The sequence below is a fragment of the Ruegeria sp. HKCCD3925 genome (genome assembly GCF_057221175.1).
Genome location: NZ_JBWVBI010000005.1, coordinates 111894 through 167231, shown reverse-complemented (window position 1 = coordinate 167231; position 55338 = coordinate 111894). Strand labels below are relative to the sequence as shown.

Genomic DNA, 55338 nt, shown 5'->3' with positions numbered 1-55338 from the left:
CCCCAAAGTGGGATGTCCAACGTCTTCCAAAGGAAAAAGACGGACACTGTTATTAGAACAATCGCAGCCCAGAAATCGCGGGTCCGCATGACCAGTGTTTCGTCGATTTTGTCCATGCCTGCCTCCTGGAGGAAAGGGCGCGATCAGACGCGCCCTTCCAAAGTTGATCGGATTAGGGCTTCTCGATACCCAGCGAGGCTGGATCGACCGTGGCAGCGCCCAAATCTTGCAAGGTATAGGCAAAAGTAGCCTCAAGGTTCGCAAACAATTCTTGAGCTTCTTCGCCGTGTTGACCACCGACATCATAATTGTTTGCCTCAGCCCATTCAGCGACGGTATCGGATGCAATCGCCTGCTCGAACGCTTCGCCGAGGGCCGCCTTCACATCATCTCCAGCCGAGCTGTGAACGGCAAATCCGATGGCTTGTTTTAGTGGCAGATACTTGTCGAGACCGTCATAGATGCCAAAGGCAGATGGCACTGTAGCTCCGGCAATCTGCGCATCTTCCGGTGTCAACATCGCAAGTGGCTTCAACTGTCCGCCTTCGATCAAAGGAGCTTGTTCAGCCAGCGAAGTCACAACCAACGCAACCTCACCTGCTATCGCCGCTTCCTGCCCGGGCGCTGAGCCTTTGTATGGAACAAACTTGAACTCTGCACCGGACCCTTTCTCGATGGCGAGAAGATTCAAGTGGTGGATCGAACCCGCGCCGGACGCGGCAGCGGGAATAGTGCCAGGTGCGGCTTTGGCAGCGTCGACCAGTTCTTCCAGAGTATTGTAAGGGCTGTCCGCCGGAACCGAGATCAGATCGGGTGATCCGCCAACAATAAACGGATACCAAAAGTCAAATTTCTTGTCCCAACCGCCCTGCACAGCAGCGGTGACGTTCGACTCAGACAGACCAACCAGCGTATAGCCATCGTCTGGTTGGTTCATGACATAGACCATGCCGTTGGAGCCTGCGACCCCACCGGTTTGGTTGATCACATTGATCGAAACTGGAAGGTGTTTTTCCATTTCGGCCATGATCATTCGGTTGATCGTGTCCGTGCCGCCACCGGCCCCCCAGACCACAGCTGTGGTGATATCACGGTAAGGGTAATCCTGCGCGGTAGCAGCCCCTGAAATCCCGGTTGCAATCACGGCTGCAGCCGCCAACTGCCCTAACTTCAGTTTCATTTCCAAGTCCTCCCAAACATCTTTGCGTTTATTATTGCATTTATTTGCGTATACATTAAAGAATGCATTGTCAACGGACTGTAGCGAAAGCTGCTATCGCGCTATGAATGCGAAACGGGAAGGAAGCGGGCTAAGATGAAGAAAAGTTATGATGTGGCAGTGTTCCACGGGGACGGAATCGGCCCGGAAATTATGGCCCCTACGCTTGAAATTCTGCGTCAGCTCTCGCGCGGCAGTCCTTCCTACGAACTGGTGTTTACAGGCGCTCCGGCGGGCGCAGCCCACTACGCCAAAACTGGAGAATCGTTTCCGACTGGTTCACTTGAAACTGCACGCAAGGCTGATGCGATTCTGCTATCTGCAATGGGTTTGCCGGATGTTCGCTACCCTGACGGAACCGAGATTTCACCACAGATCGACCTGCGGAAGCAGCTCGGCCTTTTTGCCGGCGTGCGTCCGGTAAAGGTTAGCAGCGGACAAATGACCCCCTTGGCGCTGCCTCCCGGAAAAGAGATCGACTTTGTCTTGATTCGTGAAAGCACTGAAGGGTTGTTCTTCACTCAAGGCGCGGGGGAAGTCACCGAAGACGAGGCACGTGAAACCCTTTTGATCACGCGCGAGATATCTGAAAAGCTATTCCGGTTCGCGTTTGAACTTGCCAAAAACCGAAAGGCTTCAGGGCGTGGCAAGGGGCGGGTTACCTGTGTCGACAAGGCCAATGTGTTCCGCGCCTTTGCATTCTTCAGATCGATGTTTGACGCTGAAGCCGCTCGCCATCCCAAATTGCGGGCAGACCATGCTTATGTTGATGCCACTGCGCTTTGGATGGTGCAGAAGCCTTGGGAATTCGATGTTTTGGTGACTGAAAACATGTTCGGCGACATCCTTTCTGACCTTGGCGCCGGCCTTATGGGCGGTCTTGGATTGGCTCCTTCAGCAGATATCGGGTTGAACCACGCCGTGTTCCAACCCTGTCACGGCTCTGCTCCGGACATTGCGGGACAAGACATTGCCAATCCTTTCGCGATGATCCTGTCTGCAGCAATGATGCTTGAATGGTTAGGGTTGACCCATAATCATCCAGAACTGTCCAAAGATGGCGAACGTTTACGGGAAGCCGTGGAAAAGGTGACTGAGAGCGGTCAAAACCTGACGCGTGACCTAGGTGGCACGGCCGGAACGCAGGACGCAGCCTCATCGGTATTGGAAGCATTGCTGGCATGAATACTCAACAAGCCATCACGGTCGCGTGTGTGGGAGCGGGGTATTTCAGCAAGTTCCACTACGAAAGCTGGTCTCGAATGCCCGGAGCGGTTCCGATTGCATCCTGCAACCGTGACATCAAAAAGGCGAAAGAAACAGGACTGGCCGCTTACGATGATCTGTCAAAAATGCTGGAGGCGGAAAAACCAGATCTCGTGGACATCATCCTTCCGCCTGTTGCGCAGGCCGATGCCATCCGAACGGCGCTGCACTCTGGAATAAAGTGGTTGATCTGCCAAAAACCTTTCTGCATGTCGCTGCATGAAGCTGAGAAAATTGTTTCAGAGGCCGAAGCGGTAGGAGCAACTATTGTTGTACACGAGAACTTTCGCTTTCAACCTTGGTATCGCGCGATCAAAGAGGCGATGACCGAGGGTCGAATTGGTACACCTCTACAAGCTACTTTCCGGCTTCGGCCCGGCGACGGACAGGGACCACGAGCCTACCTTGACCGGCAGCCGTATTTTCAGGACATGCCGCGTTTCCTGGTTCATGAAACAGCGGTTCACTGGGTCGACACATTCCGATTCTTGTTCGATGCGCCCAGCGCAGTTTATGCGGACTTGCGTCAAGTGAACCCCATTATCGCGGGTGAGGACGCCGGCTATATCCTGTTTGATCATCCCAATGGTTTGAAAGCTCTGTTCGATGGGAACCGGTGTCTTGACCACAGCGCCAAAAACCTGCGTCAAACTATGGGTGAAGCTCTCATTGAAGGAACAACAGGATCATTGGTTCTTGACGGCGATGGTTCAGTTGAACTCCGCGCTTTTGGAAAGCAGGCGCAGCAGCAAATTCTACCTCCAAGCGATCATAATGGATTTGGCGGCGATTGCGTCCACGCCTTGCAAAGTCACGTCGTTTCAGGCCTTGTAAAGGGCACGCCGCTGGAAAACACGGCTCGAGACTATTTGGACGTGATCCGCATCGAAGAGAGCATCTATCTCTCGGCTGCGGAGGGACGAAAGATCAACCTGGAGACGCCGTGAAGGGTCAAGACGCAAAAACTCTTTCCAATACGCAACGCGCCGTTAGGGATTTGCGGCAGATGATCCTATCCGGCGAACTTGCAGCCGGAACTGACCACCTAGAGTCGGAACTCGCCGAAACCCTTGGTATGTCCCGCACCCCGATACGGGAAGCTGCGCTGATGTTGGAAAGCAAGGGATTGTTGGAGATGCGGCCCCGCAAAGGCGTGCGGATACTGCCGGTTTCATCAGACGATATGCGTGAAATCTACGACATCCTGACGGAGCTCGAGAGCCTCGCTGCACAACGCGCTGCCGAAGCGGGTTATTCAGAAGATGAACTTTCGGTACTTGCTGGATCAATTGCGAAGATGGACCGAGCCATCGAAGCCGAAGATCTTGAAGCCTGGGCCGAGGCCGATGAGTTATTTCATCAAGAGCTCGTTCGGTTGGGCGGCAACAAACGGGTCGAAGCGATTGTCGCCATGATGAGCGACCAGGTGCGCCGCGCGCGCGCAACGACCTTGTTCATCAGACCCCTGCCCGTCAAATCCAATGAAGATCATCGGGTTGTTTTCCAAGCGATTAGTGAAGGTCGTCCGGATGTCGCCCGTGAACGTCATCGAGAACACAGGCTGCAAGCCAAGGCTATGCTTTGCGAGATACTCGAAAAGCATCGGCTCAACAGCCTCTAATCTTCTCGTATCCGGTAATTGGGCGTCTAGGGAAAAGCTCTTTGAACATCGTCTTAGTCCATTACAATTGTGCCGCCATTTATCTGGCAATGATGGGGTGATTGGTGGATTGGATACGTTTTTTGGATGAGGATCGCTCAGGAATAGCGGCATACTAAAGAGCTTCCTCAACCGCTGCGTTGATAAGAAAATAGAGGGGCCAACTCGAATAATCGTTATAGCAGACCATGCCGTAGCTTCCTAGGCAATATCACATGAACACGCAAGCTACCTTACAGTAAGACCACTAATCAAAATGCTGCACAGGTATATTAGGAGCGGCTTTGATCCACGCTGTTGCCTTCCAAATACCAGCAAATCAGGGAGCCGAGGCTTGCGATCGCGCCATGAAATCGAAACAGAGATTTCTCATCATCGAAATACATGGCGACACACAACGTCTAATAGAAAATTGACGTGATCAAAAAAAGACGATTGCGATAATAATAGCCGAATACCGATCGCAGCAATCGAAAAAGCACGAACTTTGCACTAGGGTAGTGACCTTCAGAGACTTCATAATGCAATTTTTCTGCTTCATTCGGAACTTCCACCGCGTATACGCACCGAAAAGGTAGTGGAATAAAGGTATTGTCCAACTGATTGAGCCTTTGTATGAGGTCGATCGTCCACCCAATCTTCACTTAGCTGTCCAGCGCTGGATTAATTGGCACACAAACTATTAGCACCGATAAGGCTGTCCAGTTGTTTGATTGCGCGCTGCTCCAAGCGTCGCGCCTTTTCATTTACGCTTCCGCAGATACTGTTGTCTTAGCGTGACATTTGCTTATCCTCTTTTGGAAGTGACAAGGACATAAAATCGCTTTTGGATCAATTCCTTTAACACCAAGACCGAATAACTATTACGTACATTGCAAACGACCACTTCAGAAAGCCCATGATATGTATGAGATATTGCAAATTGTTATTTTAGTCCTTCTGATCGTATTGCTGGCGGGTGTTGCTTTAACTTTTCGCTCAGCCCGCTGGATAAACCGAAGGATATCCTCCCTCAATGAATCTGTCAGCGAACTGGCCCCCTTTGTCTGGGCGACAGCTTCGCTGAATCAGCGGCTGGAAATCGGCCGCAGCCTGCCCAATTGGAATGTCTGGAGCATGCCTCCAGACACACTGGTTCAGATCTTGGAGATAATTGAACGTCGCAAACCGAAACTCGTCGTCGAGTTTGGCTCAGGTATCTCGACCATCGTAATTGCCTCGAAGCTTCGGGATGTGGGCGGAAAGCTCATTTCCTACGAACATGACGCAGAATATGCAGAGAATGTGCGCCATGGCCTAACTGAAAGGGGGCTTGATCGGTTCGTCGATCTTCGTATCAGAAGTATTACTTCGACCAAGTTCCTCGAATACGATCATCGTTGGTATGATGTCGATCTGGACGAATTGCCGAAGAATGCTGATCTCGTTGTCATAGACGGCCCTCCAATGCCATTGGGAAAGGAGATAAGACTACCAGCAGGTGACTTAATGGCTGAACGCCTCAACCCCGGCGGCTCCATTTTGTTTGACGATGCCAAGCGTGAAGGCGAACAATCAATCAAGCGCTTTCTGATGAAGAAGTACCCGGGATTCAAGTATTTGGAGCCGCCTGCCATTCGTGGGATGTTGATCATGTCAAAACCCGAATGATAGCATCAACTACGTCCCCGTTTCTGAACTGAAAATCTGGTCATAAAGGACGTGTAGTGTGCTTTCGATTTGGATACCATCCTAATCTCCATGCAATGGTGGATTGATGCCCAAACCGACGTCGGCAACAGCTTTCTGCGGATCATCGATGTCGCCGTCGTTCGGTCATTCGATCCAAAGTCAACACTGATATCCGGAAAGAGCCGCCGGAACCGGGTAATGATCTTTATTGCTGGCTGAAGTGCGTGGTCGATGACATACGGCCTGCTTTATTGCATCGCATCGAAGTCTTTCAGACTCTCTGAATCCTCTGCGTCAGCCGTAACTAAGCGGTAGGCGAGATCGTAAACTCGTGCCCCGCCAAAGTCAGTTCGACACCGCCGCAGCCGCGCACCCAGAGCAACTTCCCAACACTCTTCTCAAGTTTTGCAATATGTTGAGTAATGGTAGATTGGGTAACATACAGCCTGGCAGCGGTCGCAGAAGTATTTCCTTCTCTTACAACGTATCCTTACAGCCGCCTTTTTGATTTAACCTACTTAGCAGTGATGTCAGGTTTCAAAAAAGCGCTCCCGAACATCGATGTGAGGTTTCGCGCCACCTACGAATGCTATGAGAACGTCACAAATACGAACCTGCGTGAGGCGGTCGCAAGTAACCAGCCCGGCGTGACCATGCAAGGCTTGACCCTTGCCTATTTCGCAGAGATGATCGACAACCATGCCACGATCGCTCATCAACTCCCTTTGCATGGAACGGGCCGGTCCTAAAACCGGTGCCGGCTAGGAAGACCGGGCTGAATCCGTCACAGCAAAATATAGATGAGATCTGAGATGAATTGTCACTGTTCCAATGCCGTCAGCTTCAGATTTAAGGCAAGAAAGTACCACGAGCTGTAGGCTAGTATCATCTAGATCGGGTTTCGCTATATCCATCGGATCTAGTATGACCTTAGGGAGCCGAACTAAGTTCTTACCAACTAAGTTGGCTCAAACGGCAATTAGCCATGTGTAACTAATCGGCGGTCGCAGCACACCTTCCGAACATTTGCTTCAACTGCAGACATGAGAGGCAAACGAATTCACATTGTGCAGTACGAAGTTGCATTTGGCATTTCGGAAACATTACCCCTTCAATCCTCTTGAGAGATTTGCGCGCAGGCATGCTAAGGTAGCAATATTGGTCAGGGGATAACTTTTTATGCTGTATGCCCATCGAGACACTAGAGGAGAAATCTTCTAAGCCTGACTTGATCCTTGCGCCACCGCAATGAAGCTATCAGCTAAGAGTTTACCCAAAGAGAAAAGTCATTTTAACATAAGGAAATGCGAATATGAAGTTGTTGTGATATAGTCTATCGAAACAACCGGGTAAAAGTTGATTTGGGAGGTCACAATGCTTCGTATGTTGCTAAGCTTTTTTGCTCTGGGATTGGCACCAACGAGTGTCTTTGCCGACGCTGTGCCCAGTGAAGAAGCAGCCGAAGGCTTGTTTTCAGAGCAACCTTACTCTCCCTACGCAAATCGCAGCTTCCCTGAACGCCCGCTTTGGGGGGACACCCACCTTCACACAGGGCTTTCACTTGACGCCGGAGCTTTTGGGAACACCCTGCTACCGGACGATGCCTGGCGTTTCGCCAAGGGCGAACAGGTCATTTCTTCGACTGGACTGCCTGTTCGGCTAGCCCGGCCTTTGGACTGGATGGTCCTAACAGACCACACAGATTTGATGGGGTTTGCCCCAGATCTGCAAGCTGGCAAACCGGGCGTTCTTGCCGATCCAAAAGGTTTGGAGTGGTACGAAGGTTACATGGCTGGCGGCGAAGCGGCCGGAAAGGCCGCGTTCGACATTATCACCAACTTCTCGCAAATGACTCTGCCGGAAGTTCTTCTTAATTCTTACAGCCCAGGTGCCGATGCTTTTGCCTTTACTTGGGAGAACATTGTCCTTGCAGCAGATCGACATAACGATCCCGGTAATTTTACTGCTTTCATTGGCTTTGAGTGGACCTCCGTACCAAAAGGATTCAACCTGCACCGGAACGTCATGCTGCGTGATGGGCCCATCAGAGCGCTTCAAATGGTGCCTCCGGTTACGCAACCTCCCTACGGTGATACTGATCCAAAGGCGCTTTATGCCTGGCTTGAAGAGTATCAGGAGAATACTGGCGGTCGCGCGGTAGCTTTCGCCCATAACGGCAACCTTTCGAACGGATGGATGTTCCCGACCGAAGACACCTATCACGGTGGCAAGGTCGACGAGGAATATGTGGCTGCCCGCGCAAAATGGGAGCCCCATTACGAAGTCACTCAGATCAAGGGCGACGGCGAAGCGCACCCCTATCTGAGCCCCGACGACGAATTCGCGGATTACGAAAACTGGGACGTTGGCAACCTCGACATAACCGAGCTGAAAACTGATGACATGCTGGCCGGCGAGTACGCCCGAGAAGCCTTGAAGCGCGGTTTGTTGTTGGAAGATAAGTTCGGCGTGAACCCATATAAGTTTGGCATGGGTGGCGCGACGGACAGCCATACGTCTCTGGCAACTGCTGAGGAAGACAACTTCTTCGGAAAATCCGTCAGCGTTGAACCTTCGGCCACGAGAATAAAGCATCCTTTCATCGCCAACGATCTTGGCGAAATTCCTGGCGACCTCCTTGTAGCTTCCGGGTACACGGCCGTTTGGGCGACCGACAATACTCGCGCTGCGATCTTCGATGCGTTCAAGCGGCGCGAAACCTACGCGAGCACTGGACCGCGGATTGGTCTACGGTTCTTTGGCGGATGGGATTTCCTCGACGCTGATGTCGAAACTCGCTTCCTTGCGGATGTGGGCTACACAAAAGGTGTTCCAATGGGTTCGGATCTGCGACCTCGCGAGGGTGAAGGTCCGCCCACATTCCTGATCGCTGCTCTGCGCGACCCAGTCGGGGCCAACCTGGATCGCGTACAGGTGATAAAGGGATGGCTCGATTCCGAAGGTGCTTTGCAGGAAAACGTCTATGACGTGGCATGGTCGGACAACCGTGTTGCTGATCAAAACGGCAAGATCCCTGCGGTTGGGAATACCGTGGATCTGGAAACCGCCAGCTGGACCAATACAATTGGAACCGCCGAACTGGTAACCGTTTGGTCTGACCCTGATTTCGATCCAAATGCGCGGGCATTCTATTACGTACGTGCGCTCGAAATCCCAACCCCACGCTGGGTGTTGTACGACAAACTGAGGTTTGGTGCGGAGCTGCCAGAAGATGCGGTACTTACGCATCAGGAGCGCGCGTATTCCTCGCCGATTTGGTACACGCCGGCAGAGTGACCTTACTTCGTGCAGATTTGGGGACCCAGGTCGCAATCACTAACTCGGGACGCTCTTATGATAAGCGGCGCGCCTTGAGTTGCAATTCCTTGTGTTATTCAACTGCCTGATGCCAGCATAAAACATAATGCCGTATCGCGTTTCACGCAGGAGCCTTCATGCGAATAGTGAAAGAACCTCTGTTCCATTTCTTCTTGATCGGAGCTGCCATATTCATTTGGTTCCACATAATATCACCAGATAACGACGCCGCTGCAGATCCGGAGACGATAACTATAAGCGAAAGTGATGCCGCGCTGTTAGCTTCACAGTTCGAAGCAAGGTGGAAACGCCAGCCAAGCGGTTCCGAGTTACAAGCGTTGGTCGACGCTTCAATTCGCGAAGAAGTATTAGTTAGGGAAGCAAGAAAACTTGGTTTAGAACGCGGAGATAGCGTGATCAGGTCGCGGCTGAGCCAAAAGATGGATTTTCTGACCGAAGCCATCGCCGCTTCAGTTATTCCAGAAGACGAAGATCTAGAGGCTTTCCTCCAACAAAACACGGACCGCTACGCGACACCCAACAAGGTCGCGTTCACTCAAGTTTTTCTTGGTGAAGGACCAAGTGAGACCGAGATTGAAAGGGCACTGGCCGCCTTGCGTGCGGAACAAGAGACTTCCGGCTTGGAAAGCGCGACACTGCTGCCTGCATCAATGCCCCTAACCGCGACACGGGTAATCGACTCGGTCTTTGGAACCGGATTTTCCAATGGTCTCGCCAATCTCGAAAAAGGTCAGTGGATGGGGCCGGTCCAATCAGGTTACGGCATCCATCTGGTGAAAGTGCTTGCCATTGAACCAAGCCGGATACCTCGCTTGCAAGAGATCCACAGTGTGGTGCTTCGTGATTGGCGTCGCGCCATGAGCGAAGATTTGGCGCAGGCGCAATACAAGGCTCTTGCCGACAATTATGAGATCACAGCACCCGATCTCACAGGTCAGGTCAAATGAACTTCATCTTCAGCTTGATGTTTGCTCTGCTGTTCACGTGGCCCACGGGGTACGCCAACGCGCATGCGCTTGATCCGGGATACTTGGAAATTCGACAAATCACTACGGACACTTGGAGTGTTCATTGGCGAAAACCAGATGTGTATGGTCAACCAATGGCGATTGATGCGGTGTTACCGGATGGCTGTACACCCACACACGGCCCTGACCCAATCTCCGATGGGCGAGCGTGGGTTTCTTCCTGGGTTGTCGAATGCCGTGCTGAGATCGCGGGCCAATCCATCGAGATCGACGGACTGGCGGCACAAAAGAACGACGTTTTGGTCCGTGTGCATCCTCTGCACGCCGAGCCTGCCACGCTTCGTTTCACCCCGGATGCTGCCATCCAAAACATACCTTTTGAACAGACAACATGGTCTGTTTTCATAGCCTATTTTCAGTTGGGTTATGAACACATACTAGAAGGCTGGGATCACCTGCTGTTTGTCTTTGCACTGTTTGTTTTGGTCCGTGATCCCTGGAGACTGGTGGGAGCCGTTACAGCTTTCACGCTTGCGCATTCGATAACACTAGCACTGGCAACACTCGGCGTTTTGAATGTTCCCGGCCCACCGGTCGAGGCGGTTATTGCGCTCTCCATCGTTTTTTTGGCGATGGAGATTGTAAAGGGTAGCGAAGGTCGGCTCCGGCTTTCAGAACAGAGCCCCTGGATCGTTTGTTTCGGATTTGGGCTTTTGCACGGTCTTGGTTTTGCTGGCGCTTTAGCCGAGATAGGACTTCCCTCTAACGATATTCCCGCAGCCCTGCTTGCATTTAACCTTGGTGTCGAGGCCGGACAACTGAGTTTTGTCGGAGCTTTGGCTATCCTGCTTATAGTCTGGCGATTTATTGCACTTCCTGTCAGCCAAATGCCAACGCTTGTTACAGCCTATAGCATCGGTTCGGTGTCGATGTACTGGTTAATTGAACGAGTCAGCGGTTTTTGATCGTAGTGGCGTTCCCAGATTCGCAACTTTAACTTTCTTAACGAATGTTCACAGAGATAACGCAGACTGGTATCCGCTCATACTTCCCAAATATATTTGCTCTCAGTGCGATTCTGAATTTTGATTTCTTGAGGGTTTACTCAGCCCCTTTTGTACAACTATCTAGATCTGCTTCGTGATTTTGTATATACGGTTTTTATCTGTTTAGAAATCAAAGTTTTCGCATTATGCTGGTTGCTCACGGTGCCTGTCGGCGACGATGGGTGGGGACGACGCGGTACACTACGCTGTTTGAGAAGCGGGTTTCACGTGTTCGCGATCGGCCGAAAGCGCTCCCTTGGGCAAAATGCGTTCTTGGGTATGGTTATACTGAACAAGGTCGATCTCGTCGACAAAGCCAAAGTTCAGATGGTGCGAGATTAGCTGGGGTCGCGTTTCGGTCGATATCATCTGGTCGAGGCTGTGAACGCTGACGTCGCGCTAGACATTCTGCTTTCCATCGGTCGCTTTGACGCAGAACAGCTCCAATCAGGAATAACCGGTCATCATGAACACGGGCCAGATTGTGTTTGCCAACACTCTGTTCACTCAGAAAGCTATAAAACAATTATGATTAAAGTTGAACACCCAACAATCCTGTCTTTTCTTCGGAGCATAATAATGAAAGTTTCGGGCAACATCTATCGCCTCAAAGGCTTTGTTTTCAGCGAGGACGACCCGGATCATCGGATTCTTGTTCAGGTCGTCGAAAAACGCATAGATATCGCACGTGATTATGCTTGGGGTGGCCAAAAACCAGAAATAAAGCTTGTCGCAATTGGTGCGTCGGGAGCGCTTACAGAACATACTCTTACCGGTACGCTCTTGGAGATAGCATGGCGACTTATCTACTGAAATGCAGGCATATCCAAAGGCTCATCATGACGGCAGCGGTTACATCTACGATTGCGCCCTGGCGGAATTGCAGTTGAACGCTCCGATTGTTGTGGACATCATCGGTACTACGCTTCAGTTCACTGGATCGAAACTTAGAAACAGACTAAGACTTGTGCGAGCGTTGGCTGACACTGACACGGTATCTCCCAACCTCAGAGACATCATCATCTCATTTTTCTAGAGCATTGACTGACGACAACGCATTGGCTTCGAATATTAAGGTAGCGGCGCTCGACTGGCGCAAAACTCAATTGGATCATCAACTTCAAGCGGTCTTGGAAAATGAAGAAACTGATCTGGTAACGCAGCTCATCATTCACACCAAGCTAACCCCAATTGAGTAGTGACCGTAGTATTCGATTTGAACTGAAACTGCTTCAATGGTTTGCTGCGTGTACCAGACCTGCTGATCTGTGTGGCGCATTGCAATTGCTAATCCCGTCAGACTTCAGTTTGAAATTCTCTCAACTCTGATTGATCTGAAAGTTCGATTTTAAGAAATCGACGATCCATTTTAGGTCCAGCGTCTTCGATCCCATATTCTTTCGGTTTTGCTGAAAGTCAAAGCAGCCAACCCTTAGTAATACCTACCCACAACAGCTATCCCCCAACTGAATTGGCGGACACGGTACAGTTGCGTAGGAACAAAAGACACAGCAATCGCCTGCCAGCGGTTTCAAAACTGCCTCGCATGATCTGCATTCATAAAACCATTGGCACGAGTCAGTTGGCATTCTTTTGGTTTCCATGTGCCCACACTTTGGGCAGGTCAAATTGCTATCGAGCACCACAGTTTGATTTGTCATTGTCTCACATCCGCATGATTAGATAGTCGTTGATTTGAGCCTCATTGAACACGATGACCCATGCCAACGCGGTAGTCGCCGTGCTTCCGACAAGCCACCATTTCAGATTTGCCAACGTCCCGTTTAGATGCGCTAAGAACCACGAAACCGCGGCCAGCGCTGTTGAGACGGCGAGAACACAGTAGCTTGCCGCCGCTATTTTTCCGAATACTGCCAACCAACTGCCGCCCAAGCCTAACAACATCATGGCCATTGGAAGAACACAGCATGTTGCGACGCCCAGAGCTGAAACCGATCCCAAGTAGCTGAGGTTCGCGTATTTCTTCATCTTTTGCTCCCGAGATGCTCGATTTGATTGTGTTGAAGCACCGGTATTCAGAGCGTATAACTCCTGTAGTAACTACAGGATCAAGTGGAGGCACTTCACATGATTGCGATAGGTGAGGCTTCCCGGCAATCCGGGGTTGGCATAGAAACCATCCGCTACTACGAACGCGAAGGTATCGTACCAAGACCTGTGCGAGCTCTGAACAATCGTCGCCTCTATGCAGCAAGCGATGTGGGAAGACTTCGATTTTTGAAGAGGTGCCGCGACCTGGGATTTCCTCTCCCAGACGCAAAGGCGCTCTTAGAGCTGTCAGAAGGAAGTGCCGAAGACTGCCGGTCGGTGAAAGAACTGGCCGAGGCGCATATTTCTAGCGTTCGAAGCAAGATTGATGAGCTCAGACGTCTGGAGCGTGCCTTGAGTGAGCTTACCGCCAATTGTGATAGTGGTAACGTTCACTGCCCGATGCTGCAAAGTCTGCGAACGATGGATGATATCTGACTCTGGACACTGGGCGGAAACTCAGGGTCTGAGATTTAGCCAGATCACCTCAGACCAAGGTCTGTGGTGCGGTAACAGATTGTAGTTCATAGTCGATTTCACGATGAGAGCGAAAGTAACTGACCTGACGATTGGCAATTGGTCGTTGTCGCGAGTCTTTCTTGCGGCAAGTATCTTCGTGATGGGTACTGCTACCGCAATCGTTGGGGTCTGGGTGTCTAATCGAATTCAGAACGCAGTCGTGCAAAACTCCGCCAACTCCGCAGCGCTGTATATGGAAAGCGTAGTTTCCCCGCTCAGCCAGGAATTGGCACATGGCGACCGCCTTTCTGAGCAGGCGAGCCTGGCGCTGGATGAGATTTTCATGACCCAGCCAATGCGTGACCGTATCGTTTCCTACAAATTCTGGAAGCAAGGCGGTGTGATTGCGCATGCCTCGGATACAGACATCATAGGAAACCGTTTCAATCCAACGGATGATTTAAGGCGAGCGTGGAACGGTGATATCTCCGGCTCTTTCGAAGAACTTGATCATGCCGAGAGCGCCGCCGAGGCGGCATTGGGGATACCACTGCTGGAAGTTTACAGCCCAATTCGCGAACTCTGGTCCGGCGAAATCATCGCAGTTGCGGAGTTCTACGAAAGAGCTGACCAGCTTGAGTTAGACTTAGCCAAGGCCAGGCGAACAAGTTGGTTGGTCGTCGGCTCCGCATTTCTGGCAAGTACTATTGTTCTGTATTCCATCGTCGCAATTGGCGACAAAACAATTCGACGACAGGGGTCTCTTCTTAAACAGCGGTTGAAAGAAAGTGAGAAGATGGCTGAGCAGAATGCGCTGCTGCGGTCGCGTGTGGTCGAGGCGTCAGAAAGATATACCACGCAAACAGATCGGTTCCTCAAGAATCTTGGAGCTGAGCTTCATGATGGCCCTGCGCAATACCTGTCGCTCGCCGCCCTTAGACTGGAGGCGGCGTTTTCCAAAGAGTCGGAAAGGCCTAAAGAGGCAGTGGAAATTCAGCAGTCTTTGCAAAAATCGCTGGCTGAAATTCGTGCAATTTCGCGAGGGCTGTCCGCGCCAGATATCGATAGCCTGTCACTCGTCGATGTTGTCAAGAGAGCCGTAGAGGATCACGCCGAACACAGCCCGTTGCGACCGGATATTTCATTCCTGGGTAGCCAGGCCCCGGAGTTGTCATTGTCCGACAAACTGTGCGTTTTTCGGTTCCTCCAGGAAACGCTTTCCAATGCGGCGAGATATGCTCCAGCTTCCAAGTGCACTGTTATCGCTGAGGCGCAGAACGACCGCATAGTTGTAAAGATCACAGACGACGGACCAGGATTTGACAGCTCAGAAGAAACCGCGTTGCGAGATGATGGTGGCCAGGGGCTTATGGGCTTGCGAGATCGGGTCGAGAGTATTGGTGGCAGGTTCGACGTCGCATCGAGACCGGGCGAAGGCACCACCATAGCTATGACACTATATCCCAGAAAGTTAGGCACATCATGACTACATCTGTCGTAATAGCCGATGATCACCCGATATTCAGGGATGGTTTGCAGCGCACGTTGGATGAAGCTGATGGCTTCGAAGTTTTAGCCGCTGGGTCCAGTGCTGAAGAGGCAGTATCGCTGGTCGGCACGCATCAGCCGGACATAGCTATTCTTGACCTCTCGATGCCCGGTGGCGGGATAAGCGCGACACGTAAAATCGCGGCGATGGCAAATCCACCTGTCATTGCAATCTTGACAGTCTCGGAGAACAGCGGCGATGTCGCGGACGCCTTGGAGGCGGGTGCGATTGGGTACATTGTGAAGGGAGTAACCGCAAGCGAACTAACCGCTTCTTTACGAGGCATCGCCGCAGGTGAAGGGTTCGTTTCTCCTGGCTTGGCCTCGCGGGTACTTCTTCAAATCAACGCTGACACCGGCATGTCTGTTAACAGCAGCATTCTAGATGACCTTACACATCGTGAGGAAGAAATACTGAGACGTGTGGCCAAAGGACTGAGTAATCGTGAAATCGCCGACGAGTTAGACCTTCAGGAAAAGACCGTGAAGCACTACATGACCGCAGTTCTGTCCAAGCTTCATGCGCGAAATCGGGTAGAGGCCGCGCTCATTGCACATGATGTTTGGAACAAGGGAGAATAGCTGCGGTCTCTTTGACGACGGTGGCGGCCCCTCACCAAAAAGAAGCCGCCAACGGATTATCGACTGGAATTGCAGCTCAGTTGGCGACCGACTGTAACCTCCGGCGATCAGAGGCCGTTGCGTTTCTTTCAACAACAGTCCGGTTGTAAGGGTCTTTCAACTCGTAACGCCCAAACTCGATCTCCTCTTTCCAACCATTGGCATAATTTACTTCGATATTGTTGCCTTGGCGTTCGATTTTCGTGGGTCGACTTCCAGCAGTGCCGCCTTGCCCAGATGAGCGTACATTGTCGATTGAGATACCATTCGCCAAGGACCGAAGCCTTGAAACGTCAGCACCGGTCGCGGCGCGCTCCTCAACAGTCCGGTTCTGAGCATTCTTTCTCTCATACCGCCCGTTTTCGATCTCTTCCTTGGTTCCGTCGGCGTAACGCACTTCAATGCCGTTGGCGTTCGTTTCGACCTTTGTTATCCCAGCCGAACCCGACGATTTACCCCCTGAATTAGACTTATCCTTCTTTCCGCTGCCCTTATTGGAGCGTTTGGAGTCATCATCGTCATTATCGTCATCATCATCGTCGTCGCGAGCACTTTTTCCTGATCCCGAATTGTCGTCCCGGTCATCATCTCTGTCGTCGTCTCGATCATCGTCTCTATCGTCATCACGATCATCATCTCGGTCGCCACCACGGCCGCTATTACCCGACCCCGAATTATCATCCCGATCGTCGTCGCGATCATCATCCCTGTCATCGTCACGATCATCATCCCTGTCATCGTCACGATCATCCCCGTCTTTCCCTTTGCCGCTTTTGGCAAAGGCATATGACGGTTCAAAATGTAGGCGGCCATCGTCTTCAAAGGTTGGCACATAAGGCGTCGCGGCAATCAACGAAGCCAACGCCGCGGTACTTAGAAGTTGACCCAGCTTTCTTTGAATTTTCATTTTCGCCTCCAATTTTGATCGTCACGCTTCATGGCATTGGAGACAGGCTACTACCGGCCCGACTTTCCCACATCGGGCTTAGGTCTGACGAATTTCAAGCCGAACGTCTTAATCAGATCAGTCAAACCAATAGATTTTTTGCAGAACCAAATGAGCAGTTTAGTGGGGATTAACCCCGTCGCCTTTCAGCTCGTCATCAGGTTCGAGGTGGATGACAAAGACGGAACCCGGGTACAGACACTCTAGTTCTTCCTCTATGTCGTTACATATATCGTGCGCTGCGCTGACTGGCATTGTGCCGTCCACAACAAGGTGAAACTCCACGAAGATAACATTCGCGGATCTGCGCCCTTTGAGGTCATGATACTCTAAGGCTGCGCCGAGGTTTGCTTCGATTGCATTAGAAACAGTCCGCAAGTCATGTTCCGACAGGCTCACATCCATCAGGCCGTCGACGGATGCCCGAATAACTTTCCAACCCTCCCACAAGATGTTCAGCGCAACAAGAATTGCCAAGATCGGGTCAAGGATCAACCAGCCGGTGACAAGCGCTAGTATCAGTCCTGCGACGACACCAACAGAAGTCATAACATCCGTAAAAATGTGACGGGAGCTCGCTTCCAGGGCGGGCGATCCCTCGCGCCTACCTGTCCTAAGCAAGAGGTAGGCCCATGCACCGTTCACACCCGTTGCAACGATATTGACGGCAATTCCAAGCAGCGTCGCATCCTCAAGATGCGGGTTCGGGAGCGCCAGTACAGCTTCTCTGATGATCAAGAACGCCGCCAACACAATCAGCGCGCCCTCAACCACGGCTGAAAGATACTCAGCTTTTTTGTGACCAAAGGGGTGGTTTTGGTCAGGGGGCTTATTGGCAACCCGAACTGCGAAATACGCCAACAAAGCCGCGACAACATTCACGGTTGATTCCATAGCGTCCGACAACAAAGCCACCGAGCCTGTCAGCCACCAAGCCAACAGTTTCAGGGCCAGTACCGCAATGGATATCGGGATAGACCAAAGAGCGATTTTTTGTGTCATTTGGCCGCGACCCTCAGTCAATCATGAACAGAAACTCGGGTGATTGGTGAGCTCCGATGTTCAAAACGTAAAACAGGTGTTTGGCGAAAAGGGAATAGGTCTTACGGCATCCTATTGGCGACAGCATCTGGTCGCCGCTGCGTGGCGCCAAACGACTGTTATTCGGATGAAAGCCCGGTCGACGAAACAGGAACAGCCTTGAGATAGGCGGCAATCGCCAAACGGTCCTCATCCGTCAGCCGTGAGGTGTTCTCGATGACTTCCACCATCTCACCACCCGCACTGTCATAGTCTGGTGTAAAGCCAGATTTTAGGTATTCGGCAATGTCTGCCTCTGACCAATCAAGCTGGTCTGAGGTTAAGCCGGGGATACGACCTTTCCCGTTTGGATTTGGTGCACCCGTCAGCCAAAGGTCTCGTTTCAGGCCCCCTAAACCATTTCGCGGGGTATGGCATTCAGCGCAATGACCCAGCGCCTCGACCAAATACCTGCCATGTTTTTGTTGGTCGGTCAGATCATCTTCGACCACCCAGCCTGATGACATGAACAAGAGCTTCCATCCCCCCAATCCGCGCCGAACGCTGAAAGGAAAACCTACGTCATGCGCAACACTTTCCGTTGCGGCCGCTGGCAGCGTGCCGAGGAATGCGTGTAGCGAAACCACGTCTTCGGCCGACATGTTGGTGTAAGAGGTATAGGGAAACGCTGGGAAATAGTGCTGACCTTCGGGTCCGGTTCCATGGATCAAGGCATTGGCCAGATCCAGGGCAGACCAGGATCCGACACCAGTTTCCGGGTCACTGGAAATGTTGGGGGCAATGAACGTGCCGAATTCCGTCTCAAACCGGCGACCACCAGCGAGCACGAGCTTGTCTTCACCGACCGCATCCGGCGCTGAATGACAGGATGCGCATCCTGCCGCGTGGAACACGATTTCACCTCTGGCAAGATCTGGGTTCAAACCGTCGAGTCGTGATTGTTCCATTCGTTGAGGTCGGGTCAGCACCAAACCGGCCAACCCGACCAGCGCAATGACGATTGCGACAAAGAAAAGAAAGCGCCGCACCGTCAGGGCCCAATCAGTTCTTTGAAGCTCTGTATGCTTTGTGACATGCCGAACAGCTTCCGCCCAGATCGCCCATCGCTGCTTTTAGGGCATCAACATCTTGACCTGCCGCAGCCTGCATCGCAACAGCGGCGTCTGCCATGGCCTGCCCTTTCGCACCCACGTCAGGGAAGTTCTCCCAGATCGCAGGCAATGCACGGGTGGTCGGATCGGACACATTGTCAGATCCCTGGGGCCACATCGCGGATTGGTCGATTTGTGTCAGTACAACAAGATTATTCGCGGCCCGAGTTGCGGCCTCGGCATTATAATCGACCTCTCCCTTAGCCATTCCGCCAAGTGTACCAAGATTGAAGGCATAGAGTTGCATGATTGAGGTACGAGCTTTCACAGCCGGGTTTTCACTTTCTTGGGCGATGGCTGTGCCAATGGCGGCCAATGATAAAAGACCTGCCGCGAATACTGAGAACTTCTTCTTCATGATGTGTCTCCCTGTTTAATGCTCCGAATGTTAGCTTGAACAATTTTTCTTGTAATTGTTTGTTATTGGTCGTCACTTGTTAATTTATGAACAACGAAAACTGGGATGATATTCGGTTCGCGCTCGCCGTAAGCAAATACGGCTCACTCAATGCAGCGGCAGCGGCACTGGGCGTCACGCATGCGACCGTGTTGCGAAGGGTGGCCGCATTCGAAGAGCGCAATAGCTGTGTGATTTTCCAGAAAAGCCCTTCGGGATACTCCGCCCTGCCCGAGGCCAGAGCAGTTCTGTCGGCTATGGAAAGCGTCGAAGATGCGGTGCTATCGGTCGAACGTGCGCTTGTAGGAGCAAACCGGTCTCCGGTAGGTCACGTACGTATCGCGTCAACTGACAGCCTTTGCCAGCTTGTTTTGCCCCAAATACTTAAAGAGATATCCCAGTTATACCCTGGCTTGGAGCTGACTTTATTGAGCGGCAACAGCCATCATGATTTATCGAGATTAACTGCGGACATCGCCGTAAGACCCTCCATAAAACTTGAAGAAGGGCTTGTTGGGGAACGCGCAGGTACGCTGTCATTCGGAGTTTTCGACGACGGCGGCACCGATCGAAAATGGTTGCGGCTTGATGGGGCATTGAGTCGTTCTCTTCCAGCAAAATGGCTGGCCGATCATGTCAGTGCGGATGAAATGACGAACGGAGCAGACAGTTTTCTGGTGCTACAGCAGATGGCTGTCTCAGGAGCTGGTAAAACTTTTCTGCCGTCATTTTTTGGCGACGTGGATTCCCGCCTTAAAAGGTCGCAGATCATATGTCCTAAGATTGAGGTTCCCCTGTGGGTTGCGACGTTCGAGGAAATTGCGCAAACCCCAAGGTTTGCCGTTGTTCAGAAGGCGTTAGTTGAATGCCTAACTAAAGCTCTGGCGGCTCCGGATCTATCTAAGAAGAGGTGCGAGTAATCGCATTTTGATTTAGGTCTTATACAAACTTGGTATTTCGAAGCTCGGTTTTGCGATTGTGAAGCAATTGATGCACTTTCTGTGTCTAGCCCAGAGTAGGCGAAGACGTATCAACAGGCCAACAGAAGACTTGCTTGCGCTGTCGGGCGAACCATTTGGTGTACCGAGTCCAAGAAAATTCAATCGCTAAGAAATTTCAACGCCTGGCAAATCCAATCCAGAAATAGCTAGAACTACTTTGCGTATCGTGAAACTACGGTCAGTGCCGGGCAGCAAATCCCGCTAAAACAATTGATTGGTCTAGTCTTTTGCAAGAGCGCCATAAAAGTCCTCGAAAATAGCATCTCGTGCTACGTCATAGGCCTCAAGCATCAGGTGGCGCGAAGGGTCATTCTGCCAGAAGAGATCGGCGCTCAGATGTGGCGAGGACGAACTTTTCGTGTCGATGTTCGACCACGGAGGCTCGGCCGGAGGCTACGAAAACACCTGGGCAACCGGCAAGCTTTACTTCGAATCAATGAAGGTCGCCAATTGCCGAATCCACAACCGCCCGGCCTACAACTCGGAAGTGCACTCCAGCCGCGACATGGGCGTGGGTGAGCTGAATTATAGCTACAGCGACTACCAAGTGACGGACATGATCATGATCGTGGGCGCGAACCCGTTGGAAACGTAATCTAACCTGTCCCTGAACCACATGGTTCCGGGGATGCAGAACGGCGCCAAATTCATCATGGTCGATCCGCGCCGTACGGTGACTGCAACTCAATTTGGAATTTTGGGCCATCTGGTACGGCGTCCCGAGGGTGAAACTCCACAGCAACTTTCGAACGCGTTTCAAGTGCCTAAAACTTCGATGACGCACATGCTCTCCAGTCTTGAAAATAATGACCTGATTACTCTTGAAGCCAACCCCAATGACAAGCGTTCGAAAATTGCTCGGCCTACACCGCAAGGCGCTGAGTTTTTGAAAGCTTGTATGGAGCGGATGTCGGAATCCCTGGCTCCAGTTTTGTCCGAACTCGGGCCTGAACCGTTCCATGAATCATTGCCTAATCTGACGCTCATACGCGAAACTTTGGACAGCGAGCGCGACTAGCCGAAACCTGCGCCAGCCGAAGCAAGCAACCAAATTTTCAGAACATCATGCAATCCGCGCCCGGCGGGAGCGGCGGCGATCCTTCAGGCAAGGTAGGCGTATAGTCAAATGTCACAATCTTCGCGCCACCGTCGAATGCCACGAACAGTTGGTTGGATCCCGGCCTAATGGCGATGCCTTCTGGATCTGTTCCGAATTCTAACAAACTTTGCTGGGCGAGAAGTTGGCCATCTGCCGTGAACTCATACAGGCTGTTTGACCCTTCCCAGTCATCAACAATCAACATGTGGCCGGTACGCGGATCAATCGCGATCCCCTGCGCCTCACTCAAGGGAGGAGAGAGCTTCATGGTATCCAACCTCGCCGTCAAAGCACCCTCTGAGGTGAACCACGACAACCGTTCGGGGTCATCCTCTACGGTCACGATCTGTCCCTTGGCGTTGATCGCAATTCCTTCCGTATCCGCGAAACCACCTTCCAATTCGAAGGGTGCTCCCAGGCGTGATCCGTCCTTGGTGACACGTTGAAGACTGCCGAGACCATCGCCCAGCAACAAGTGATCCCCTTCAACAGCAATTGCTTTGATCCGAAAGAGATCGCTGGATATACGGCGCAATTCATCACCTTGCAATGTAACGAGAATTGCCTCAGGCCCCTCGTTCGCAATCCACAACCCACAAAAGGTCGGATCGTAGTCAAGACTTGCGGGCTGATTAAGTTCATAACGCCCTGTTTCGCGAAGCTGCAATGCCGTGGCCGGGGTCGGCACAGCAAAAATCAATAAGGCGGTTGTCCTCACAAACACTCAGGATGCTCCGAAAATCTGCGTCAAAACTGTGGGGCGGAATCGTAACACGTCAATGCTAAGAGCACCTAAACTTCCAAAATCAGAGAGCATCATTTTACCTGATCAAAGACTTATAACACGGAAACTGGTTACGAGCGGTGTGGTTCGACGCATCTGGGTTCTGCCATAGTCCGTTGGAACTAGGGGTGTGTCGAAATCGCAAACCAACAACATGGCGCTTGTGAGAGTCACGAAATCAACACTAGCGAACGAAACAACCTCAGGCTTCATAGAACAAACTTGCAATCGCGTGCTCGGGCGTAGTCACCTAGGACATGGGGTTGGAGGAAGTCTATGGCGCAATGGAAGTTCGTGATTAGTGTTTATTGCGCGCTGTTTCTTGTCGCTTGCGCTCCGAAAACCCGCACGTATGAAAAGACGGTATCAGCTGCGCTACCGGCAAATTCCAGCACGGCTCTGGGTCAGGCGGCCAATCGCCTTGGGGATCCTAAAGACGGTCGGTCAGGCATCAAGCTGATCAGTGATGGAGAGGAAGCGCTCGTATCACGGCTGTTGTTGGCCACTGCGGCCGAGCGAACGATAGACGCGCAATACTATCTTCTGCACGACGACCCAACTGGTCACCTGTTCGCTGCCAGTCTCTTGCAAGCGGCGGATCGAGGTGTTCGTGTCAGGCTGTTGTTGGATGATATGGATACGTCCGGCTACGACGCGATGACCGCTGCGTTGGACAATCACAAAAACATTGAAATAAGGCTATTCAACCCGTTCTGGCGAGATCAGAGCCTTTTGATCGCGGGTCTGACTGATTTCAAACGCATCAATCGCAGAATGCACAACAAGTCCATGACAGCAGACAACGTGTTCACGATTGTGGGTGGGAGAAACATCGGTGCCGAGTATTTTTTGGCGCGGGAAGAAATGAACTATGCCGATCTGGATGTGCTGGCCGCAGGCCCAGTTGTACGCGAAGTGTCACGTAGCTTTGACGCTTACTGGAACAGCGAATTCGCTGTTCCGGCTCGCGTGGTTGTCGGAGAACCCGAAGAATTTGACCTGAGCGATGCGCGCAGCAGGTTGAATGAACTCGTCGAGGAAGCGAGGCAAACGCAGTACGGCGCAGCGCTCAGAAAGTCGGCAAAAGAGAACTTCGCGGATGGTGCCCTGTTACTGGATTGGCTGCCAGCGAAACTTTATGCTGATCCGCCTTCAAAGGCCGCGGGCCTCGAGAACTCAGGTCCCGTTCTTGCATCTCAATTGCTTCCGTACTTTGAGAATGCCAGCAGTGAAGTGAACATCGTGTCCGCCTACTTCGTGCCACGCAACAACGGTGTGAAATGGCTGACCGAACTCGAGAACCGTGGGGTCGACGTAAAGGTTGTAACCAATTCACTTGCATCTAACGACGTCGCACCCGTTTACGCACACTACGCCAAGAAACGCCGAGCACTGCTACGCGGTGGAGTAGAACTCTACGAGCTGCGACCCGACGCTTATCAAGTCCAACGCCGCGGTATTAACTGGGCTCAATCCAGGTCAGGCCTGCACTCCAAGGCATTTGCAATTGATGACCAGTACTTGTTCGTGGGTTCATTCAACTGGGATCCGCGATCTGTCAACATCAACACCGAGATGGGAATTCTGATTGACTCGCCAGCATTGACTGCGCAGACGATGGGAGCCTTGGACGACGCACTACCCGCATATACATATAACGTGACGCTCGAGCAAGCTGGCCAGCTTAAATGGACGACAAGAGCCAATGATGGCACGATTCTTGAGTACCAATTCGAGCCGACACGATCGGCCTGGGATCACATAGTTGCCGGGCTATTAAGTATTTTACCAATTGGGTCCCAGCTTTAGGTTTCTGCAAACTACTTGATCGCTTGGCCGTCACCGGCGCCTGCGAAGATGGCAGCAAAAAAGAAATAGGTCATCAGTCGCAGATATTTCCCAATATCCAATTCTTAACACAGACTAGATATTCATTTTATCAAATGCTGGCGGGAAAATGCCTGCTACCAAAGTCAATGGCCATGTTCATCATTCCGGGGAAGCTGAACGACAACAGGCAAGTCCCGTTTTCCGGTTACTCAAACAGTTACGTTCAGCTTGACGCGCCTTAGTGGATTTTTGCGCTTTGTGTTTCATTTCTAGCGATCATCTAATGTCGTAAGATGCCGAAGGTAGATTGTTTTGAATAACTATAGCTGATTATTGTGCATCTTCAGTGAGAAAGAACAATTCAATGGGCTGCGCAAGGCCACGTATCTCGTGATCACCACAGCTAACGAACATGCTCGGAGCAGCACTTGCAACGGCTGACGTCGCCAACACCCTCCGACCAATTGCTTTTGTTAAACCTTCAATTCGGCTTGCAACGTTCACCGCCCCGCCCAGAACTGTGAAATCAAGCCTGCCGGGGCTGCCGATATTACCATAGCTGACCTGCCCGACGTTAATTCCAATACCAACATCCAAAGGCGGATTTTGAAACCCGTCTCGTCTGGTGTTGAGATCGTTCAAACCACTCAGCACACTCTGCGCTGCAAGAGCCGCCATTCTGCAGCGGTCGGCATGGTCTTTTTGCGCTTCAATAGTAAAGATCGACAGGATGCCATCGCCCATGAACTTGAGGACGTCTCCACCGTTGTCCTCTACGGCTTTAACCACCAGATCAAAATAGTCGCTAAGCGTGTCGAAGATATCTTCTTCCGGAGCGGTCTCGGAAAGTGCTGTAAAGCCTCGCAGATCAGAGAACATCACCACGGCATCCAAAGTTGTTCGCTCTCCGCGCTTTATATTGCCGCTCCAGACGGCCTCGGAAGGTCCATCTCCTAAATAAGTTCGAAGCAGACCTTTAGACGATTTTCGCATCGTGACAGGTTCCAAGGCGGAAGAAAGGGCCGGTAAGGCCGCTTCAATCAGCATAAGATGTTCGGGCGAGAATCCATCCTTTGCCTGAGTAACGAACGTACATCCATGCAGCGATCCATCGCCGTAATAGAGCAAAGTAGCGTAGTAGTCGGTGCCACCCTGCTCTGCAAATTCAAGATAGGATGAATGCTCTGTTTCCAAGTCCAGTCGCCGTAGACTTTTGTGAAGTGGCTTTCTGTTCGCAAGAATATACTCGAATGAACTCCCGACATAACCATCTGTCAACATCGTCTCATGCGTGACGTCGTAGCTGTCGGTGCCTTCAGGCGTCCAAACTACCCCCCAGGCAATAAGCAATGGGTTGGCAAAGCGCTGGCCAATGTTTGCCCGCCATAGCGGCACTCCGGCTTCGATCAAGGAGGAACAAAACTGTGACACCACCTTTACAGGATCACCGGAGCGACGACCTTCTGTAATCATCCATTCGGTCAGTCGAGTGACTTCTTCCATGGACCCAATTTAGTCGCTTGGAAACGATGAGCAAAGACAATTGGATTGGCAATGTCGGTTGCTGTTGTTGAGCAGCCTGATCAGACCTGTCCAAATTGATGCTCGGGCATCAACGGAATGTATTCCATCGGGAAGATGGTTTGTAAATTTAGATCCCGCGCGGTTCCAAACAGACCTATTTGAAGATTGCAGCCCTCTCTTGGGAAACCTTCAATAGAAACCAATCTCGCTGACATCTACGCGGGCCTCGTGATCTCTCCCGTAGGCTACAACTCCAACTGAGGTGATTTCGTCAGCAACGGGAATAGCGCGCAACATGGCACCTGAAGCCTTGAAGCCTGAGAGAGGTAACCAGACTTCGGTCCAGTTGTCAGAAGTTGCGAACGCGGCCTGATAGTATTGCCATGGAAGCACCGTGCCACGTGTCCTGAGGTGGACGAAGTATTGCTCGCCATTCCCCCGTACCAACAGCCTGACGCCCGATACACCCTCATCTGGTCGATCAGACAACTTGCGTCGGAACTGGATAAAGCCGCCGTTGTTTTTTGTGCTGACGGTTCCGGTCAACCGGGCGAACGCAACATCACGTTCCGAACGAAACTGCACCTGTCCTGAAGAAACTCCTCCCATGACGGTGTCGGCAACGTAGTCCCAACTCGTCTCCGGAGACTTGGAGAAGTCTTCTGCAAGATTTTCATCAGCCTGTGCCATTGTAGATCCGATGATAACAAGACCTGAAGCAAGCCCAGCGAAGTTTCCACGCATATCGTTTTTTCTCAGTTCAGTATTGCAATAGAAAGGTTCAAGACAGTGGCAAATGCGACCCATGCAAAGTACGGCAGGAAGGCTAGTGCGGAAACCTGATCCGAGCTCCTGACCAGAGCGATGAACATGACGATCACAATCATCAACGCGACAATGATCACAAAGGCAATCCACGGTAGTTGCATTACGAAAAAGGTTGGGGACCACAAAAAGTTCAGACCCATCTGCACCCACCACAGCTTCATGGGCGTCGAGCTTTGGTCTGTTTCAAACTGACGCCAACCCGCCATGGCTATCAAAACATAAAGCACCGTCCAAACCGGCCCAAAAATCCAATTTGGTGGATTGAAAGCAGGTTTAGAAAGCTGCGCATACCAATCCCCGGGCGCGGTCAATATCCCGATCAGGATGCCGCCTCCCAACACGAGCGCAAGAAATGCTATGCGGACCATCCAATTCGACATTGTGGGATAGCTTTCAGCAGCCTTTGGTCGTCACGTTGACAAGCGCTTCGGAAGAGAAGGTCGCAGTACTGGTCTCATCCGCGTCGGTATATGACACCGTAGCGCCTTCGATCTCCGACTCCGTTACGGTGATTTCGCGTTGCCCGATCGTGTCGTCCACATCGATGGTAAAGGCTAGTTTGTCCCCGGCTGCGAGGGAAACGATCTCAAGTTCAATTGTATTCTGCCCGTCCACGACCGAAGGAAATTGACGCAGTGCATCCGCACCCTCAACGAATTCGAGCGGTTGGAATACCTCTACACCCGCACCTTTTTCGGTAACATCGAAAATCAAACGTCCGGCAGATTGCGACAAGTCAATTTTGACGGTCGAGGTTTCTAATTCGCACGATCCGACATTTGTCAGAACAAAACGGTCTTTGGGTGCGCCTTCTATGAAGCGAATTTGAACTCCGGCTTGAAGCGAAGTGGCTACGAATAATCCAAGGGTCGCCGCAAGAATGCTGGTCGGAAGCATATTTATCTCCTTGCTAAAGGGTTCTTGGAAGATACGCTTTGGCGGGTTTCTTGGATCAGACTTATGCCTTTTGACTACCGTGGTTCAGCCGACAGGACCTTTCGCAGTTCCATGCACCGCATTCAGAACGATTAAGTCAAAACATGCCGTTTTCATTCTCGCTGTTTGCCGGAACCTCCTGAAGAACGTCCCAGTGCTCGATAACCTTCCCATCGACATCCAGGCGAAAAATATCGATCCCTGCGTACTCGAGACCATCGGGCCAGATTTGATGGCAATGCAGAATAACATGATCGCCTTCAGCAAACGCACGTTTGATGTCCACACGCTTTCCCGGGTATTCGGCGGCCATGCGCTCGAAGTACTCAACAAAGGCTTGCTTTCCGTCGCCAACATGCGGGTTGTGCTGCGTATAGGTATCACCAACAAAGGTTGCTATGGCCTCGGCAGGTCGACACTCGTTGAACATCATTTCGTAGAAAGCGATGACGTTTTTCTTGTTTGTTTCGAGGTCCGGCATGCTGATCTCCAAATCGACGTTTGTACCACCCAAAAATGTTGGCCCACGCAATTCCGGGGAGCAACCCGGCAAGAATCTCAATCACTAATCGACAAGAAGTTGCGAGCTTGATTTTGTGCTCCGACTATTTCGAGAGTTGGCCAATTACTCGGTGTCATCGAAGTCAATATGAATATGATTCCCATCAGGATCGGCCACATGGATTTGGACCATTCGAGCCCCAGGGACTTCAGTTTTGCGATACTGGATCTGACTCGAGATCAGTTTTTCTTCGAATGCGCTCAACCCCGTGGCTGAGAGCGCAAAATGCTCGAGCTTGAGCCTCACTTCGGAGCCAACGTTAGGTGTTCCTTCGTGACCCACAAGATGAACCACGGCGTCATCACCCGCATATAACCATGCTCCGGGAAACGGAAAATCGGGGCGGGCCCCGGGTTTCAAACCCAGGACATTTTCATACCAAGTAACCATCTCAGGCAACCTAGTCGTCACTATATTCACATGATCCAGCCGCTCAATTCTCATCTAAAAACCCTCAAGCACAAGCTTTCCTTTGGCCTTGCCGCTTTCGAGGATAGCATGCGCTTTCATTAAGTTTGAGGCATTGATTGTACCAAGTGTATCGGTCGCTGTGGATCTTATCTTTCCATCGTCTATCAACGCGGCGACCCGATTCAGGATTTCGCTTAGACGATTCATTCCCCAGTCCCAAAAAAGTGACCGAGCGCCTTATGAGTTCTTCTAAGCTAAAGCAGAGCACATCTGTACGGATCGCCGAGAGGCGGCTCAGAAGAAAATCGCAAGCCCGGTCATTGAGACAACCAAGAAAAGGAGAGTCATAATTCCACCGGAGCGAACGAAATCCACCACCCGGTAGCCTGCTGGGCCCATGATCAACGCGTTCACCTGGTGTGTTGGGATCAAAAATGAGTTGGACGTTGAAATTGCTACTGTGAGGGCAAATACAGCCGGGTTACCACCCGCCGATACCGCAATAGAAACCGCTAACGGCACCAGCAGGACGGTCGCACCTACGTTGGACATGACCAGGGTGAATGCCGTTGCCAAAACGGCTATTCCTGCTTGCAACGACCAGATCGGCCACCCCTTCAGAAGGGCCAACACATGCGCGGCAATCCAATCCGCAGTGCCGGTGTTCTGGACTGCCTGGCCCAACGGGATCAGTGAAGCGAGTAGAAAAACTGTACTCCAACTAATCGACTCGTAGGCTTCGTCAATCGAGAGCACCCTGCTCAACACCATGCCAACAGCGCCAATTAATAGGCACAACGACAAGCGCAGATCTGAAAACAGAATTAGGCTCAACGCTATTAGGAAGAAGGCGAGCGCCCATCCGACCTTGTGGGGCCGCAACTCTTCCTGGGGAAAGTCCGAGGTGACAACGACGAAATCCCTGTCTGACTTCAGTCGTGTCAGACGATCCCACTGCACGTGAACCACACACGTATCACCGGCCTGCAAAGGGACTTGCCCGATATGCGTAGCTGAATGATCCTCGGTTTCTACATGGCTCAGTGTTTCTTCGCCGCGCTGAATGGCCAGCAGAGACAAACCATGTGTCTGACGGAGGCGCAAATCAATCGGAGTCTGGCCGATCACTGAAGAACCGGGCGGAATAACAACCTCGGCCACCCCGGATTGGGTCGCGGCGAAATCATCCGCAAAGACATCTAGTTGGGGTAGGATTTCTAATCCGTAAGGCTCAGCAAACTGATGCTCAACCACCCGACGCAGGCCAAGCACTGCGAGCCGCGCCGGGGCTTCGATCTTGGTATCAGCCATCGGCGCGATGACCTTGTGGCCACGATAGGACGTGCCAAGAATGTACATGTTATGGGCTACCATTAGATCCGCGAGCGATTGCCCAATGATGATCGAGCCTTCAGGAACACGTATCTCGAACATATCAGCCCTTAGCCCATAGGTGTTTTCGACATAGGTCTGCATGGACCGCGCTGAGCTTGCGTCTTCTCCACGATCCCGCTGCGCAGGGAGAACCCAACGACCAAAGAGCACAAAGTAAAGCACCCCAGTCAGCACCAGCATCACACCGATAGGCGTGACTGAAAACAGCCCAAATGTCTCCATTTGCTGGTTAGCAGGAAGGGATGAGTTTGCCGAAACAATCAGGTCATTCAACAGGATGAGGGGCGACGACCCGACTAATGTGATGGTACCACCCAGTATCGCGCAAAACCCCATGGGCATCAGCAACCTGCTCATCGGGATTTCCGTACGTGCTGAGATGCGGCTGACAACAGGCAGAAAAAGCGCAGCAGCTCCGACGTTCTGCATGAAGGAACTGATGACACCAACCGTTGTTGATATTATGGGGATAATCCGGGCCTCAGTCGTGCCACCATTCTTGAGGATCAAGGCCGCAACCTTTGACATAAGTCCGGTCTTATCAAGCCCCGCCCCAATTACCATAACTGCGATGATGGACATCACAGCGTTGGAGGAGAAACCTTCAAAGAGCTTAGATACATCGGCTAGATTACCCAGCCCCGGTAGATAGCTCAGCGCGCCAAGCAGAACCATAACAAGAATTGCTGCAACATCGATCCGTATGATTTCGGTAACAAAAAGTAAGACCGTAAAAGACAATAGACTCAGTACGGCTATCATTTCGTACGTTAGTGTTGGTAATTCCATATCTTACTCCCAAACTAACGTTACCTGACTACCAGCAAATACGAAGGACCAACTCTGCGCGGCAGATAAGGCCAATAGACATTGGGCTTGCTTACGCGGCTCGCTTTTTCGGGCGCGGTATCTGCTGAATCCTTTACTTCGCCAGTCTAACGAGACGCTGATGACAAACTCATGAGCCTCACTAAGCATCGCAATACGAAATGGGCTTTCACTCTTTCTAAATACAAACAAATGAATTTTTCCGCGTCGTTGTTATTCATATTCAGTCGATTTTATTTGCTAAGCCGGGAAGGCTTTGTGAAAGCCGCCACAAGGACAGGCGCCAAGCCAAGCGCTGCCAAAACTCTGAAAATATGATGCCCACCGACAAAGGCAGCATCGCGTCCAACGCCCACCGCTTTGATCGGCATTTCCGACAACCCTCCGGTGAATGAGCTTGAGGACTTGGACTGTGGTTCCGCAAACACGAAAAGACACTACGTAAGCAGACGGCGACCCACGTGGCGACTGCTCTAAACCAGACTTTTGGCTGCCTTGCTCCGTTTCGATACGAAAGTTCTAGATCCGATTGGGAACCAAGAACAAATCAGAAAGAGCTACATTTGCTGCATTCTTTTTCCAGCGTGCGTGGTTGCGACCGTCTTGTTGATCCGCCGCTGGCGTGTTGCTGGGCTTTTGGCGATCTTGATCCAGCGCAGGACTTTGCGTCGGTAAGGCGGAGGCAATTGCTACCATTTGTCCAGGTCCAATTCACCGGATAAATCGTCTGGCACAATCAGAGCATTGACGTCATCAAAAAAGCTCCATGGTCTTGACGCTTTACTGGATTGTATGGACGCCTCTCCTGCGGGGTGCATTAAGCCTTCTTGCCTAAGGCGCTCTGCTCTGTCCTTGTAGCTTTTGGACCAAGCTTGCTGTTTTCGCGGGCTGATCAGTTGCGCCGTCCGGTCTTCATCGATTGTAAATCGTCTTCCATCAATCCAACCATGCGCGATCAGCGCATCCAGCACCTCGTCCCGACTGACATATTTCTGCGGATGTGCCGCCTTCCACGTGATCAGGCGGACGCTATCACGTTTGGCAAAATGCGTGCTCACCCACTCCCACAGTTGATCACGGGATGTGACCTCAATATCTGTGATGCGCCACCATAGTGTTCATGCTTATGTCATCCGTCGCAAAAAAACTTCAGCCGTCTTCAAGTGCTTGCTTTTGACCTCTGGTGACATTCGCCCAGCCGTACGGCACATCATCGCCCATCGGGGATTGCCAGTCAGTCTATCGCTGTGTTTCAGAATAAAGCGCCAATAAAGCCCGTCCCAAATGTCGGCCCAAGGCCCCTTTCCCCAATGGCTCATTTTGCGAACATAGTTTGAACCCGAAAAGTACGGTTTGGTGGTGATCAACCCGCCATCGGCATGCTGGCTCATCGCGTAGGCATTGGGAACCATTACCCAATCATAGCTGTCGACGAACATTTCCATAAACCAGCGATAGACATGATCCGGATCAATTTCGCACAGAAACATAAATCCGCCCAAAACCATGAGGCGTTCAATATGATGACAATACCCTGTCTTGAGCAACCTTTTGATCGTGTCGTCCAGCGGATCAATACCGGTGGTTCCGTCGTAGAAAGCGCGGGGCATTGGGCGGTGATGGCCCCAATGATTTGTCGTACGCATCGGAACACCCAGGCTCTCATAAGTCGCGCGCATAAACTCGCGCCAGCCAATGATCTGGCGGATAAAACCTTCTACCGAATTCAAGGGAATGCCCTTGCGATCCGCATGCGCCAGGGCAGCATCCAAAACTTGTTTTGGCGTCAACAATCCTATGTTCAATGCTGGCGTGAGAACGGCGTGCCATAGCCAGTTTTCGCCCTCAACAATGGCATCTTCATAGTCGCCAAAACGTTCGAACCGCCGTTCCAGAAACTGCGCCAGCCAGTCGGACGCAGCTTTGTGTGATGTCGGATAATACAACGTATCCAGGCTGCCCAATGCTTCTGGAAAATCAGCAAGAACGCTTGCTTTTGCGGCTTCATCAACTGCGTCATGGGAAGGCCAATCGATCCAAGGCAGGCTGCCTAACAGCGCCTTGGGCACTTTCTTGCGGTTTTCCTCGTCAAAGCTCCACTGTCCCCCCGTCGGTTGACCGCTGTCCATCAACACGTTCAAGCGGCAGCGTTGGCTTTTGTAGAAATCCGCCATGAGCCATCGTTTTCGACCGGCAAACCAATCTAGATTGTGGTCCCGCGTATTCAGAAAGCCAGGCGATGGCTGTATATCGAGCGTGATTTCGGTACTGCTAGCTGCCGCCCGTAAACGTCTTTTTGCGATGAAGTCTACTGGGTCAGCCATGATCATTTGGCTGACACCGCGATCACGCAGACTTTGAAACATTCGAAGACATGCGCCCGGCTGCCGCTCAAAGGGCCATATCGCGGCATCAAAGCCCTTGGCGACTAAGCCATCTCTATAGCGCGCCATTGAGGCGCGGTGCAGCCAAAGCTTTTGCTTGTGCATCGAGGCCGGATAATACGCATCACCGAAGAAAAGCGGGTCTTCGAAAAGCACAACAATGTCTGGCCGGGCGGCCAGACCCGGGTGGTTTGCAAACAATTGATTGGGAAGTAGAAGAGCAGCAGTGGACACGGGTTATGGTCTTTGTTGGCTGAGCAGACTCAATTGGCCTAAGAGCAATGGGATCTTCTTTCGAAGGCAGAAGAATCCGGCCTTTGCATGAGGCCATGTCATAGCGTCGTAAGGTCGCATTATCCTGTTCAAAGACAAGCCTGCGTCTCTCAATACAGGTTCTGCACGATCCAGGCGTGACCGAGTAGGGCCGACAGGCGCATAGGCTGTTGCAATGGTCGTGACACCCGCATTCCGTGCTGCCTCGATCAACGGACCACACCAATCCGCGCCTGATTTCGCGAGCTTTCCGTGAGGCTCAAGCGCGCTGTTGATCGCCCCCTTGGCAAAGTCCGTTACGGCGTTTCCCATCGGCTTTGGAGACCGTCCATGCGTCGCCAAAAGTCCAATCACGGCAGCAGGCGATGTCGGCATTAAGCAGTCACCTGACAGATCATCCTCCGTCAACAGCAACAGATAAGGGCTGTCCGGGAACATGTGCGAACTTGAAAGGGGAATGAGCGGGTGATCTACCGGCTCGGTCAACGGCTCTGCAAAATTAGCCAGACCTCTCGGTTTAAACCGTCCTTCCGTGTATTTGGCAATATTATCAGGTCGCGCGAGGTAGGTTTTGCCTTTCGTGTGCAATCCGCCAACCCACCGCCAGCTCAGCGTATTCGACGCGGGATCGCCATCCAACAAATGCCGCAAAAAGAAATCCGCGCCAAGCTGCCACGGTAGGCGGAGTGTAAAAATCCAGATTGATGCGAACCACATGCGCGCATGGTTATGAAGGTAGCCAGTCGTCACCAATTCCCGCGCCCAATGATCGAAACAGTCGATGCCGGTATTGCCGTTCACTGCCCCGTTGAAACGGGTCTCCAAGCCCTCATCATCTTTTAGTCGCTCAAAAGCGCTCAACAAATCCCGCTGATAAAGTGCCCAGACGCTGGGCCTTTGTTCCAGCCAACCCTTGAAGTAAGTGCGCCAAAACACTTCTTGCACGAACTTCTCTGCCGCGTTGGAACTATGCGACGCTAACACCGCTGCCAAAACCTCATTCTCCGTTATCAAACGGTGGCGCAGCCATGGTGACAAACCCGATACATTGCTGCGTTGCTCGGTCCCAAAATCGTAGTTCCGCGTACTTGCATAATGCCGACCGGTGCGTCCCACGAACTGCTTCAGCCTTGTAAGACCATTGGTTCGTGTGGGTTTGAAACTGATTGTCTCTTTCACATCCGCAAGTTCTGGAAACATCTCAGTCATGCGGCCGACCTGCACTTTTTCGAGCAGTATTTCACTTGATCCCAAGTGTTTTCCCATTTCTTGCGCCAGGTGAAAGGGCGCTGGCAGACCGGGCAGATTTTCTGGGGTAAATCGGCTTTCTTCTGCATTTTCATCACTGATCCCCCAAAGGCAGTTCGAGTTGCTCTTGATCTTGAGACGACCGCGCGACTTTGCGAACAGTCCGCCTTGTCTTTCGGCTCGCGTGTTTTGTCGCAATGGCTTGCGCTTCAGAGCGAAACTCCGCACTTCGGCGGACACCCCAAACCCGCTCGCGCGCGGCTTTGGCTGCTGCGAGATGGTCAAAAACACGCTCTGGATAATGCACTCCGATGATTTGTTTCCCATCTTGGGCTTTCCAGGGTTCGTGGATGTACCGATCCGAAATATGGGCCAGTTCCGGCAACCATGTCCGAATGAACACCCCTTCTGGATCCTGATCATAGCCCTGCTTAACCGGATTATAGATGCGCACAGCGTTGATGCCGGTCGTGCCTGATTGCATCTGCACCTGGTTCCAGTGAATGCCCGGCTCGTAGTCAGTAAACATGCGCGCCAAATGCTCACCCGAGGCCCGCCAATCCAGCCAGAGATGATAACTCGCCGTGGCCATCACCATTGCGCGCATCCGAAAGTTGAGCCACCCCGTCGCTTGCAATGACCGAATGCATGCGTCCAAAAACGGATATCCCGTTTCGCCTTTGGACCACGCGGCCAAGAGCGCGCCATCTGGTGCTTTTGGTCGAAGCCCGTCGTACAGACTGTGCAGATTTTCAAACTCAACTCGAGGTTCATCCTCAAGTTTCTGAATGAAATGGCAATGCCAATGCAATCGGCCTGAAAACGATCGCAGCGATTTGCGCCAGTCCATTGCTTGCGGCGGCAATCTGCGTCTTTGCTTTTCAGTCGCTTGTGTAACCTCGCGCATCGAAAGCGCGCCCCAAGCCAGGTGGGGCGACAGCCGCGAACACGCAACGGCTCCCTTCAATGGGCTTGACATCTCGCGTTGGTATCTTTTGCCTCGATAGGTCAGAAAGCTGTTCAGCCGTTCCAGGCCCTCAGCTCGTCCACCGGCTTGACGACCAACGCACAGATCATCTCGCAAGCCGAGGTCGCGCGCCGTGGGAATATACCCAGGTTCTATATCGATATGTTTCAGCGCAACTGGAGAAGCAACGGGCAGAGCCATAAAGCTATCCCAATGTTCTGCCCAGCCGTCGCGAGACTTGAGCCTGCGAAAAACGCCATGGTTTTGGACTTCGTGCCACCGTACGCCAAGATCCTTGCACCATGCAGCGACCTGCCGATCCCGCTGATACGTCCAATTATTTCCTGTTTCCTCATGTGACCAAAGAACGTCTATTAGACCTCGGTCTTTTAACTCGGAAAGGACCGCCACAATTTGTCCGATGCGCACAATGAGTGGCTGGCCCAGTTTCCCTAGGTCTTCTCGCAGCTCAGCGATTGTCTCAGCAACAAAGTTCCACTGCCGTGTTGACGCGTCAGGTTGCTGCCACAGGTCAGGTTCAACCACATAGAGCGGCAGAACTGGCCCAACCTCAGACGCTTGCGCTAGTGCCGGATGATCATTTACCCGTAAATCCCGTTTGAACCAAACGACCTGCACGATACCTCCGTTTTTCAAGTATTGTACGTTTGGACATAGAAAATGGATCTTTGCTTCTGTCTTCTCCGGAATTCGCTGCTGACGTGGCTTTTGGACAGAGGCCGTTGTCCTTCGTTGCTTGAATGTTAGAAGTTTCCGCGCGCGCCCGAAGCGCGCCTGGCAGGGAGTATAGTCCTTTATCGACACCACGATGGAAGGTTCTAAATATTCTCCGTAGCAATCCCCATTAGCTGATCGCAGCCTTGGTTCGCTATTCAACGAAGAAGTCCGTGCCGCAATGCGACTTCACCAAACCAGGCTTACGTCGAGAGCAAAACAAATTTGGCTGCGGAGGAACTCACAGTTGGCGAGACAAAGCCGTATTCGGTGCGGCTCAAAGAGCTTTGAGTACCTGCCGCGCACCTTCCGAAACGAGATCCCGGAACATATCAAGCAACTCACAACCCGGAGCAATCAATTCGCCCAACTGACCCCACTTAATGAGTTGAACGAGTTTCGTGCAGTTTCACAAAGGTTCCCTCAACGCAGCACAGATGTCCGGGCTGTATCTGGTGCCAACACGTATCTACGAGCTGTCCGTGAGATTGCCAGACTGCCCTCTGGAGGAGTTTCAGGCTGCAACCGATGGTTTGCCGTAGAAAACTGAAGCGGAGCAGTTGGTCAAGCAACGCATGTTCAGGATATTTTCAGAAATCGATTGATCTCTTATTGGCGGTGTCGCTGCCCGATTTCGGACATTTCTGACACTGAACTCTTTAGAGCCTCACACATTAAGCCGTGGAAAGATTGCGAGACTGATGCTGAGCGGTTGGGCGTCCACAATGGAATTTTGCTGACGGCATTATGGGACGCAGCATTCGACAGAGGACTTGTCACTTTCAAGGACGACGGGTCACCTAAGTTTTCGAGTTAAGTGTCCGCGCAGGCAATGAGCTTGTTGTCCGGAAATACCAAGCGGATCTCTGGTCTAACTGCTGGGCACAAGGAGAACCTGATCAGACATCGCGATCAGGTGTTCAATCCTTGAGACACTGAAATCTATCCCTCGACACCCGCATAAGGCGATCTACTTGCTCCCCTCTGCACTATTATCGTGAAACAGTGCAAACTTATGGGCAAAACGTGCAAACTTATGGGGTGCGTGAAGGTTTGTGCGCGTCCCTACAACCGCTGTAGGACGCCGCGAACACGTTCGCGCTCCCTTTCGGAAACATTGAGAAATTTCGCTGGTTGCCGCCCAAAGAAATTCGCGACGATTGCTCAAAACAATTCGCGATCTGTTTTCACTCGCGAACGCCCAAGAACGCAAATGAAAATCGTTTTGCGAGACTCACAAACGGCCCCATTTCCTTTGATTCATACCCGAAAGGTTAGGACGTGAAAAGATGATTTTATAAGTTTTTTTAGACACTTGTGGAGTGAACTCAGCCGCTATCCCGCTGGTCGGGACTTGACAAAAACGGAACGGTCTCTTCACTTTTGTCGGCGAGGATCAAGCGGTTTACAGGACTGGCGATAAAAGCCGCGCAATTTGCGAGACCTGCCGCAAGGCCAGAGAGACAGAGTTCCAAAAACGCGATGTTCCGTTTGATGGAGGTGTCGAGATCGCTGAAGACGTTCTCATCGCTGTTTGCATGGAGTGCGATGCCGTGGTGACAATTCCAGCGCAATTGACTGGTGATATGCCGCACGCGAGAGATGCTGCACAAATCCGAAATCACCTAAGATGAATAGATGCGTTGTCCCGAATTCCGCCCAACGGGTCAGGGAAGTGACTGTCCAACTCGGGTCAAACCGGGCATCCCCCACAAAGGCAAAGATGTTGGTTTCCAACAGGAAATCTGTTTGCAGCAGATTGAGTGCGTGGATACCCTTTGAGTTGTGCCGCTGCACGCCCTTTTCAATTCAAAGCTTTCAGGAAGTTTCATGGACCCTTTTGCACTTGCCGCGCTCGCCTGGCTTTTGAGCGCACCTCTCTTCCTCATCCTCTGGCTCCTGGCACGAAAGAAACTGAAAAAAGCATCCCGTGAAATCGAGGAACGGGATGAGGAGGTAAGCGCCGTCAAAGCCAAATATTCGGCGATCATTTCCATCGAGGACGAAGTAGAACGCCTGAAAAAGCAGGCGTCCGAGTTGGACAACGAGATTCAAGACACACGCACCACGTATTCGGAAAAGCGCAAACTGTTGGATCGGTTGAAGGAACAGGTAGCGGTTTACGATGACCGCCTGGCGTTTGCCGAACTTGGTGTCTATGAGCCCCATTTCGATTTTGGAGACAGCGAGATCTACAAGGAGAAAATCAAGGAGATACGCGCCCGTCAAAAGGCGATGGTATCGGCCAAGGAGGCGACCATCTGCCCTACGGACTGGACTGTCGAAGGCAGTCGGGCAAAGGGGCAAACCATGATCAATCGCCAGTCTCGTTTGACCATGCGCGCTTTCAACAACGAGTGTGAAGCGGCGATTGCGAACACGCGTTGGAACAATGTGGTCGCCATGGAAAAGCGAATATTGAATGCTTCGAAAGCGATCTCCAAAGAGAACACTTCCATGAATCTTCACATCAATGAGGAATACGTGGCGCTCAAAATCGACGAGTTGCATTTGACCCATGAATATCGTGAACAACTGAAGGCAGAGAAAGACGAACGCGCCGAACTTGCTCGGGCGGAGCGTGAGGAGAAGAAGCTTCTCGCGGAGGCACGAGCCGCTGAGAAAGAAGAGCGGAAATATCAGGAGATGCTCGAAAAAGCGCGCAAGGAAGCCGGTGGCGGTGAGACCAGTGAAGCTATGCAGGTGAAAATTCAGGAGCTTGAAACTGCCTTGGAACAGGCTCACGCGAACAGCGAGCGCGCCCGTGCCATGGCCGAGATGACAAAGTCCGGATACGTCTATGTCATTTCTAATGTCGGTTCATTTGGGGAGGACCTGGTCAAAATCGGCCTGACCCGGCGCCTTGATCCCAACGACCGGGTTCGCGAGCTGGGTGATGCCAGCGTGCCATTCGGTTTCGACACGCATGCGATGATCTATTCTGAAGGGGCACCGGCACTGGAAGCGGCGCTCCACAAGGAGTTTGCGGAGCAACGCGTGAACATGGCGAACATGAGAAAAGAGTTCTTTCGCGTTTCGCTTGATGAGGTCGAAAACGCTGTGGCAAGACTCGCACCCGATGCTGAATTCTTCAAAGATCGCGAAGCTCAGGAATGGCATGAAACCATGGCGCGACGGAAAGAGAAACTGATGAAAGTCAGCAGCTCAGAGACAGATGAGCTGCCTGCCGAGATATGACATCAAAGGTTCCGGTTACCCTACAATAAATTCATTGTAGGGTAAAAGGATGTTCAAGTATCACACGGCAACCGGAACAGCCACCTGAACTGACCTTTTGGGGCCTCTAAAAGCGAACCGGCCTCCAACCTCTGTGGATCAACCAAACTCAAGCCCATCGGCAATAAGACCTATTGGTGTGGTCGACACCAGGTCAGCAAAGTAGTCATCGATCAAAGTATCGGTGATCACAATGACCATCTCAGAGATCTGACATCCCGCCACAGGACAATCGTTGTGGCTGCGGTTACGAATGTGTTTTCTACCAAAATTTCCTCGAGATTCATGCGCATCCCGCGTCCTTCAAAACTCTCAGCATCTCCGCCTTTTCGTCTGCGCTCGCGGCTTCATCCCGCAGCATGATCTCAAAGGCGTCACGACGTTCACAAATGATCGAGATGCCGATCGCAGGAAGCGCAGCTTCAATGAATGTCCTCGCTGACGGTATGACACTCGAGTCGACGCGCATAACGATAAACGAGGATACAGAATTCCGGTCCGATCCGGCGTGCTGTTCGAAACTGACATGGGCGCCATCAAACCTATCTTTGACAATGTCGTATAGCACCCGCAGTTTGTTAGCGCGCCTCTCGATAGCCAGCCGATCCTCCTCCTTAAGCTCCCTAATTTTGATTTCTTTCATATTCATCTGATCCTCTCCGCTTGCGTCTCCGATCCCAGCACCAGGAACTCGGCGCTTTGTGAATAGGGCCCACATTCAGGAGTCAGGTGCGCCATATTCTCCTCAAATGCATCGGCCCAGATCTCATATTCCTCTTTAGTAGCCTCATCAGGTGACAACGCATTGTGCAACGCAGATACGACGCATTCACTGGCGGCTTTACGCAACAAACGACCTTTGGTTTCCCGTCGCCCCAAGAGCTTCTTTGCATGGTCATCACACATGCGAGAAATTTTACTCTTGGCTCTCGGTAACAGCAAAAGGGCGGAGCGTAACCAAGTTATAGGCTTTTGTTTTACAACAATTCTTTTTCTGGGAGTCTTTCCCCGACAACCCGATTTTTGGATTTCTCGGGGGGCGTAGCGTAACCAAGGTTTGTGAGAAATGATGGAGATTCCTGACCCGCTGTCTCTCAGATCTCTCCGTGATTGCACTCTTGAAGCTGGAACAACCCCAGAGCACTCACGACTTCGCGCTTCGTTGCATCAGTTCGCTCGCGGGCCCGCTCAGTGCCGTTCCGGATGACATTCAGAACATAGTCGCGGTGTTCAGACAAATGCGCCCGCTGCTCACGGATGGGTGCAATGAACGCCTGCAATATGTCTTCCAACCGTGCCTTGATCCTGCCATCGCCAAGGCCGCCGCGTTGATAATGCGCCTTGAGATCTGCCAGATCATTCCTGGCCTCATCAAAGGCATCCAGATACGTAAAGACCACATTGCCCTCGACCTGACCGGGATCCTCTACACGCAAGTGGTTCGGGTCCGTGAACATGGCCCGGACGGCGCTATGGATCTCGTCGGGAGACGCAGAAAGCGAAATCGCATTTCCTCCGGACTTGGACATCTTCGCCTTTCCGTCAATCCCAGGCAGTCGGCCGGACTTGGGAATGACCGCTTGCGCTTCGGGCAGAACCACCGCGCCTGCGGTTGCATTTATCCTGCGCACCAGCTCGTTTGTTTGCTCGATCAGGGGCGCCTGGTCTTCGCCGACGGGCACGACCGTAGCCTTGAATGCGGTGATATCCGCCGCCTGTGCTGCGGGGTAACAGAGAAAGCCGGCGGGGATGTTTCTGCCGAAACCACGTGCCCGGATTTCATCTTTGATCGTCGGGTTGCGCTCCAGCCTCGCGACGGTGATGAAGTTCAAATAGAGCATCGAAAGCTCCGCCAGCGCAGGCAGGTGCGATTGCAGGCAGATTGTAGTCCGCTCGGGGTCGATGCCCACAGCCAGATAGTCCAGCGCGACTTCGATGACGTTGCGACGCACCTTGTCGGGATCATGCGCGTTGTCGGTCAGGGCTTGCGTGTCCGCCAGGAGCAGGAATTGCTCATGGCTGTCTTGATAGCGCAGGCGATTGGAAAGCGATCCCGCGTAATGGCCGATATGCAGCGGCCCCGTGGTGCGGTCTCCGGTCAGGATGACAGGTTTGGTCATATGCGTGTCCTCGTAGATTGTGAGGCACCGCATTGGGAAGCATGGATACAAAAAGACCGCCCAAGCGGCGGCCTCGGAATAGATGGAATTGTCCGGCCGCCTTATTTCGGGGCCAGCCACCAGAGTGTCGAAAAGAGCACCAGGTTATCCATGCCGACAGCAGTATTGCCGGAAACGAATGCCGTCAAGCTGACACAGTGGGTGATTCAACCGCAGATCGCTTCACATAACACCCGTTCAGCGACGTTCGTGGTTCGTTATCCTGGCAGGGTTCGTGTAAGGGTTGCGCGCTCGGGCCTCATAAGGACGGCCGAAAGAAACGGTAAAAGCCCCCGCATGGAATCCTCACTGCAGCCGCGTTGATCCGGCTACGGGATTTGCCGCAAGTGACTGGATCCGTTACGCAAGTCCTGCAACCGTGACGATCAGCTTCTTGGCTATTGACGGCACGCTGCCTTGAAACGTGCCACATCATGCTCCGTTGGCAGTTCACCGGTCGGCGCCTCCAACCGATCGATCTGTTCGAGGGAAAGCCCTGAGGCATCTGCCAGCGCGTCTTTCGTGAGGCCGGCCAGCTTTCTCAGTTTCAGGAGCTCCAGGGCAAGGTCTGTCTTCTCCTGATTTTGCGTGAGAAACTCTTTGAGTTCTGGCCTCTCCTCCAGGATCTCCTGCTTCAGTTCTTCGACGCTCATACTGATTCCTTTCCCATCCAACCCCTCCAAATCGGTGCCATGCTACCAAAAATTGCCTGTCCGGGCACCCGTTGCGGACTCTTCGTCGAGTCCAGTGGACAGAAGATCCATGCAAAGCCCGTCCAATACGCCGATGGCATGTTGACACATCCAGGTCTGACCAGTCCAAATGCAGCGAAACTCAGAAAGGCTCCGGCCATGTCGAAACAAAGCAAGACTTTATCACGGATTCTGAGACACGAGCCTGAACTCGTGGGCTTGTCCCTGATGCCGGGCGGATGGGTGCGCGTTGACGATCTTTTGCGGGGGATGAAACGGATTGGCCAATCACTGAGCGTCGAGGACCTGCACAAGATCGTCGAGGATAACGACAAGAAACGGTTCACGCTTTCGGAGGATGAAACTCTTATAAGGGCCGCCCAAGGGCATTCCATTGAGGTCGATTTGGGTCTTGAAGCCGTAGCGCCACCGGAAACTCTGTATCATGGCACAGCCAGATCAAATCTCGACAGTATATTCAGCGAAGGTCTGAAACCAGGCAGGCGACAACAGGTCCACCTTTCTCCTGATCCTGAAACCGCTGAAAAGGTAGGGCAACGGCACGGAAAACCGACCGTCCTTCGAATAGAAACTGGCAGTATGCATCGGGACGGTTATGCGTTCTATCGGGCGGACAATGCGGTTTGGTTGACGGATTTCGTTCCAGCGCAATACCTGGGTTTCTAATCCGACCGCGATACTTGCAAAACGGACGGGCAGCTGAACCCAGCGGGCTTACTGAATGAACATGGTGATGGAGGGCAACGGTCGTGAGCAATCCATCTATGAAACAATGGTTGTCGCTCACCACAAGCACAAGCTGCACTGTTGAGATCGGCAATGCGTTGGCGGTGATACAAGCTCCGTCAATTGCTTGCCCTTGGCAACCAGAAATCAAGCATCCTCCTCGCCCTCGATCGTTACATCGGTATCTGTCTCGATTGCCTCCGTCAGAGCATCCCTTTTGGGTTTCAGCTCGCCTGGAACGTCGAAATTTGGGTGGCGGCCATCCTCAATCCTTTCAAGAATGGCACCCACTGCTGAAGCGGCAACAGCTTCTTCAACCACTGCTTCTGCGCTGTCACGACACCAAACACTTGATCTTTTGATTTTCTGTTTCAGCAAATCGTCCAGACAGCGCTCCAATTCGTCTGCAGGAACAAACTTGCGCAGAAGTGCAATCAGGTCGGCGCGGCTGAGAGATTGGAGCTTGCTGTCCATTCTGAGACCATAATCCAAAACGAGGCCCAGAGCTATGTTTGGTAAGGACTTCGCCAGAAGCTGACGGAGCCAGGCGGCGGCTGAAAATTGCAGATACCGCCCGTTGATATCTCATGCGAAAAGGTGATCTGAACGAAATCAACAATCGCCGTGTGCTCTGCTGCTCATGCTGGCAATCGGAACTGAATAGTAGACGGTTCCTCGCAAACCTCAGGAAGAGATCAACCCCCTGCCGTCCCGGTAAACCTGCTTCCAGGGCAGAATGGAAAAGGAGGCCCTGAGACCCGTCGGCCAAAACGGATCGTCGTGGATCAGCTTCTCGACCTCACTTTGATCCTCTGCCTCAACGATCCAAAGACCATCGCGCCCTCTGTTCTCACCATCCGTCAGGGGCCCGGCGGCTTCCACGGCCTCGGCGTTGTCTTCGAGGAAAGCTATATGCTCCTTCATGAGAGCCGCCCGAATACCAGGATCGGCATCTGTGGCATCTTCAAACAGGACTATGAATTTCATTGCGGACCCTCACTTTGCTGTGCCGAGTGATTATGGCATGGCAAAGTTGCTGTTTGGCAAAGCCCTTTTGCCAATCTATTCTGCAAAAATGCAGGATCATGATTGGGATGATTTCAAATATCTGCTCGCGCTGCACAGAACGGGCACGCTGCCAGACGCGGCGCGGCGGTGCGGTGTGAATGAAACGACGGTCGCACGGCGTTTGAAACGGCTGCAACAGGCGCTGGGAACAACCCTCTTTGTTCGAAACGAAGCGGGTCGGTATCAATTGGTTGAGTCAGCTCATCAAATACTCGATCACGCTGAAACCATGGAACGCGAAAACACGGTGCTAAGAGAGCATCTGGACCAGTCCTCCGGCCAGATTGGAGGCACGATCAGGATCAGCGCCGTTCCCGTGATCATCAATCACGTCATTCTGCCTCACCTCGGAAAGCTGGGCGACAAGCATCCACACATGACCGTCGAGCTGGTTCCTGAAGCACGAAACATCGACCTGACAAAACGCGAAGCCGACTTGGCTATCCGTTTCTCCCGTCCCGAACAGGGCGGCTTGGCGGCAATGGCCCAAAAACTCGGCGAATTGGGGTTTGATGCGTATTGCGGATCGCAGCTGACACCAGAACAGCAAGATAACGCGGACTGGATCTGCTACGATGATGCCTCAGCATCCCTTCCGCAGGCGCGATGGACAGAGGAGCTTCGAAAGCGCCTCAAACAGCGCCCAAGCAGTTTCCGGGTATCGGACATCGATACCGCTCTTGAGGCGGCGGCCCGAGGCTATGGGAAAGCTGTCCTGCCTAAACTCGTTTGCGAGGGTGACAAAAGGTTTCGTTGTATCGGCGCAGAGACATCGAGATCGGGCATGGCGCGGGATGTGTGGCTGCTATCGCATTCAGATGAAGCGCGTTTGTCGGTAACCACAGTCAAATCCTGGTTGGGCGAATTGCCTTGGGCCTGATCACCGCTCGAATGCTTTGCCACGTTAGACGTCGCCGGTCACCTTCAGATCTGCGTATAGGGCCTCCACTGGCGTGAAGGGCGCGATACCGGCGCAGCTCATCAATTCGTAAAATGGCGTTGAAACCTGTTCGGGGAAATCGAGTTCGGCGACCATGGTCAGGCTTCGCAGCTCCGCCAGCGCAGCCAATGTGTCGAAGCTGATATCGCCGGAGGCCAGAAACTGAACGACTCGGGGAAGAGCCGCTTCAACTTCAACAGCAAGCTGCGGAGTTCGCGCAAGTGCATCCGCAAATGCCATTCCTATCCGCTCTGGCATTGCACTTTCAAAGAAGGCCAGGGCCTCAGAAGATGCAAGTTCGGGAACATTCAAGCGCGGCATACGCGGATAGCACAGGGCGTTCAGTGCCGAGGATATCGTCTGGCGCCATTCCTCCAGTTCCGGGCCGGTGCCATACGACTGCAGCAATGGCGTGCCAACTAAGTCGAAATGACGAATGATTTCTGTGCTGTCCTGAATCAGCGTCTCACCATCCACCAAAATCGGAACGGTCAATCTGTCGACCCTGCCCTCAAGATCGGCTGGTGCCTGCCCCGGCGCCACATAGATGAGTTCGGGCGACAGACCCTTCAGCCCAGCCATTATGCGGGCACGCACGCAAAATGGACAGGTTTCAAAGACAAAGAGTTTCATCGAAGTTACTCCGCCACCCTCACAGGTAGACAACGCCAAAACGTTCCTCGATCAGCTTCAAATCTCGCTCGCCGGTTTCATTCTGGCGAGACGTTTCGGCCATGAAGTCCTCGGCCCAATCGCCGGGGAAGATGTAGCTGATCAGCTTGGCGGTCGTATCGCCCACGTTTTTCATGTAGTGGGAGACACCGCGCGGGCATTGGATGCTGGCGCCGGGCCCGGCCCTGAAAACCTCATCGCCGATTTTGACCTCAAGGTCACCTTCGATGATGTGAAAGGTCTGGTCTTCCCACTTGTGGTAGTGATCAGGAATGCAGCTGCCGGGCGCGATTTCGCCCGCGCCGAAGACATACTCGGACTGGGTGTCCTCCTTGCCAGCCGCGACCGAGGTGTATTCGTTTTCGGCCATGAAATACTTGCGGCCTTCATGCCAGCCGCTAATGACCGTCTTCTTGCCGGTAGTTTCGGTTTTCTTGGGCATGTCATGCTCCGTTTTCGGGTTATTTGGGTGGGGCAGGATCGGGCAGTGAACCTGCCCGGTCTGTTCAGGTCAGTGGCCGTGCCAGATCGAATAGGCCATGCGCTCCACATGGGCAGACAGGTTCTGGTCATACATGAACCAGTGGCTGAACTCGGGCAACTCGACCGTTTCCTTTAATTCCTCGACCGTCTTGCCCGCAGCAAGACCTTCCGACACGGCTTTGAAAAGCGCCTCGTTGAAAGCCAGATCCTCGGCCAGTTGCTCCGGCGATGACATCGGCATGTGCCCTGATATGACCGTGTCGAATTCCAGTTCGGTCGTTACGCGGCGCAGCGTATTTAGCGAACCCACGTAGTCATGCGTGTTCAGGCGACCGGGAAGGTTCACGAAACCCTGAAGGTGCCAATCCACGGCCATGAGAACCTTGTCTTCTGGCATGTAGATGGCGCTGTTGCACTGACCATCGTTCGAGCCGTAGTAGCGCATTTCGACGACCTTGCCGCCAAGCTCGATCCGGTATTCGTCCCCTTCATAGGTTACGTCAGGTTGCACGACCCGGTTTTCCAGATCACGGCCCAGCAATTCGGCGCACCCTTCATGCGTGATGAACTCGGCACCTTCGTCCTTGAAGATCTGTCCCCCGCGGGAATGGTCGAAATGGGGATGGGAATAGAGCACTTTGACCACGGGCTGATCCGTCAGCTTTGCAATTTCGGCGCGCATTTCTGCGGCACGGAATTCCTGGTTGGGGTCGACGACGATGACGCCGTCGTCGGTGATCACGATCAGGCTGGAATAATGCGCCATGTGGAACTGATAAACACCGTCTTTCAGCTCGGTCATGACAGGTTTCATCTCGTCATCAGCGGCGGTCGCGGCGCTCGCAAAGGTGGTTGCGGCCGCAAGGGCTGTGAGAATGCGTTTCATGGCAAGGGCCTCCTATTGTGTGGGAGGCTATATATCCTTGACGAAAGCAAATATAATTAGAGCATTATGCAACAGAGAACTTACCAAAAGTATCGAATGGATAAGCTCAGAAAGATGGCTGTTTTCGCCCGCGTGGTCGAACTGGGCAGCTTCGCAGCCGCTGCCGCGGATCAGAACGTTACCCCTGCAATTGTAGGTCGACATGTGGCCGATCTTGAGGCGATGCTGGGTCTGCGGCTTATCAACCGCACCACACGGTCGATGGAGGTGACCGACGCGGGTCAGCGTTACTATCATGGCTGCAAAACCATGCTGGACCAGATGGCGGAACTGGAACAGGATGTTGCGGATCGAAAAGGCGTCGGTCCTTCGGGCATTGTCCGCGTGGCAGCGCCCGAAGGCATGGGCACTCTGCTGATGGATGCCGCTGAAAGCTTCCAGAAGCTCTATCCGCAAGTGTTGTTCGATCTGGTGTTCGACAACGATCAGACTGATTTTGTCAGTGCAAAGGTCGATCTTGCGATCCGGTTGGCGATCTCGCTTGAAGACAGCTCCCTGATTGTCACCAAACTAACCGATACCCGGCTGAGTTTGTTTGCTGCCCCATCCTATCTTGAAAGATGTGGCGTGCCGACCACCGTTCAGGAGCTCGACAACCATGCCTGTCTGGCGTTCGGCGGCTCACGCTTTGGCGACAGCTGGCCGCTGTTAACAAAGACCGGCCTGCGCAAATTGCGGCAACCCTGGCGCATGGTGATAAACCAAACCCACATCTACCGAGAAGCGCTGATCCGGGGAATGGGGATCGGGTTATTGCCGGAGATCATGGCCTTGGACCTGGTTGAGGCCCGGCGACTTTCCCAAATTTACCTGGATGACAGATTTCCAGACGTCGGCGTTTTCGGCGTTTATCCCGACAAAGCATTCCAACCACACCGCGTCCGATTGTTTCTCGAGCATTTGAGGAAGCAGCTCGGGGAGTATCAAGCCTGAAGAAGACAGGTTGTGGACCCGAGAGTAAAATCTCCATATGTGGAGAGGCCAGGCAGACCTCTCCCGTTCTTTGTGTCATGCAGCACGGCGCCTTCTATCACGCTCTTCGATCAAAGGTTTGATCGACCGCTCTGACATATTGAACTCTGGGTTTGGGCTGCTGTTGAAATAGCCCTGCACATACTCTGGAGAGTGAGCGTGGAACCCTGAATAAAGCGCAGCAGCAATCAGATTGGTGTTGCTGACATAGCTCTCTGAAAGCAAAACCTCCCCCGGCAAAGAAAACGCAAGTTTTTCGGCGATGTGTTTCAAACCGTAACTTGTGTGACGCATGTTTGGATTCTTGAGTGGCTTGATGCACGAGGCGAATGCCAAGGCTTGGAGAAATTCGCGCTGAGGTTGGATCTGCATAAGATCTATCCGGCGCTCACTCAGGTCATTTTGGATTGCGTTTTGCACAGCGCTCCACCGCTCTTCGATGGGCAACCCCGCGACGATCTGCTCGCGTTCGTGTCGCTTAGGCTCCAAACACCCCAACCCAAAACCCCAATTGTGAAGAAGTGGGTTTTCCCGGGCAACTTTCGGCCGAGCGGCTGTAGCGAGCACGGCATAAAGGTCGTAAGCTGTGAAACTGTGTCCACGCTCGTTTGCGAATTCAGATGCTGCGGCGGGGTCAAGGTCAAACTCAATCTCACTGCCACGCGAATGGTTGAGAGACGCCTTAAGCGATGCCAAGGTCCTAAAGCCACATCCTCGGGCCAGAATTTCAAGACGATGTGTAGGCGAAATGGCCCGATGATGCAGCTCGGCAGCTGCTTTCAGTAGCGGCAGGTCGGTTTCGCAAAAATGGAATTTGATCTTCGTTTCGATCATAGTCGTTCTCCAGGGAGTCGCGATCGCCGATTACACACAACCCAGGATCTGATTGATCGAAGTTGTTTAGCTTTGTGTGATTGAAGTTCAACCACCAATAGTAAAAGAAGGTTTGACCCGGCGACAGGTCAGGGATTCACCCAACGCCAAATATGGGCTTGATGCCTGCCGGGAACAAGATGGCTTACATAAAATTTCACAATTGCACCACTGATGTATGGTTTCAGTGCTCGTCGCAGATCCCCAATTGAGACCAAGGGAAATCAACTCTAAGGATGGGTCGCAAACGTAATTCATTACCCCTGATGGAGGAAAATTTGATTACCATTGGTATCCGTGTGGCTCCAACATTTGTTGTCTTTGCAATATTTGACACCGATGCGTCAGTTGTTCAAAGCGTTGAAAAAATTGTGGTTCCAGCGGCGTTTGACCCACCAGATGCGTTAAAATACGTGAGGAGCAACTTGTTGGACATCCTTCGCGAGTTTGAAGTTGAAAAGGCGGGCCTGCGAACCACAGAGCCGAGTGCGCAGACTAAAAATATCGCTCGAATACAGTTTGAAGGAGTCATCTTGGAGGCCTTCGCAAGCAGTGACCTGAAAGGCTACTATATAGGCCATGTTTCCTCGATCGCGGCAAAAGTCGGCATCTCGCGAGACCAATTCAAACCGATGATTGAGAACAGGCAAGCACCCGATATTGAGAACTGGCACTTAATGAAAAAAGAAGAACGCGAAGCCATTCTGTGCGCAAAAGGAGCAGAAAATGCTTAAGCCTCACAACCGTGCCGAAGTTCAGTTCAATTTGGTAAGAGAAATAGGGCATGAAGGGCGGAACTCGACTGCCTATGTTGTTCATGACGTTCAGTTGGACAATGAAATTGTCATGAAGCGTATCAGGAAGGCTGATTTTGCCTCGTCAGATGAGTTTTTTGATGAGGCAAGAATCCTTCATGCGACTTCACACCAGAATGTGGTGCCAATTCTTTATGCGTGTGAAGATGCCGACCACGTCTATTTAGCGCTCCCGTATTTCCAAAATGGGTCACTAAAGGCACTAATGGCCGCCCAAAACCTGACCGTGAGAGAAATAGTTCGCCTCGGATGCCAACTTCTTTCTGGCCTTCACAACATCCATTCCAAGGGCCTCATCCACTTTGACATCAAACCAGACAACGTTCTCATATCTGATAGAGGCGAAGCGCTTCTTTCAGACTTTGGTCTCGCAAAGCAAATGTATCTCGGTCAGGCCATGCAAACATACTTCTACACGCCCATCGTTGCCCCTGAAGTCCTCCACGGAAATGTTCACGACCTGCGTTTCGATATCTACCAGTTTGGCTTAACGCTCTACAGAATGTGTTGCGGGGAAGGTGCGCTGCGCGATCAATTTCAGGCGTTAGGCACTCGAGACGACATTGTGAGAGCTCTCCAGAGCGGAACATATCCAAATCGATCAACGTTTCCTGAACACATCCCAGATAGACTTAGGAAGGTGATTGTGCGATGTTTGGAGATGGATCCAAACGATCGCTACAGTTCGGCTCTTGAAGTGGCAAATGCGCTCGCGATCGTTGAAGACTGCTTAGATTGGCGCTTTGAGGAAGGTGCCGGAGGTAAAATATGGTCTCGGACAGACGGTGAAACTGAAAGAAGGTTTTCTGTTTTACCCGATGGTTCCACTGAATTTGTGTCCATTAAGGGAGGCAGGCCGCGCCGCAAAAGCGAACACTGTTGCAACAGTATGACTGAAGCAAAGTTAAAGCGTGTCTTGAAATCTGAAGGATGAATACTGTCAAAAACAATCCGAAGGCGTATAAGAAACGCGAAGTGGCAGCTCCTCGAAGGAGTGCCACAAGCAAGAGTGACAAGTCGGCTGCGACCAAAAAATTCATCAACGCGCCTGTTTCGGCTGATCTCTATATTGACCTGGGAGAACCAAACGCCCGCAAAGCATAGTCTTCGGAATTTGCAGCTACAAGTTAAGCCCTGTTTGGTAATCCAGAGCCAATTTCATCAAAAAACCTACGAACATTAGGACATCAAAAAAGGGGTCCCCAGCAATGCTTTTTGCCGTGGGCTCTTTCTTGTATTGGCTTCCTATGTCAGCCATTTTAATCCCTAATCACAAGGTTTTCCGCACAGCGGAATGAGAAAAGACTACTGAGATTGTCGAGCAGACACCAAATCAGCGATCCTAACTAAAGCGCCTCGGTTGGTCGTGCCAACCGACTTCTCACCAATGAGATTGATGCCGGCAGTTTCCATACGTTTCCTGAGCGCTTTTCCTGACGACCCTTGCTGACGGGCCAAATCAGCCACCGGAATGAACTCTCTCTGAAATGCACTTAAATCCTCTGGGGATACCAGGAATTTCTCTTTGGACGCATGTGATGACGTAGCTGATGCAAGAAGCCCGATCCTGCACCAATGCACAACCACTTCTGGCTTCCATCCTGTGATCTCTGCGACCTGATGCGCAGTCCACTGAACCGACATAACACTGGGCTGCAGCGCGCGAGTGATATCATCGGCCGCAAATCGGAAGTCACCCAATCTGCTGTCCTGATCTGCATAAACGGGCGCAATGCTTCCCTCGGAAATGCGCTTGTAGAACGCGAGAAGCGCCGACCGATCCGTCGTCTTACGAAGATTGATGTCACGGAAAGCTATTGCTTCTTTGTGACAATCACCGCGGTCCCCTATGCGAATTTGGTCCTGAAAAGCCTTCAATTTTCTCAGATCGAAAGGGCCATCCATCAAGGCAGGCAACGCATCGACGTCCTCACGCGCAACCATCCCCGCTTCCTGCATAAGATTGAACTGGTTTTTGCCAACGCCAAGGAACGCCATTGCATCTTTCGCAGAGAGGTAGTTATCCCGATCTGCGATCAGGACCTCCACTTCGTCTCGAGGCACCATGGTATGTTTGTGTCCGTAGCCTGATGTTGATTGACGGCCACGGAGCGCGCCAGCAGCAACAGCTGCCACAACGCGTTCTGCTCTCACACCAAGCTGCCGACTTGCCTCGGCCGCGGAGATCCATGCTCGGTCACCCGATACACCGACCGAGTAGGAGCCTTCAAAGTGCTGACCAACAGTCTGGTGAAGACGATCATGGAACGGCTTATAGGCTTCGCCCCGGAAGGCCATCAAACGCTGATACCATTTGCCTAACTGCGCTGGAGCGCTGTTTGCGGATATATCTCCCTCAGCGAGACGAATACGAACGTGCTCATCGAAGCCTGAGGGCCAGTTCTGAAACAGAGGTTCGGCAAGGCGAAGAAACGATCTCGTCTCTTCCAGGCTTTTGGGCAGCGGTGTTTTGCCCTGCTTCCCGGTTCTTGTTTCAGCGGATCCAGTGGCTGCGAAATAGACAAAAGAAGCCAAATCGTTCGGGGCATCATCGCACCACGGCCCAAAACCAAACGCGATAGATGACCTGCACCCCCCGGATGCGATCAACTCACTGACCCAGACTTCAAAGGGTTCAGCCTCTTCCGCCGGCCTATCTGAGAGGTCCTGACCGCACTCACATGTCTGCAGGCCGCCGGTTTTTGTCGTTATGACGGCGTCACAACGAGGGCATGTCTCTTCCAGTCGCGTATGGTGAATGGGGCAGGCGCTGACCAGGCAATGCCGCCAGGATTGCCTCCAAAACCTGCTCTCCTCGAGGCAAGCCGGACAATAAGGATCTATGTGCGTGCGCTGGAAACGCCATTGCAGAGTTCGCTGCGTCGCTCGTTCCGCCGGGGCGATCGCCTCCAGTTGGTGGAGGGGGACACCGAGCTTATCAGCTACCCCAGGCAGGGCCTCAACCATCGGACGGCCATATGGCAGCCCAAGAAGCCCGAAAAACTCCGACACATGCAGGTAGCCATGTTCGCGTGCCTCACGGCGAAGGAAACCGACAAGGCTCTCGTCTGGTTCCGGTGTAATCGATCTGGGCGGCACCTACCCGGTCGCTCCGACAGCTTCCAGGTCACCGACAGTGATTGGCTCAACCGGAAGTCCCGCTTCGTGCATGACTGCCACGTAGGATCTGGCCAATTGGGTGTCAGTTGGGAGTTCTGGTTGGAGGAACCATTCTGGCATTGCCTGATCCTGAACCAGTTGTCTCGCGGCTCGAACAACGTCCTGAAACGTCATCACGTTGTCCTTTATGACAGCCGAGGCGCCCTTCAAAATACGGAGCACTTGCCCGACGCGACCGCCAGACAAACCATAGAGCCGGACCGCCATTTCCTCGTCATCGAAATCGATCTTAACGTCGCATTGATCCAGTAGGTCAAAGATACTGAAGACAGCCTCCGAATAGGCCACCCGATCATCTTCGCTGCTCCAGGAATATGGGAGAATGTGGATCGTTTTCAGCGATCGCTCGCGGAATTGCTCGTTTTCATCGATGATTTTCTGAAACTTCGGCAGTCCCGCCAGGATCAATATAACCCCGGCATCGTCTATCAGACGTTTGAAATGGTCGCCCGTCGCGCGCGCCGAGAGGTTGGCACCGGTTTCCGCACAATGATTGCATTCATCCAAAGCGATGATCTCAAGACCCTCGTCGTGCACGTTCTGAATCAATCGCGTTCGAAGATCGCCGATACGCTCACGTGGCCCATAAGAGTAGCCGAACGACCGCAGCATGGTGCGATACAAATCCAGATCATTGGGTTTCGCAGGAATGGTCTCAAGTCCGAAGTTCGGGGATGGGACCGTCTTTCCCGGACCTTGGGTGGTGCGCTTCAGAGCATCCTGGAGATCATGAAGAAGATCAGTCTTGCCGCATCGCGTTGGTCCAAGCAGTGGAATGATTGCACCTGTTTGATGCCGGGCCAACTTGACGGCACTAAGCATCTCATCGAAGCTGTCCTGATATGCGCGATGCCGGATGCGGATATCCATTAGGCTCGGGTCAAACTTGCTGGTCACGGCTTCGATCTCCGTTCGATTTGCGGCAGTGGCTTGGGTCGGGCAAGCATGGTTCGAGTGTCATTCGAAATGTCACCAATTGCCTGTTCAATTTCTTCCGTGGCTGAATGGGGCGTTTTCGAGTTCTCGATGATCTCTGCGTCCCGCCTACGCTGAGCGTTCTTTTTCACACGCTGCTTGCGTTTCGTGCCCAATGGTTTGTCCCCATGGTGAAATTTTTTGGCTATCGCCGCCAGAACCCTCTGCCCCGACAGGAATTCTTCGGGATCCGGCGCTAAAGCTTTTCGGATCCGCTTCAACTCAGATAACGAGATGGCTGGCATGAAGGCATCTTTGGCGGAAACCATGATCATCGTTTGATCACTTGGGTGAATGACCCCAATGGCGCGGACATCTGTTGGGTCATAACGGATGGAAAGGTCATGACTTTCACCGATTGTTTCGAACAGCTTCCGAAGTGCGCTCGACGAATATTGGATACGCTCAAACTCAATACCATATCGATGCAGTTTGCGAGTGGCACGGCCACCGAAAAACATCTGGTTCATTTGATCCGGTGTGGGTGGCTCGGGGATAAAGAAATCCTCGCTCAACCTTTTAGCACATTTCAGGGGGCTTTCTGTGGTCCTCAGCGCGGACTCAATTCGGCGCTGTGGGGTCGTTGCAAAGACGTCGTGCCGCCATCTCTGCATGACGGTCTCAAACTCCTGAAATGTGAGCCGCGCCTCTTTCATCGCCTTTTTTTGTCCGGTCTTTACCCTTCATTTCGGAAGTGACGGTTGCTCCTGGCAGAGTGGTTAGGAACATATTCAACGTCCTGAAGAACCGCTCGATGAAAGGCTTGCCTTGTGGGGTTCCAGGTAGGTTCGGATTCAACTCAAAAAGTGCTGCTTTGACGGCGCTTTCGATGACATCCCCTGAGTTTTCGCTGCCCTGGTCCGTCACGACATCCATTGGGCGCACGTAATATGGAAACCTGTTTTCGATTTCGAACTTGTCAAAGAACCCGTCTGACTTGGGAAGCATCATTTCCTTCAGGGTCTGGACTGTCAGAACGGACGCCGGCTCTTTCAGGCTGAGTTGCATGCCGACGCACATTCCTGTCGCGCAATCAATAGCCGCGCAAACCCATGGTCGGCTCACTGTTCCTTTGTCGTCGACAACGATAAACAGGTCGACTTGAGTGCTATCCATCTCCACACGTTCGAATGGCCTTTCTACTCGCGCAAAGTGACCCGCTTGCAAGAGCCGCATTTTGGCCTCGTGACCGCCGACGCGTGTTTTCACAACGTCGGCGTGCGGCAGGCTGCGGATGATCCGATCAACAACCTTTTGGCCATGCGGTTGAGGTTCGATGTCATAATTGGCACAGCGCTCAAGACAAACAGCCCGGGCATCTCTCCAGACTGCCTTCGCTGTTTTGCGGTCCGTTCTCAGATACTGCTCTTCCAGAATATCGAGGACAATTTCT

Annotated in this window: 62 protein-coding genes (2 of these 62 running past the window's edge); 23 read left to right on the top strand and 39 right to left on the bottom strand. The window is 52.4% G+C overall.

Annotated features, from left to right (window positions below):
• Both AC2TEM_RS13550 and AC2TEM_RS13545 read right to left on the bottom strand, forming a co-directional pair.
• On the bottom strand, positions 1–116 hold the 5' portion of the coding sequence (locus AC2TEM_RS13550; RefSeq protein WP_480790321.1) for a hypothetical protein. It extends 634 nt beyond the left edge of the window; the window shows 116 of its 750 coding nt (coding positions 1–116); it begins with the start codon at positions 114–116; the stop codon falls past the left edge of the window.
• 56 nt (positions 117–172) lie between these two features.
• Entirely contained in the window at positions 173–1180 is a 1008-nt protein-coding gene (locus AC2TEM_RS13545) for a tripartite tricarboxylate transporter substrate binding protein (RefSeq protein WP_170423468.1), read from the bottom strand.
• Between the two features lie 135 nt (positions 1181–1315).
• On the opposite strand from AC2TEM_RS13545, the gene AC2TEM_RS13540 reads away from it, so the two are divergent.
• From AC2TEM_RS13540 to AC2TEM_RS13525, 4 genes are all read left to right on the top strand, one after another.
• Positions 1316–2404, top strand: a complete 1089-nt coding sequence (locus tag AC2TEM_RS13540; protein WP_170423466.1) for an isocitrate/isopropylmalate family dehydrogenase — start codon at positions 1316–1318, stop codon at positions 2402–2404.
• Entirely contained in the window at positions 2401–3432 is a 1032-nt protein-coding gene (locus AC2TEM_RS13535; protein ID WP_170423464.1) for a Gfo/Idh/MocA family protein, read from the top strand. The genes AC2TEM_RS13540 and AC2TEM_RS13535 overlap by 4 nt, the downstream gene beginning before the upstream one ends.
• The gene (locus AC2TEM_RS13530) at positions 3429–4106 is read left to right on the top strand and encodes a GntR family transcriptional regulator (RefSeq protein WP_170395106.1); all 678 of its coding nucleotides are present in this window, start codon (positions 3429–3431) and stop codon (positions 4104–4106) included. The genes AC2TEM_RS13535 and AC2TEM_RS13530 overlap by 4 nt, the downstream gene beginning before the upstream one ends.
• Positions 4107–5048: 942 nt before the next feature.
• Positions 5049–5795, top strand: coding sequence for a class I SAM-dependent methyltransferase (locus AC2TEM_RS13525; RefSeq protein WP_170423462.1), 747 nt, complete (start codon positions 5049–5051; stop codon positions 5793–5795).
• 325 nt (positions 5796–6120) lie between these two features.
• Here the strand turns inward: AC2TEM_RS13525 and AC2TEM_RS13520 are convergent, their stop codons facing one another.
• Positions 6121–6240 carry a helix-turn-helix domain-containing protein gene (locus AC2TEM_RS13520; RefSeq protein ID WP_480856282.1) on the bottom strand — a complete coding sequence of 40 codons (120 nt, stop codon included), beginning with the start codon at positions 6238–6240 and terminating at the stop codon, positions 6121–6123.
• On the opposite strand from AC2TEM_RS13520, the gene AC2TEM_RS13515 reads away from it, so the two are divergent.
• From AC2TEM_RS13515 to AC2TEM_RS13495, 5 genes are all read left to right on the top strand, one after another.
• A complete protein-coding gene (locus tag AC2TEM_RS13515; RefSeq protein ID WP_480790322.1) occupies positions 6239–6565 on the top strand; it encodes a hypothetical protein in 327 nt (108 codons plus the stop codon). The two genes, AC2TEM_RS13520 and AC2TEM_RS13515, sit on opposite strands and share 2 nt — an antisense overlap.
• 625 nt (positions 6566–7190) lie before the next feature.
• A complete protein-coding gene (locus AC2TEM_RS13510) occupies positions 7191–9113 on the top strand; it encodes a DUF3604 domain-containing protein (RefSeq protein ID WP_170423460.1) in 1923 nt (640 codons plus the stop codon).
• A gap of 158 nt (positions 9114–9271) precedes the next feature.
• Entirely contained in the window at positions 9272–10102 is an 831-nt protein-coding gene (locus tag AC2TEM_RS13505) for a peptidyl-prolyl cis-trans isomerase (protein WP_480790323.1), read from the top strand.
• Positions 10099–11088, top strand: a complete 990-nt coding sequence (locus AC2TEM_RS13500) for a HupE/UreJ family protein (protein ID WP_480790324.1) — start codon at positions 10099–10101, stop codon at positions 11086–11088. The genes AC2TEM_RS13505 and AC2TEM_RS13500 overlap by 4 nt, the downstream gene beginning before the upstream one ends.
• A 462-nt stretch (positions 11089–11550) precedes the next feature.
• The gene (locus tag AC2TEM_RS13495) at positions 11551–11982 is read left to right on the top strand and encodes a GTP-binding protein (RefSeq protein ID WP_170423454.1); all 432 of its coding nucleotides are present in this window, start codon (positions 11551–11553) and stop codon (positions 11980–11982) included.
• A gap of 629 nt (positions 11983–12611) precedes the next feature.
• On the opposite strand, the gene AC2TEM_RS13490 is transcribed toward AC2TEM_RS13495, so the two are convergent.
• Positions 12612–12830 (bottom strand): GDCCVxC domain-containing (seleno)protein, encoded by a 219-nt coding sequence (locus AC2TEM_RS13490; RefSeq protein WP_480790325.1) that lies wholly within the window; start codon positions 12828–12830, stop codon positions 12612–12614.
• 4 nt (positions 12831–12834) lie between these two features.
• On the bottom strand, positions 12835–13158 hold the full coding sequence (locus AC2TEM_RS13485; protein WP_170423452.1) for a hypothetical protein: 324 nt from the start codon (positions 13156–13158) through the stop codon (positions 12835–12837).
• A gap of 99 nt (positions 13159–13257) precedes the next feature.
• On the opposite strand from AC2TEM_RS13485, the gene AC2TEM_RS13480 reads away from it, so the two are divergent.
• The 3 genes from AC2TEM_RS13480 (at position 13258) to AC2TEM_RS13470 (ending at position 15807) form a co-directional block, all read left to right on the top strand.
• Complete coding sequence (locus AC2TEM_RS13480; protein ID WP_170423450.1) at positions 13258–13656, top strand: MerR family transcriptional regulator; 399 nt, start codon at positions 13258–13260, stop codon at positions 13654–13656.
• Between the two features lie 103 nt (positions 13657–13759).
• Complete coding sequence (locus AC2TEM_RS13475) at positions 13760–15163, top strand: sensor histidine kinase (RefSeq protein WP_170609133.1); 1404 nt, start codon at positions 13760–13762, stop codon at positions 15161–15163.
• Positions 15160–15807, top strand: coding sequence for a response regulator transcription factor (locus AC2TEM_RS13470; RefSeq protein ID WP_170423446.1), 648 nt, complete (start codon positions 15160–15162; stop codon positions 15805–15807). The genes AC2TEM_RS13475 and AC2TEM_RS13470 overlap by 4 nt, the downstream gene beginning before the upstream one ends.
• 76 nt (positions 15808–15883) lie before the next feature.
• Here the strand turns inward: AC2TEM_RS13470 and AC2TEM_RS13465 are convergent, their stop codons facing one another.
• The 4 genes from AC2TEM_RS13465 to AC2TEM_RS13450 form a co-directional block, all read right to left on the bottom strand.
• Complete coding sequence (locus AC2TEM_RS13465; protein ID WP_480790326.1) at positions 15884–16765, bottom strand: hypothetical protein; 882 nt, start codon at positions 16763–16765, stop codon at positions 15884–15886.
• Between the two features lie 147 nt (positions 16766–16912).
• Positions 16913–17794: a cation diffusion facilitator family transporter gene (locus AC2TEM_RS13460; protein ID WP_170423444.1), complete on the bottom strand. Its 882-nt coding sequence runs from the start codon at positions 17792–17794 to the stop codon at positions 16913–16915.
• A gap of 158 nt (positions 17795–17952) precedes the next feature.
• Complete coding sequence (locus AC2TEM_RS13455; RefSeq protein ID WP_480856254.1) at positions 17953–18861, bottom strand: c-type cytochrome; 909 nt, start codon at positions 18859–18861, stop codon at positions 17953–17955.
• 13 nt (positions 18862–18874) lie between these two features.
• Positions 18875–19342, bottom strand: a complete 468-nt coding sequence (locus tag AC2TEM_RS13450) for a cytochrome c (RefSeq protein ID WP_170423442.1) — start codon at positions 19340–19342, stop codon at positions 18875–18877.
• Positions 19343–19428: 86 nt separating this feature from the next.
• Between AC2TEM_RS13450 and AC2TEM_RS13445 the strand changes: the two genes are divergently transcribed.
• The 3 genes from AC2TEM_RS13445 (at position 19429) to AC2TEM_RS13435 (ending at position 21400) form a co-directional block, all read left to right on the top strand.
• Positions 19429–20301, top strand: a complete 873-nt coding sequence (locus AC2TEM_RS13445; RefSeq protein WP_170423440.1) for a LysR family transcriptional regulator — start codon at positions 19429–19431, stop codon at positions 20299–20301.
• A 439-nt stretch (positions 20302–20740) separates the two neighbouring features.
• Complete coding sequence (locus tag AC2TEM_RS13440) at positions 20741–20977, top strand: hypothetical protein (RefSeq protein WP_480856252.1); 237 nt, start codon at positions 20741–20743, stop codon at positions 20975–20977.
• Positions 20978–20998: 21 nt separating this feature from the next.
• Positions 20999–21400 carry a MarR family transcriptional regulator gene (locus AC2TEM_RS13435; protein WP_170423438.1) on the top strand — a complete coding sequence of 134 codons (402 nt, stop codon included), beginning with the start codon at positions 20999–21001 and terminating at the stop codon, positions 21398–21400.
• A 37-nt stretch (positions 21401–21437) separates the two neighbouring features.
• On the opposite strand, the gene AC2TEM_RS13430 is transcribed toward AC2TEM_RS13435, so the two are convergent.
• On the bottom strand, positions 21438–22205 hold the full coding sequence (locus tag AC2TEM_RS13430) for a hypothetical protein (protein ID WP_480856250.1): 768 nt from the start codon (positions 22203–22205) through the stop codon (positions 21438–21440).
• 336 nt (positions 22206–22541) lie between these two features.
• Here AC2TEM_RS13430 and AC2TEM_RS13425 point away from each other — a divergent pair, with 336 nt between their 5' ends.
• Positions 22542–24074: a phospholipase D family protein gene (locus AC2TEM_RS13425; RefSeq protein WP_480856249.1), complete on the top strand. Its 1533-nt coding sequence runs from the start codon at positions 22542–22544 to the stop codon at positions 24072–24074.
• Positions 24075–24425: 351 nt separating this feature from the next.
• On the opposite strand, the gene AC2TEM_RS13420 is transcribed toward AC2TEM_RS13425, so the two are convergent.
• The 14 genes from AC2TEM_RS13420 to AC2TEM_RS13355 all read right to left on the bottom strand — a co-directional run bounded on the left by AC2TEM_RS13420 (position 24426) and on the right by AC2TEM_RS13355 (position 36090).
• Positions 24426–25598: an adenylate/guanylate cyclase domain-containing protein gene (locus AC2TEM_RS13420; protein ID WP_170423435.1), complete on the bottom strand. Its 1173-nt coding sequence runs from the start codon at positions 25596–25598 to the stop codon at positions 24426–24428.
• A 210-nt stretch (positions 25599–25808) separates the two neighbouring features.
• A complete protein-coding gene (locus tag AC2TEM_RS13415; protein ID WP_170626246.1) occupies positions 25809–26309 on the bottom strand; it encodes a CIA30 family protein in 501 nt (166 codons plus the stop codon).
• Positions 26310–26374: 65 nt separating this feature from the next.
• Positions 26375–26815 (bottom strand): TspO/MBR family protein, encoded by a 441-nt coding sequence (locus tag AC2TEM_RS13410; RefSeq protein WP_480790330.1) that lies wholly within the window; start codon positions 26813–26815, stop codon positions 26375–26377.
• A gap of 25 nt (positions 26816–26840) precedes the next feature.
• Positions 26841–27344, bottom strand: coding sequence for an aggregation factor core (locus tag AC2TEM_RS13405; RefSeq protein ID WP_170423428.1), 504 nt, complete (start codon positions 27342–27344; stop codon positions 26841–26843).
• Positions 27345–27480: 136 nt separating this feature from the next.
• Positions 27481–27864 (bottom strand): nuclear transport factor 2 family protein, encoded by a 384-nt coding sequence (locus tag AC2TEM_RS13400; RefSeq protein WP_170423426.1) that lies wholly within the window; start codon positions 27862–27864, stop codon positions 27481–27483.
• Positions 27865–28008: 144 nt separating this feature from the next.
• A complete protein-coding gene (locus AC2TEM_RS13395; RefSeq protein ID WP_170423424.1) occupies positions 28009–28389 on the bottom strand; it encodes a VOC family protein in 381 nt (126 codons plus the stop codon).
• The gene (locus AC2TEM_RS13390; RefSeq protein ID WP_480790331.1) at positions 28390–28563 is read right to left on the bottom strand and encodes a zinc-binding dehydrogenase; all 174 of its coding nucleotides are present in this window, start codon (positions 28561–28563) and stop codon (positions 28390–28392) included. It lies immediately after the preceding gene.
• A gap of 87 nt (positions 28564–28650) precedes the next feature.
• Entirely contained in the window at positions 28651–30540 is a 1890-nt protein-coding gene (locus AC2TEM_RS13385; protein ID WP_170423422.1) for an SLC13 family permease, read from the bottom strand.
• Positions 30541–31136: 596 nt separating this feature from the next.
• Complete coding sequence (locus AC2TEM_RS13380) at positions 31137–31265, bottom strand: YdeI/OmpD-associated family protein (RefSeq protein WP_170423420.1); 129 nt, start codon at positions 31263–31265, stop codon at positions 31137–31139.
• A gap of 3 nt (positions 31266–31268) precedes the next feature.
• Positions 31269–31637, bottom strand: a complete 369-nt coding sequence (locus AC2TEM_RS13375) for a YdeI/OmpD-associated family protein (protein ID WP_170423418.1) — start codon at positions 31635–31637, stop codon at positions 31269–31271.
• Between the two features lie 66 nt (positions 31638–31703).
• On the bottom strand, positions 31704–33197 hold the full coding sequence (locus tag AC2TEM_RS13370; protein ID WP_170423416.1) for a cryptochrome/photolyase family protein: 1494 nt from the start codon (positions 33195–33197) through the stop codon (positions 31704–31706).
• 3 nt (positions 33198–33200) lie between these two features.
• On the bottom strand, positions 33201–34445 hold the full coding sequence (locus tag AC2TEM_RS13365) for an FAD-binding domain-containing protein (RefSeq protein ID WP_170423414.1): 1245 nt from the start codon (positions 34443–34445) through the stop codon (positions 33201–33203).
• On the bottom strand, positions 34442–34573 hold the full coding sequence (locus AC2TEM_RS13360; RefSeq protein ID WP_480454291.1) for a DUF2256 domain-containing protein: 132 nt from the start codon (positions 34571–34573) through the stop codon (positions 34442–34444). The genes AC2TEM_RS13365 and AC2TEM_RS13360 overlap by 4 nt, the downstream gene beginning before the upstream one ends.
• A 5-nt stretch (positions 34574–34578) precedes the next feature.
• Positions 34579–36090, bottom strand: a complete 1512-nt coding sequence (locus AC2TEM_RS13355; protein ID WP_170423412.1) for a cryptochrome/photolyase family protein — start codon at positions 36088–36090, stop codon at positions 34579–34581.
• A gap of 697 nt (positions 36091–36787) precedes the next feature.
• Here AC2TEM_RS13355 and AC2TEM_RS13350 point away from each other — a divergent pair.
• Complete coding sequence (locus AC2TEM_RS13350; RefSeq protein ID WP_480790332.1) at positions 36788–37003, top strand: HNH endonuclease; 216 nt, start codon at positions 36788–36790, stop codon at positions 37001–37003.
• Between the two features lie 511 nt (positions 37004–37514).
• On the opposite strand, the gene AC2TEM_RS13345 is transcribed toward AC2TEM_RS13350, so the two are convergent.
• On the bottom strand, positions 37515–37781 hold the full coding sequence (locus tag AC2TEM_RS13345) for a hypothetical protein (RefSeq protein ID WP_170423410.1): 267 nt from the start codon (positions 37779–37781) through the stop codon (positions 37515–37517).
• Between the two features lie 190 nt (positions 37782–37971).
• On the opposite strand from AC2TEM_RS13345, the gene AC2TEM_RS13340 reads away from it, so the two are divergent.
• On the top strand, positions 37972–39384 hold the full coding sequence (locus AC2TEM_RS13340) for an SNIPE associated domain-containing protein (RefSeq protein WP_480856248.1): 1413 nt from the start codon (positions 37972–37974) through the stop codon (positions 39382–39384).
• A 322-nt stretch (positions 39385–39706) separates the two neighbouring features.
• On the opposite strand, the gene AC2TEM_RS13335 is transcribed toward AC2TEM_RS13340, so the two are convergent.
• The 4 genes from AC2TEM_RS13335 to AC2TEM_RS13320 all read right to left on the bottom strand — a co-directional run bounded on the left by AC2TEM_RS13335 (position 39707) and on the right by AC2TEM_RS13320 (position 42235).
• Entirely contained in the window at positions 39707–40072 is a 366-nt protein-coding gene (locus tag AC2TEM_RS13335) for a hypothetical protein (protein ID WP_170423406.1), read from the bottom strand.
• Positions 40069–40329 carry a hypothetical protein gene (locus tag AC2TEM_RS13330; RefSeq protein ID WP_170423404.1) on the bottom strand — a complete coding sequence of 87 codons (261 nt, stop codon included), beginning with the start codon at positions 40327–40329 and terminating at the stop codon, positions 40069–40071. Before AC2TEM_RS13330 ends, AC2TEM_RS13335 begins: the two co-directional genes overlap by 4 nt.
• Before the next feature lie 188 nt (positions 40330–40517).
• Positions 40518–41543: a tryptophan--tRNA ligase gene (trpS, locus tag AC2TEM_RS13325; RefSeq protein WP_170423402.1), complete on the bottom strand. Its 1026-nt coding sequence runs from the start codon at positions 41541–41543 to the stop codon at positions 40518–40520.
• A 437-nt stretch (positions 41544–41980) separates the two neighbouring features.
• A complete protein-coding gene (locus AC2TEM_RS13320) occupies positions 41981–42235 on the bottom strand; it encodes a helix-turn-helix domain-containing protein (protein WP_170423400.1) in 255 nt (84 codons plus the stop codon).
• Positions 42236–42373: 138 nt separating this feature from the next.
• On the opposite strand from AC2TEM_RS13320, the gene AC2TEM_RS13315 reads away from it, so the two are divergent.
• Entirely contained in the window at positions 42374–42961 is a 588-nt protein-coding gene (locus tag AC2TEM_RS13315) for an RNA 2'-phosphotransferase (protein ID WP_480856247.1), read from the top strand.
• A 207-nt stretch (positions 42962–43168) separates the two neighbouring features.
• On the opposite strand, the gene AC2TEM_RS13310 is transcribed toward AC2TEM_RS13315, so the two are convergent.
• Positions 43169–43495, bottom strand: a complete 327-nt coding sequence (locus tag AC2TEM_RS13310) for a hypothetical protein (RefSeq protein ID WP_170423396.1) — start codon at positions 43493–43495, stop codon at positions 43169–43171.
• 210 nt (positions 43496–43705) lie between these two features.
• The gene (locus AC2TEM_RS13305) at positions 43706–44008 is read right to left on the bottom strand and encodes a YciI family protein (RefSeq protein WP_170423394.1); all 303 of its coding nucleotides are present in this window, start codon (positions 44006–44008) and stop codon (positions 43706–43708) included.
• An 88-nt stretch (positions 44009–44096) separates the two neighbouring features.
• Between AC2TEM_RS13305 and AC2TEM_RS13300 the strand changes: the two genes are divergently transcribed.
• On the top strand, positions 44097–44969 hold the full coding sequence (locus tag AC2TEM_RS13300; RefSeq protein WP_170423392.1) for a LysR family transcriptional regulator: 873 nt from the start codon (positions 44097–44099) through the stop codon (positions 44967–44969).
• A gap of 24 nt (positions 44970–44993) precedes the next feature.
• Here the strand turns inward: AC2TEM_RS13300 and AC2TEM_RS13295 are convergent, their stop codons facing one another.
• From AC2TEM_RS13295 to AC2TEM_RS13285, 3 genes are all read right to left on the bottom strand, one after another.
• Positions 44994–45662: a glutathione S-transferase N-terminal domain-containing protein gene (locus tag AC2TEM_RS13295; protein ID WP_170423390.1), complete on the bottom strand. Its 669-nt coding sequence runs from the start codon at positions 45660–45662 to the stop codon at positions 44994–44996.
• Positions 45663–45681: 19 nt separating this feature from the next.
• A complete protein-coding gene (locus AC2TEM_RS13290) occupies positions 45682–46143 on the bottom strand; it encodes a cupin domain-containing protein (RefSeq protein WP_170423388.1) in 462 nt (153 codons plus the stop codon).
• A 69-nt stretch (positions 46144–46212) separates the two neighbouring features.
• Positions 46213–47070: an MBL fold metallo-hydrolase gene (locus tag AC2TEM_RS13285; protein ID WP_170423386.1), complete on the bottom strand. Its 858-nt coding sequence runs from the start codon at positions 47068–47070 to the stop codon at positions 46213–46215.
• Positions 47071–47166: 96 nt separating this feature from the next.
• Between AC2TEM_RS13285 and AC2TEM_RS13280 the strand changes: the two genes are divergently transcribed.
• Positions 47167–48063 (top strand): LysR family transcriptional regulator, encoded by an 897-nt coding sequence (locus AC2TEM_RS13280; RefSeq protein ID WP_170423384.1) that lies wholly within the window; start codon positions 47167–47169, stop codon positions 48061–48063.
• Positions 48064–48138: 75 nt separating this feature from the next.
• Here AC2TEM_RS13280 and AC2TEM_RS13275 read toward each other — a convergent pair whose 3' ends face one another.
• Positions 48139–48936: a hypothetical protein gene (locus AC2TEM_RS13275; protein ID WP_170683860.1), complete on the bottom strand. Its 798-nt coding sequence runs from the start codon at positions 48934–48936 to the stop codon at positions 48139–48141.
• Between the two features lie 275 nt (positions 48937–49211).
• On the opposite strand from AC2TEM_RS13275, the gene AC2TEM_RS13270 reads away from it, so the two are divergent.
• Both AC2TEM_RS13270 and AC2TEM_RS13265 read left to right on the top strand, forming a co-directional pair.
• Positions 49212–49709 carry a hypothetical protein gene (locus AC2TEM_RS13270; protein ID WP_480790333.1) on the top strand — a complete coding sequence of 166 codons (498 nt, stop codon included), beginning with the start codon at positions 49212–49214 and terminating at the stop codon, positions 49707–49709.
• Entirely contained in the window at positions 49702–50724 is a 1023-nt protein-coding gene (locus AC2TEM_RS13265) for a serine/threonine-protein kinase (protein ID WP_170423380.1), read from the top strand. Before AC2TEM_RS13270 ends, AC2TEM_RS13265 begins: the two co-directional genes overlap by 8 nt.
• Before the next feature lie 371 nt (positions 50725–51095).
• Here AC2TEM_RS13265 and AC2TEM_RS13260 read toward each other — a convergent pair whose 3' ends face one another.
• The 4 genes from AC2TEM_RS13260 to AC2TEM_RS13245 form a co-directional block, all read right to left on the bottom strand.
• A complete protein-coding gene (locus tag AC2TEM_RS13260; RefSeq protein ID WP_170423378.1) occupies positions 51096–52889 on the bottom strand; it encodes a TniQ family protein in 1794 nt (597 codons plus the stop codon).
• Positions 52890–53867 (bottom strand): TniB family NTP-binding protein, encoded by a 978-nt coding sequence (locus tag AC2TEM_RS13255; protein WP_480856246.1) that lies wholly within the window; start codon positions 53865–53867, stop codon positions 52890–52892. It lies immediately after the preceding gene.
• Positions 53864–54415, bottom strand: a complete 552-nt coding sequence (locus tag AC2TEM_RS13250) for a Mu transposase C-terminal domain-containing protein (protein WP_170423374.1) — start codon at positions 54413–54415, stop codon at positions 53864–53866. The genes AC2TEM_RS13255 and AC2TEM_RS13250 overlap by 4 nt, the downstream gene beginning before the upstream one ends.
• Positions 54416–54566: 151 nt before the next feature.
• Positions 54567–55338: the 3' portion of a hypothetical protein gene (locus tag AC2TEM_RS13245; protein ID WP_480856245.1), read on the bottom strand. 227 nt of this gene lie beyond the right edge of the window; 772 of the gene's 999 nt are visible here — the last part of the coding sequence; its start codon lies off the right edge, out of view; the stop codon is at positions 54567–54569.

Excerpts from the sequence above, each read along its gene's own strand:
- AC2TEM_RS13425 (WP_480856249.1), top strand. The coding sequence starts at position 22,542 with ATGGCGCAATGGAAGTTCGTGATTAGTGTTTATTGCGCGCTGTTTCTT.
- AC2TEM_RS13280 (WP_170423384.1), top strand. The coding sequence starts at position 47,167 with ATGGATAAGCTCAGAAAGATGGCTGTTTTCGCCCGCGTGGTCGAACTG.
- AC2TEM_RS13270 (WP_480790333.1), top strand. The coding sequence starts at position 49,212 with ATGGGTCGCAAACGTAATTCATTACCCCTGATGGAGGAAAATTTGATT.
- AC2TEM_RS13540 (WP_170423466.1), top strand. The coding sequence starts at position 1,316 with ATGAAGAAAAGTTATGATGTGGCAGTGTTCCACGGGGACGGAATCGGC.
- AC2TEM_RS13250 (WP_170423374.1), bottom strand. The coding sequence starts at position 54,415 with ATGAACCAGATGTTTTTCGGTGGCCGTGCCACTCGCAAACTGCATCGA.
- AC2TEM_RS13405 (WP_170423428.1), bottom strand. The coding sequence starts at position 27,344 with ATGCTTCCGACCAGCATTCTTGCGGCGACCCTTGGATTATTCGTAGCC.
- AC2TEM_RS13500 (WP_480790324.1), top strand. The coding sequence starts at position 10,099 with ATGAACTTCATCTTCAGCTTGATGTTTGCTCTGCTGTTCACGTGGCCC.
- AC2TEM_RS13305 (WP_170423394.1), bottom strand. The coding sequence starts at position 44,008 with ATGAAATTCATAGTCCTGTTTGAAGATGCCACAGATGCCGATCCTGGT.
- AC2TEM_RS13285 (WP_170423386.1), bottom strand. The coding sequence starts at position 47,070 with ATGAAACGCATTCTCACAGCCCTTGCGGCCGCAACCACCTTTGCGAGC.
- AC2TEM_RS13545 (WP_170423468.1), bottom strand. The coding sequence starts at position 1,180 with ATGAAACTGAAGTTAGGGCAGTTGGCGGCTGCAGCCGTGATTGCAACC.
- trpS (WP_170423402.1), bottom strand. The coding sequence starts at position 41,543 with ATGACCAAACCTGTCATCCTGACCGGAGACCGCACCACGGGGCCGCTG.
- AC2TEM_RS13365 (WP_170423414.1), bottom strand. The coding sequence starts at position 34,445 with ATGACTGAGATGTTTCCAGAACTTGCGGATGTGAAAGAGACAATCAGT.
- AC2TEM_RS13300 (WP_170423392.1), top strand. The coding sequence starts at position 44,097 with ATGCAGGATCATGATTGGGATGATTTCAAATATCTGCTCGCGCTGCAC.
- AC2TEM_RS13490 (WP_480790325.1), bottom strand. The coding sequence starts at position 12,830 with ATGACAAATCAAACTGTGGTGCTCGATAGCAATTTGACCTGCCCAAAG.
- AC2TEM_RS13470 (WP_170423446.1), top strand. The coding sequence starts at position 15,160 with ATGACTACATCTGTCGTAATAGCCGATGATCACCCGATATTCAGGGAT.
- AC2TEM_RS13315 (WP_480856247.1), top strand. The coding sequence starts at position 42,374 with ATGTTGACACATCCAGGTCTGACCAGTCCAAATGCAGCGAAACTCAGA.
- AC2TEM_RS13360 (WP_480454291.1), bottom strand. The coding sequence starts at position 34,573 with ATGCAGAAGAAAGCCGATTTACCCCAGAAAATCTGCCCGGTCTGCCAG.
- AC2TEM_RS13510 (WP_170423460.1), top strand. The coding sequence starts at position 7,191 with ATGCTTCGTATGTTGCTAAGCTTTTTTGCTCTGGGATTGGCACCAACG.
- AC2TEM_RS13450 (WP_170423442.1), bottom strand. The coding sequence starts at position 19,342 with ATGAAGAAGAAGTTCTCAGTATTCGCGGCAGGTCTTTTATCATTGGCC.
- AC2TEM_RS13330 (WP_170423404.1), bottom strand. The coding sequence starts at position 40,329 with ATGTGTGATGACCATGCAAAGAAGCTCTTGGGGCGACGGGAAACCAAA.
- AC2TEM_RS13460 (WP_170423444.1), bottom strand. The coding sequence starts at position 17,794 with ATGACACAAAAAATCGCTCTTTGGTCTATCCCGATATCCATTGCGGTA.
- AC2TEM_RS13320 (WP_170423400.1), bottom strand. The coding sequence starts at position 42,235 with ATGAGCGTCGAAGAACTGAAGCAGGAGATCCTGGAGGAGAGGCCAGAA.
- AC2TEM_RS13420 (WP_170423435.1), bottom strand. The coding sequence starts at position 25,598 with ATGGAAGAAGTCACTCGACTGACCGAATGGATGATTACAGAAGGTCGT.
- AC2TEM_RS13525 (WP_170423462.1), top strand. The coding sequence starts at position 5,049 with ATGTATGAGATATTGCAAATTGTTATTTTAGTCCTTCTGATCGTATTG.
- AC2TEM_RS13435 (WP_170423438.1), top strand. The coding sequence starts at position 20,999 with ATGGTTCCGGGGATGCAGAACGGCGCCAAATTCATCATGGTCGATCCG.
- AC2TEM_RS13265 (WP_170423380.1), top strand. The coding sequence starts at position 49,702 with ATGCTTAAGCCTCACAACCGTGCCGAAGTTCAGTTCAATTTGGTAAGA.
- AC2TEM_RS13400 (WP_170423426.1), bottom strand. The coding sequence starts at position 27,864 with ATGCCGGACCTCGAAACAAACAAGAAAAACGTCATCGCTTTCTACGAA.
- AC2TEM_RS13290 (WP_170423388.1), bottom strand. The coding sequence starts at position 46,143 with ATGCCCAAGAAAACCGAAACTACCGGCAAGAAGACGGTCATTAGCGGC.
- AC2TEM_RS13505 (WP_480790323.1), top strand. The coding sequence starts at position 9,272 with ATGCGAATAGTGAAAGAACCTCTGTTCCATTTCTTCTTGATCGGAGCT.
- AC2TEM_RS13515 (WP_480790322.1), top strand. The coding sequence starts at position 6,239 with ATGGTAGATTGGGTAACATACAGCCTGGCAGCGGTCGCAGAAGTATTT.
- AC2TEM_RS13385 (WP_170423422.1), bottom strand. The coding sequence starts at position 30,540 with ATGGAATTACCAACACTAACGTACGAAATGATAGCCGTACTGAGTCTA.
- AC2TEM_RS13480 (WP_170423450.1), top strand. The coding sequence starts at position 13,258 with ATGATTGCGATAGGTGAGGCTTCCCGGCAATCCGGGGTTGGCATAGAA.
- AC2TEM_RS13275 (WP_170683860.1), bottom strand. The coding sequence starts at position 48,936 with ATGATCGAAACGAAGATCAAATTCCATTTTTGCGAAACCGACCTGCCG.
- AC2TEM_RS13410 (WP_480790330.1), bottom strand. The coding sequence starts at position 26,815 with ATGGTCCGCATAGCATTTCTTGCGCTCGTGTTGGGAGGCGGCATCCTG.
- AC2TEM_RS13335 (WP_170423406.1), bottom strand. The coding sequence starts at position 40,072 with ATGAATATGAAAGAAATCAAAATTAGGGAGCTTAAGGAGGAGGATCGG.
- AC2TEM_RS13445 (WP_170423440.1), top strand. The coding sequence starts at position 19,429 with ATGAACAACGAAAACTGGGATGATATTCGGTTCGCGCTCGCCGTAAGC.
- AC2TEM_RS13310 (WP_170423396.1), bottom strand. The coding sequence starts at position 43,495 with ATGGACAGCAAGCTCCAATCTCTCAGCCGCGCCGACCTGATTGCACTT.
- AC2TEM_RS13415 (WP_170626246.1), bottom strand. The coding sequence starts at position 26,309 with ATGGCACAGGCTGATGAAAATCTTGCAGAAGACTTCTCCAAGTCTCCG.
- AC2TEM_RS13295 (WP_170423390.1), bottom strand. The coding sequence starts at position 45,662 with ATGAAACTCTTTGTCTTTGAAACCTGTCCATTTTGCGTGCGTGCCCGC.
- AC2TEM_RS13485 (WP_170423452.1), bottom strand. The coding sequence starts at position 13,158 with ATGAAGAAATACGCGAACCTCAGCTACTTGGGATCGGTTTCAGCTCTG.
- AC2TEM_RS13395 (WP_170423424.1), bottom strand. The coding sequence starts at position 28,389 with ATGAGAATTGAGCGGCTGGATCATGTGAATATAGTGACGACTAGGTTG.
- AC2TEM_RS13475 (WP_170609133.1), top strand. The coding sequence starts at position 13,760 with ATGAGAGCGAAAGTAACTGACCTGACGATTGGCAATTGGTCGTTGTCG.
- AC2TEM_RS13535 (WP_170423464.1), top strand. The coding sequence starts at position 2,401 with ATGAATACTCAACAAGCCATCACGGTCGCGTGTGTGGGAGCGGGGTAT.
- AC2TEM_RS13390 (WP_480790331.1), bottom strand. The coding sequence starts at position 28,563 with ATGAATCGTCTAAGCGAAATCCTGAATCGGGTCGCCGCGTTGATAGAC.